Genomic DNA, 46,633 nt, shown 5'->3' on the forward strand with positions numbered 1-46,633 from the left:
AAAGCCTTATAAACATAATGTTTATAAGGCTTTGGAAGAGATTAACTTTTCTCTTGCGGTCTGGACGGGACTCGAACCCGCGACCCCCTGCGTGACAGGCAGGTATTCTAACCAGCTGAACTACCAGACCGTTGCTGTTAGCGGTTGCAAATATAAGACTTAATCACAGTTACACAAAGGCTTTTTAAGCTTTTTTTTAATTTTTTTCAACATCAGAAACTTAGCTTATTAATAACCAGAATTTTACGCATAAAAAAAGATTCCAAAATTGGAATCTTTTTTTATTATCTGTTGATTTAAGCTTTAGATAGCAGCATCAATTTTTGCTGCATAGGTAGCTTTTGGAGCTACACCTACTTGCTTATCTACAACTTCTCCTCCTTTAAATACTAATACTGTAGGAATGTTACGGACTCCATATTTTGCAGCAAATTCTTGGTTTGCATCTACATCAACTTTTCCTATGACAGCTTTACCTTCATATTCTTCTGTTAACTCATCAATAATAGGAGCTACCATTCTACATGGTCCACACCAAGCTGCCCAAAAATCAACCAATACTGGCTTATCTGATTTTAATACTACTTCTTCAAACGTTGCATCTGTAATTTCTAATGCCATAATTTTATTTTTTTAATGTTTTTAATCTATTCTTTTGTTCTAACAAAAATATACAATTATTCTAGGTATCAAAGCTTTCAATGATTGCTTTTGCCTATATGTCTATCAATCTAGTCAATACTTACAAATATTATTCTTCTGCCATGTTAGGACTTAACCATCTTTCTGCTTCTGCATTAGTTAATCCCCTACGGTTTGCAAAATCATGAACTTGCTCTTTGGTAATTTTACCTAAACCAAAGTAACGAGCATCTTTGTGTGCAAAATAATGTCCAGAAACAGATGCTGTAGGGAACATTGCCAAGCTATCTGTTAGCTCTACTCCAATGTTCTCTTTTACATTTAACAATTCCCACAACTGAGTCTTTTCAGTATGATCTGGACAAGATGGATATCCTGGTGCAGGACGAATTCCTTGGTAAGACTCTTTAATTAAATCTTCATTAGATAAATCTTCTCCTTTGGCATATCCCCAATCTTGTTTACGAATCTTATCATGTAAGTATTCTGCAAAGGCTTCTGCAAATCTATCTGCCAAAGCTTTTACCATAATACTATTGTAATCATCTAAATTTTGTTTGTATTCCTCTGCCTTTTCTTCTACTCCAAAACCTGCAGTTACACAAAATGCTCCAATATAATCTTCTAAACCACTTTCTTTAGGGGCTACATAATCAGACAAAGCAATATGTGGTTTTCCTGCTGCTTTTTTAGATTGCTGACGTAAGGTTAACATGGTCTGAATAGTTTCTGAACGATCATTATCTGTATAGATTTCTATGTCATCAGAATTCACCGAATTTGCTGGAAACACTCCGTAAACGGCTTTGGCAACAAACCATTTTTCTTTAACAATTTTGTCCAACATTTCTTTGGCATCCTTAAACAAATCTTTAGCTTGCTCTCCTACAATTTCATCTTCTAAAATAGCTGGATATTTTCCGTGCAATTCCCAAGATTGAAAAAATGGAGTCCAGTCTAAATAAGGAACCAATTCTTCTAAAGGTAAATCATCAATTACCTGCACTCCTGTTTTGTTAGGAGTATAAACAGTATCAGTGTTAAATTCAACTTTATAATTATTGGCTCTAGCTTCTGCCAAAGGCAAGTATACTTTTTTACGAGCACGATTCAAAAATCCATCACGAACTTTATCATATTCCGCATAGGTTTTGTCTTTAAAGGCTTGAGAAATCTTTTTATCCTCTCCTATTAACGTACTCGTTACGGGTACAGATCTAGATGCATCTAATACATGTACTACACCTCCATCATATTCAGGTGCAATTTTAACAGCTGTATGTGCTTTGGATGTTGTAGCTCCTCCAATCAACAATGGAATGGTAAAATTCAATCGTTTCATTTCTTTGGCTATGTGCACCATTTCATCTAGAGAAGGTGTAATCAATCCACTCAATCCAATCACATCTACCTTTTCATCAATAGCTGCTTGCAATATTTTTTCTGGTGGCACCATTACTCCTAAATCTACAATCTGGTAATTGTTACAGGCCATTACTACTCCCACAATATTTTTACCAATATCGTGTACATCTCCTTTTACGGTTGCTAACAATACTTTTCCTTGTGGCGGACTGTTTTCATCTTTAGCGGCTTCAATAAATGGCATTAAGTGAGCCACGGCTCTCTTCATGACACGAGCAGATTTTACCACTTGTGGTAGGAACATTTTTCCTTCTCCAAACAAATCTCCAACCACTCCCATTCCAATCATTAAATGACCTTCTATTACTTCTAAAGGCTTGGCAACTTGCAAACGAGCTTCTTCAACATCTTCTACAATAAATTGATCCACTCCTTTGACCAACCCATGAGTAATTCTTTCTTGTAAAGGCAATTCTCTCCAAGCTAATTTTTGAGCCTCGGTTTTCTTTTCACCCTTAAAACTTTCTGCAAAATCTAACAAACGCTCTGTAGCATCATCACGTCTGTCTAGAATAACATCTTCTACATGTTCTAATAAATCTTTAGGAATGTCATCATACACTTCTAACATGGCAGGATTTACAATCCCCATATTCATTCCTTTTTTAATGGCATAATATAAGAATACCGAATGCATGGCTTCACGTACAGGATTGTTTCCTCTAAAAGAGAAAGAAACATTACTCACCCCTCCACTTACACTTGCATTTTCTAAATTGGTACGTACCCAATGCGTAGCTTCAATAAAATCGATGGCATTTCTACGATGCTCTTCCATTCCTGTTGCTACAGGAAATATATTTAAATCAAAAATAATATCTTCGGAAGGAAAACCACATTCATCTACCATGATACGGTAAGATTTTTCTGCAATTTCTATCCTACGCTCATAGGTATCTGCTTGACCTTCTTCATCAAAAGCCATCACAATAACAGCTGCTCCGTACATTTTTAACTTACGAACCTGTTCTTTAAAATTGGCTACTCCTTCTTTTAAAGAAATTGAGTTGACCACACATTTTCCTTGAACAACTTGCAAACCTGCTTCAATGATATCCCACTTAGAAGAGTCAATCATAATAGGTACACGAGCAATGTCTGGCTCTGCCATGATTAAATTTAAGAAACGAACCATCGCTTCTTTTCCATCAATCAAACCATCATCCATGTTAATGTCAATGATTTGAGCTCCTCCTTCTACCTGATGTAATGCTACTGCTAAGGCTTCATCAAATTTTTCTTCTTTGATTAACCTTAAGAACATTTTAGATCCTGCTACGTTGGTACGTTCTCCTACATTGATAAAATTCATATCGGGACCTAAAACCAAAGGTTCTAATCCTGATAACTTCATGTACTTTGTTTGCTTAATTTTACTCATGCTTTTTAAGGCTTAAATCTTTTTGCCCAAAGGGCTATATTTATAAAATCACTAATGATGCAATAATGAAAAACACCACAATAAAAACGTATTGCCATACGTCTAAAAAATAAGGATAGTATTTTTTCCACTTTGTTTTCATTAGGCGATTACTTTTCTTGGTTCTGCTACTGCAGCAATATCTGCAATGGCTTTAATATGTGCTGGTGTAGTACCACAACATCCTCCAATGATATTGATTAAATTTTTATCAAAATATCCTTGAATTTGAGAGGCCATTTGTGATGGACTTTCATCATACTCACCAAAAGCATTTGGCAATCCTGCATTAGGATGCGCAGATACTCCATATTCCGTATTGCTTGATATTGCCTCTAAATGTGGCACCAATGCATCTGCTCCTAAAGCACAATTTAATCCCACGGTTAACAATGGAATATGTGATACAGAAATTAAGAAAGCTTCTGCTGTTTGACCTGATAAAGTCCTACCTGAAGCATCTGTAATCGTTCCACTCAACATCACAGGCACATCAATTCCTCTTTCTGCTTTTACCTCTTCAATAGCAAACAAAGCTGCTTTGGCATTTAGAGTATCAAAAACAGTTTCTACTAACAACACATCAACTCCACCATCTAACAAAGCTTCTGTTTGTTGTTTGTACGCAATTCGTAACTCATCAAAAGTAACGGCTCTAAAACCTGGATCGTTTACATCTGGAGACATACTTAGCGTTCTGTTTGTAGGTCCAATAGATCCTGCTACAAAACGTGGTTTGTGTGGTTCTTTAGCAGTAAACTCATCTGCAACTTCTTTCGCTATTTTTGCAGATTCGTAATTTAACTGATATACATAGTTTTCCATTTCATAATCTGCCATCGCAATGGTAGTACTTGAAAACGTATTGGTTTCTGCAATATCTGCCCCTGCTTCAAAATATTTAGCGTGAATTTCTTTAATAGCTGTAGGCTGTGTAATAGACAACATATCATTATTACCTTTTACAGAAACATGCCAATCTTTAAATTGTTCTCCCCTGTAATCTTCTTCAGTAAATTTGTATTGCTGAATCATGGTACCCATAGCACCATCTAACACTAAAATTCTTTTCTTTATTTCTTCTCTAATATTTGCCATAATTTTTCTTTGGCTAATAGGTCGGAATTACTGATAATTCTTACCTATTATTTTGACTCGCAAATATAGGCATTATAGAACAAAAAAAGAGGATAGAATCACGAATAAGTATTTCTACAACAGCTCTTCTAATTTAAAATAAGAATAAAAAACTACTTTAAAAATTTTAGGAATAATTTTTGCGAATCTAACTACATCAAAAAACACATTGCGTTTATGAAAACAAAAAAAATATTCATTCTTGTTTCTTTTTTAATTTTTAGTGGTATTGCACTTATTTACATAAGCTGGAAGCCCGTTATTTGGAGCTTAGTTCTTTTTCTTCCTTTGTTTTTACTCGGTATTAGAGACATGCTTCAAACCAAACATTCTATCAAACGAAATTTTCCTGTAATCGGGAATCTTCGTTACTTCCTAGAGTCCGTCCGACCTGAAATAATGCAATATTTTGTAGAAACAGATACGCAAGGAAGACCTATCAACAGATTGGATCGTACTTTGATTTACGAACGTTCCAAAAAAGAAAATGATACGACTCCCTTTGGAACTCAAGAAGATGTTTACAAAGAAGGTTACGAATGGATGGATCATTCTATCTACGCTATCAACAATATCGATTTGAAAAAAGATGCTAGAGTTTGGGTTGGAGGATCTGATTGCACCCAGCCTTACCATGCGAGCATCATGAATATTTCTGCAATGAGTTTTGGTTCTTTAAGTAAAAATGCTGTTTTAGCCATGAATACTGGAGCCAAAATAGGAGGTTTTGCACACAATACGGGAGAAGGCGGTTTGAGTCCTTATCATTTAGAACCCGGAGGAGATATAATTTGGCAAATAGGAACCGCTTATTTTGGTTGTAGAACTTCTGAGGGAAAATTTAATCCCGAAAAATTTCAAGAAAAAGCGAGACAAGAGCAAGTTAAAATGATTGAAGTTAAAATATCTCAGGGAGCAAAACCTGGACATGGAGGAATTTTACCTGCCGCTAAAAACACTCCAGAAATTGCGGAAATAAGAGACATCAAACCTCATACAGACGTACACTCCCCTCCTGGTCACACTGCTTTTACCAATGCTGAAGAATTGTTGTTTTTCATAGCCAATCTCAGAAAATTGTCTGGAGGAAAGCCTTGTGGATTTAAAATCTGTATCGGAAAAAAACAGGAGTTTATAGACATTTGCGAAGCGATGATAAAAACCAATATCAAACCCGATTTTATCACGATTGATGGTGGTGAAGGTGGTACAGGTGCAGCACCTATTGAGTTTTCAAACTCTATTGGAATGCCGTTAAGAGACGGATTAGCTTTTGCTATTGACACCTTAAATGGTTACGATTTAAAAAAGGACATCAAAGTAATTGCATCGGGTAAAATATTTTCTAGTTTTCATATCGCTAGAGTTATTGCACTAGGTGCAGACATGGTAAATAGTGCCCGTGCTATGATGATGGCCGTAGGTTGCATACAAGCTTTGCAGTGTAATAGTAATACTTGTCCTGTAGGAGTTGCTACTCAAAATCAAAGTTTGATGAAAGGATTGGTGGTCAAAGACAAATCTGTTCGTGTAGCTAATTTTCACGAAGAAACCATCAAAAGCTTTATGGAGCTGTTGGCTGCAGTAGGTGTGCAAGAACCTAGCAATTTGAGAAGAGCTCACATCAACAGAAGAATCTCTATGATTTCTTCTTTAAAGTATAGTGAAATTTACCCACCTGTAAAGACAGGTTCTTATTTAAAATTACATCATGAAATGGCATAAATTAAAAAAACACAGAATTCTAGAAACAGAATTGATCAAAAACCTAAAATGGAGTTATGCTACTAAGGAATTTGACCCTAGTAAAACGCTTACGAAAACAGATTTAAAAATCATCAAAGAAGCAATTCAACTGTCACCTTCTTCTCACGGTTTGCAACCTTACAAAGTATTGATTGTAGAAAACCCAGAGGTAAAAGCGCATTTGAAACAAGTAGCATGGGGACAAAATCAAATAACGGATGCTTCTCACCTTTTTGTTTTTTGTAGTTATCAAGACCTAACAGAAGATCATATAGATGAGTTGTTTGATTTGAAAGCAACAACTTATAACAAAGAAAAATCAACCTTTCAAGGTTATATTTCTTTTATGAAAGCAGGACTTAAAAACAAAACTCCAGAAGCTAGACGAATATGGAATTCTAGGCAAGTTTACCTTGGATTGGCAAATTTGCTAAACGTATGTGCTGAGTTAAAAATTGATGCTTGTCCAATGGAAGGATTTGACACCAAGCAATTTGGAGAAATTTTAGATCTGAACAGCAAAGGATTAGATGCTATAGTTTTGGCAGCTGTGGGCTATCGTTCCAAACAAGATCAATTTCAACATTTTCCTAAATTGAAAAAACCAAAAAATTCATTATTCGAGATAATTTCCTAAAAGACATTCCTTTTTACTCTAATAAAACCACTCTTTTACAACGAGTGGTTTTGTTACTTTATAAAGCATTTTATTCCACAAAAAAACAAGTAGTTATAGAAAAACCATCTCTTTTTTTATAAATTGTTCAGCTAACAAACCTCAACATTTTTTAAACAAATATGTTGTATTACTTAACTAAAAAAAATGAAAAAGATCCTTTTAATTGCTTTACTAACATTCCCCTCCATAATCTGTTATTCACAAATAGACAGTACAAAAGTAGCTTTTGTTTCTTATTGGTCTATTGGAGACCGTTACGATTTTAAAATCACCAAATCCAGTCAACAATGGAAAGAAAACAAACAACAGAAGAACACAAAACACGAATATATAGCTCATTTTGAAGTGGTAGATTCTACTGCCAATTCTTACGACATCAAATGGAGTTACAAAAATAATTTGAAAAGCACATACAACATCCCTCAAGAGTTGCTAGATAAATTCTCTAAATACGAAACCACCGAAATACGATACAAAACTTCTGAAGTTGGAGATTTACTTGAAATAACTAATTGGGAAGAAGTTAGTAAAATGGCTAAAAACCTTTTTGATGACATGGTTCTTATTTTAGGTAAAGGTGATGAAACCCTCACCAATAAAATAAAAAAAACAATGGAACCATTTAGAGAACTATATGGTACTAAAGAAGGTATAGAGGAATTAGCCGTAAAAGAGCTGAAATATTTTCATTTTCCTATGGGTGTTGAATTTGACGTTACCGAACCAATGTATTACGAAGAAGAATTGCCCAATATGTTTGGAGGAGATCCATTAAAAGGAAATGTAAAATTGTCTTTTCAAGAAGTAGATTTTGAAGACAATTTCTGTATTCTTAAACAAGAAATGAATATAGATCCTGAAGACACAAAAGAGCTTTTATTACAGGTATTGAAAAAAATGAATCTTGAAAACGATGAAATGGACAAAATGTTCAGATCTGCTTTGTTCGAAATAAAAGACAACAACACTTACCAATATTATTACAATCCAGGAGTTCCTCATAAAATTGAAACTATTCGTGAAACCATCATCGACATCAACAATTCAAAAGGAAAAAGAGTAGATGCTATTACTATTGAATTGCTTTATGAGGAGTAAAAAAAAGGGATGGAGCTCATCTTTTCCATATTTGAATTTCATAAAACGTCAAAAGAACATCCTATAAACTTAATATTCCATAAAGTCCTGTTTACACAATTCTCATCTCATCAATTTATGTAAACAGGGCTTTCATTAAACAATTATATCGATTTGTTGTAGTCCATTCACCATAATTTATAGTTGTCCTAATAATGTCCATCGTTGTTTTCTCATCCCAATGAACAGTCTAATTACATTTGAGAATAATCATTTTTAAACACGTTTATTCTTATGAAATATTTTAAAACAACAGTTTGTTTTGTTTTTTTTCTAATGAGTTTATTTACTATAAATGCTCAAACTTGGAAAGATCCAAATGCAAAGATTGAAAACAGAGTTGAAGATTTATTATCTAAAATGACTTTGGAAGAAAAAATTAGTTATTGTGGCTCTAGAATACCTGAAATAAAACGTTTGGGAATTCCATATTTTGAATGGTATGGAGAAGCTTTGCACGGAATTATTTCTTGGAACTGTACCCAATTTCCACAAAACAACGCTATGGGTTCTACTTGGAATCCTGATTTAATGTTTGATGTTGCCACGGCAATTTCTAACGAAGCAAGAGCCTTAAAAAACGCAGGAAGAAAAGAAGTCATGATGTTTTCTCCAACGGTAAACATGGCAAGAGACCCTAGATGGGGAAGAAATGAAGAATGTTACAGTGAAGATCCCTTTCACATGTCCGAAATGGCACGTATGTACGTTAGAGGAATGCAAGGAAACGATCCGAAATATGTAAAAACCGTTACTACTGTTAAACATTATGTAGCTAATAATGTTGATAAAGGAAGAGAGAAAATACATTCTTATATAAATAAAAAAGATTTGTATGAATACTATTTTCCAGCATACAAAACATGTATAGTAGATGAAAAAGCAACAGGAATTATGACCGCATTAAATGGTTTAAATGGTGTTCCTTGTTCTGCTGATAAATGGTTGGTTAATGATGTATTAAGAAACGAATGGGGTTTTAAAGGATATGTAATTGCTGATTGGACTGCTGTGGAAGGTATTGAGACACGCATGCATTATGCAAAATCTCAGGCGGAAGCTGCTGCCATGGCTATAAAAGCAGGGGTAGACCAGGAATGTTATAGAAATAAGGTAAAAAAAGCTCCTATGGTGTATGCATTACCTCAATCTTTAGAACAAGGTTTAATTACAGAAGAAGAATTAAATATAACTGTTAAAAGATTACTAAGACTTCGTTTTATGACTGGTGATTTTGATGATGCAAAATTAAACCCATATTCAAACATCCCAAAAAGTGTTTTAGAATGTGATGCTCACAAAAACTTAGCTTTAAAAGCAGCAGAACAATCTATCGTTCTATTAAAAAACGAAAATAACATTCTTCCATTAAAAAAGGATATTAAAAATGTAGCTGTTGTTGGTCCTTTTGCTGACAGATGTTGGATGGGAATTTATTCTGGAAATCCTCAACACAAAGTAAGTCCTTTAGAAGGAATCAAAAAAGCTGTAAAAGGTAATGTAACCTATGCAGAAGGTTGTTCTATTGAAGAAGGAGCTGATGACAGTGCAAAAATTAAAGAAGCTGTTGCCTTGGCAAAAAAATCTGAGTATGTAATTGTTGTTGTAGGTAATGATGAAACTACTTCTACAGAAAACATAGACCGTATGTCTTTAAAATTGCCAGGAAACCAACATGAATTAATCAAAGCTGTTCGTAAAGTAAATAAAAATGTAATTCTAGCCGTTGTACCAAGTGGTTCTACATCTATTGGATGGGAGCAACAAAACATTCCTGGAATTGTTTGTGCATGGGCAAATGGTCAAGAACAAGGAACTGCTTTGGCAAATGTATTGTTTGGTGATGTAAATCCTGGTGGTAAACTAAACACTACTTGGTATCAATCTGTAAAAGATTTACCAGATTTTCATGATTATAAGATAGCTGGAGGAAACAGAACTTACATGTATTTTGACGGAAAGCCTTTGTACCCGTTTGGATATGGTTTGAGTTATACTGATTTTGACATTGATAAAGTAGCTATCGATAAAAAGAAACTAGAAGCTAATGGATCTGTAACCGTTTCTGCAACTATTAAAAACAATGGTAAGGTTGATGGAGACGAAGTTCTTCAGGTTTACATCAGAAATGCAAAGACAGGAAAAAAAGCTCCTAAGAAAGCTTTAAAAGGATTCCAACGTGTTTCTGTAAAAGCAGGTCAATCAACAAAAGTAGAAATTCAAATTCCATACGAAGCTTTTACCTATTACAACGCAAAGAAAGAGCAATACATGGTAAAAAAAGGTACCTATGAAATTTTAGTAGGTAACTCTAGTGAAAACATTACCGCTGTTAAAAAGGTAGATGTTAAAGGTGGAATTGTACCCAAAATTAAAGTAGGGCAAAAAAGTGCTTTCTATAAATTTGATTCTAAAAAACACGGAAGAAACTGGGATTATTTATACCAAAACAAATCAGAAATGAGTTCTTCTAAAAAAGAAGAAAAAGACAATTCTGATTGGGTAGAATATGAAATTGTTTTTGTGGATCCTGGTTTTTATGTAAATACATGGGATGCTGAATTAAGTTTTAAATCTGCAACTAAAGAAGCAATTATAGAGACTTTTATGGCAGGAAACTCTATTAAGTCTTACACTATTCTTAACAATCAAACCAAACTAAAAATTAAGATTCCTATTCCACCAGAATATGGTCAACCTGTTCGATTGAAAATCAAAACTCGTAAAGGAGAAGTAACACATGAGTCTATAAAGATTATTCCTCCAGGCGATGTAAAACCTTTTGTGATTTCTAAAATTATAGATGCTTCTAAATAAAATTAGAATCCATATAAAACTAAAAGCTCAGATGATTTATAAATCGTCTGAGCTTTTTAATTAAATACTATTGATGTACGTAACCAAATTATCATCTCTATGTAAACTTAGCTTCTTTCTCAATCTATAGCGAGCTTTGTTTACACTATCCGCAGAAACCCCTAATAATTGAGCCATTTCTTTGGTAGAAAAATTCAGTTTGATCAATGCACAAAGTTTTAATTCATTTCTACTTAAATTGGAATGTTTTTTACCTAAAGATTCATAAAAAGAACTGTTTACCTGTACAAACCTAGTCTCAAACTCTTCCCATGTTTTGGTAGCATTTATTTTAATGGTACTTTTTATTTGTTCTACAAACGTATCGTCTTTATCCCTCTTTATTTCTTTAAGCCCTTTTTTTATTTCTTCTAATAGTTTGTCTTTTTCCATTAATTGCAAAGCCGTTACCGCCAATTCCTTTTTCTTAATTTCAACTTCAGCTTGAGCTCTTTCTCTCTCTAGTTTTTTTTCTATTAGATGTTTTTTTCGAATCAATCTAATTCCAAAAATTGATGTGGTTATCGTAAGAACAACCAAAATAATTGAAAAAATTAACTGTGCATTCAATTTTTCCTTTTGAGTTTTGATCAATTGTAACTCTTGTTCTTTTTGAATTCTTTTGTTTTGAATGATAGACATTCTATAAGAATCCTTAATCTCAAACAATTGCTTGTTCCGAACACTTTGACTCCCGAACAGACTATCTCCTAAAATTTTAGAATTCGTCATTTGCTCAAATGCCAGCTTGTAATTTCCTAATTCACTATTTAATTTTGATGCTTTTTCTAGCATATCTACCTTAAGCCCAATTCGTGTATTGTTCTCAGAAATAAGCTTTAAACTCTTGTCATAAAAAAACAAGGCCTTTTCTTTATCTTCTTTTTTACTGTACAAATCTCCTAACATAGAATATACAATAGACATATAATCATGTTGATTAGATATCTGATTTAAAAATTGCGTAAGAATTTTTTCAGATGCATCGTAATTCCCTGTTAAGGTATTAACATGTGCCTTTTCTGTAAGAACATATATTTTATCATCAAAAGGACTCTGTAAAGAATCTAAAATTTGTTCACTTATAGCTACATATTCTTTTGCTAAACTATATTTATTATTCATTCTATACGTTAGTGCAGCAGCATAATACAAATTAGCTTTCTCTTTAGCTTCTTCTAAATATCCCAATTCAGTCGCATATACAAACATAGAGTCTACAGCTGCAATGGCTTTGTTTTTTTGATGAAAAATAGAATACAATAACGACAAATTTTTATACGCTTTGTATTTAATTTTTGGGTTATTTAAAGAATCTGAAGCAATTAACGCATTCCATATTTTATCATATGCTTCTGGGTAATAAGCAAGTGACGTAAGATGTTTTGATTCCTCTAAATCAACCTCTACTTGTTTTAGAAATAGATGATGATCTGATAAACCTATATTTTCTTGAGCATAGTTTTTTTGTTGAAACAGAAAAATAAAAACAGTTAAAAACAATTGTTTAAACATACTTCATAAACTTATTATTGTAAGATTTCTACTTTGTCTTAAATTTTCATCTAAGTTAAAAAAGCTGTCTATTGTGTAGACAGCTTTCATTGTATTTTGCATTTAAATATAACAAAAAAACATCCTTTTTGACAAAAGTCTAGAGAGATGTTTTTTATTGAATACTTACAGATACTTTATGCCATTCTTATTTTTTTCTTGTTTAGAATAGATTCTATAACTACAAAAGTGTAAGACACAAGAACACCAATAGCTACGGCAAAAATTAAATCCCAAAACACTGTTAAAATCAAAACCAACAACATCACAATACCGTTTTTAAGGGGTTGTTTGTGTACAGTTTTTAAACTCTTTATATCCATTACTCCTATCCCTACAGTAACTAAAATTCCAGCCAAGACCGCATTAGGAATTAAAGAAGCCAATGGTCCTAAAACCATCAAAACAATTAATAAAAGTATACCTGCAATCATACCTGATAATTTGGTTTTTCCACCAGCATCTATATTTACAACGGTACGAATGGTAGCTCCAGCTCCAGGAATCCCTCCAAAAAAAGCTGCAATAGCGTTTCCTATACCCTGCCCAATCAACTCTTTATTACTATTGTGTTTGGTATTGGTCATATTGTCTGCTACAACAGAAGTTAGCAAAGAATCTATAGTTCCTAAAAAAGCTAAAGTAAGAGCTGTTAAAATGTATGGTGAAAAACTACTGAAAGAAAACCTATTGAATATCTCAAAGTTTGCTTTTGGAAATCCTATAGGAATATCTCCAATTATTCCATAAGAACCCGATTCTAAAAACAGTAAAGCTCCTATACTAATTGTTAATAAAGCCACCAAGGTGCTAGGTATTGTTTTTGTTATTTTCTTAAATCCATAAATAATAAAAATTGTCAACACAGCTAATACAAATTCCACCGTATTTATATGAGTCAATGCATATGGAATTGTTTTTAAAGAAGCTGAAACCCCTCCTGCTTTATGACCAAAGACATTGGGAATTTGTGTTATTAAAATAATGAATCCTATTCCACTCATAAACCCAGAAACTACCGTAGAAGGAATGTATTTTATAAGGTTTCCAAACTTTATGACTCCTAAAAACACTTGGAATAAACCTGCAACAAAAAACACCATTAAAATTAAAGGCAAAGCTTTAGCAACCTCTCCATTATTTGCATGAATTATGGTACCAACAGCTATCAAACTAACTGCTGTCATTGGTGCTGTTGGCCCACTAATTTGTGTAGCTGTACCACCTAATAAAGCAGCAAAAAAACCAATAAATATAGCTCCATACAACCCTGCAGAAGCTCCTAATCCTGATTGTACTCCAAAAGCCAATGCCAAAGGCAACGCTACAATACCTGCAGTAATTCCTCCTAACAAATCTCCTCTTAAATTTTTAAACATAGTCCTTACTCTTTGATACTATAAAGGTATTTAAGAGACAAAACACAAAAAAGACTAATTAGTATTTTTATCGAAAACGTTATATCTTATACATTACTAAGCACTAAACTATTCAATCTACACAAAGACTCAAGCCCAACTAGATAGTGATATCTAATTGAGCTTGGACTACTACTAAACTAAAAAACTATATTCTAATAATTATTCTGTTGTAAAACTCCTTTTGATAGAGTCATTTGAGAATAAGGAATTGGCATAACTTCGTGCTTTCCTATTTGGAAGCCTAAAGGTCCTAATACGGTTGCGGCTCTACCTGTTCTAATCAAATCATGATATCTATATCCTTCTCCCGCTAACTCAATACGTCTTTCTTTATAAATAGCATCACGTAAAACATCTCCTGTTAAAGTCAATGGTAAATCCTGAGGAAATAAATTCCCTACTCCCGCACTTTCTCTAGCACGCTTTCTAACTTTATTCACATATTCTATTGCAGTAGTTGGATCTGATTGATAAATAGCTTCTGCATACATTAAATAAACATCTGCTAATCTTAATAAGCGAATATTATTGGAGCTAATTGTATTTCCTAGTGTTGGAAAAGGGTTATTTGTATGAGGTGACCAAGAATATTTTTTATTAAACCAATGAGTCCCATAAACATCCCTTGGACTTATCTCTCCATCTTGCGTTATCGATAAAGGTTGATAAAAAGTAGTATCATATCTAGGATCACGAATGGTATCTTTTGTAATAGGATCTACATTTACAACGTAAGCATCTCTTAAACCTTTTTTTGCTTGAATTAATCCGAAACCTTTTTCACTTTTAGGAGTTAAATCTTTAACAATACCTGTTCCTAAATAGCTTGTATTTGTTGTACAAATTAATTCAAAAATAGATCCTTGATTCCATTCTCCACCTTCCTCAAAAATGGAACTAAAATCACTTGTTAAGCTATATCGTTTATCATCTTCTATCAATATTTTTCCATATTTTTTTACCTGATCCATTTTATTTTGATACAAAGAAACACGCATCATGTAACCCAATGCAGCTCCTTTATCTGCATGACCATAATAACTAGGTCCTTTGTCAAATCTATAAGGTAAATCTGCTATTGCTATTTTTAAATCAGCTTCAATTTGAGCATATGTTTCTTCGGTTGTAGATCTAGGCATATTAGAATCTTCATAGCTTGTTCCTTCTTTTATCAAAGGAACTCCTCCAAAAGAATTTACCAAATCAAAATAATAGTAGGCTCTTAAAAAATGTGCTTCTGCTAATATTTGTTTTTTTTCATTAACATTATCAAACGGAATATTAGGAACTTTTTCTATCACTAAGTTAGCATAGTTAATTCCTTTATAATTTATAGTCCATATTTCATTAAACATATTATTTGATGTCTGTATTTGATATAATTCTTTTTGTAACAAAGGTGGATTGTCACTATAACGACTACCTCCTTTAATAAAATCATCGGTTCCTACATCTCCTAATAAAAGATCGGTTGAAATTGCACCCCAAAAATTTGTATTATTCCCTAAATACATTTCATGTAGTGGTGCGTACGCAGAAGTTATAGCTTGTTGAGCGTCTTCAGGAGTTTTGTAAAAGTTTTCTGTTGTTGATACTCCATAAGCTTTACCGTCTAAATAATCAGTACTACAAGCATAAAAGCCTAATATAACTACAATATAGATATACTTAATATTTTTTCTTATTTTATTATTTAATTTCATCATAAACTAATTTAAAATTTAACATTAAGCCCTAAAGAGAAGGTTCTAACCGATGGGTACCTCCCTCTATCAATTCCTATATCTAGAGGACTACCTCCCCCTGATCTACTAGAATTATCGATACCTACTTCAGGATCTAAACCATCATACTTAGTAAAAGTTAATAAGTTTTGAGCAGATACATAAAAGCGTACATCACTAATAAATGTTTTTGTCAACACATTTTTAGGTAACGCATATCCTAACTGTATATTTTTTAATCTCATATATGATCCATCTTTCACAAACCTACTTGACATCTGTGTATTGTTTCCTTGACTTGCAAAACTAGCTCTAGGCATTGTGTTAGAGGTTCCTGGTCCTGTCCATCTATCTAAAACACTTGTGTTAGAATTAGATGCCAAATCTCCAATCATCCAATAATCTGTTGAGTTAAAAATTTTATTTCCTTGACTTCCTTGGAAAAATGCAGAAAAATCAAATTGCTTATAATTCATGTCAATGTTAATTCCATACGTAAATTTTGGAAATGGTGATCCTATATACGTTCTATCATTATCATCTATTTTTCCATCTCCATTTAAGTCTTTATATTTTACATCTCCAGGTTTGGTTCCTGTAAAATGAGCATTGTTGTCTATTTCTGCTTGGTTTTGAAAAATCCCTTCCATTTTGTAGCCATAAAAAGAGGCTAACGGATGACCTGCTTCTGTTCTACTTATGTTTTTGAATGTATTTCCTTTCCCTGTTTGGATAAGACTCCCATCTCCTGATAATTCTAATACTTTATTTTTAATAAAAGAGACATTACCTCCTATATTAAAAGAAAAATCTTCTATTGTTTTTCTGTAATTAGCTGTCAATTCTAATCCTTTATTTCTTACATTTCCCAAATTAGAATATGGATTTTGTGCAAAACCAGCTGTAGCGACAATAGGCGATGCTAATAACATATTACTTGTTTGTTTAACAAAATATTCTGCTGTAAATGTTATTGAATTATGAAACAACGCCATGTCTAAACCAATATTACTAGTTTTTGTTGTTTCCCACTGTAAATTAGCATTCCCAGGTCTAAGTGGTGCAGCTCCTAAAGAAGTTGATTCATCTTTACCAAATAAATTATTAGTCTGACCAATTGCTACTGTGTTAAAAGTAACTGTATTTGGTATATTTTGATTACCAGTTTCTCCCCAGCCTGCACGTAATTTTAATTGATTAATAGCACTTATGTGATAAAATTTTTCTTTGTGGATATTCCACGCTAATGCTAAGGATGGAAATTGTGCCCATTTGTTATTAGATCCAAAACGGGTAGACCCATCAAAACGATAAGTTCCAGTAAATAAATATCGATTATCGTAGCTATAATTTACTCTTCCAAAAAATGATAATAATTTAGATGAACTTATATTTCCCCCATTTCTAGCTGAAGAGATATCTCCTGATCCTAATGTTGGGTTTGCAACACTGGCAGGAATTCCATTTCTGAATCCATTTAAACTATTAGAATTCAAATTTTGAATTTCTTGTCCTAACATAGCATTAAAACTATGTTTTTTGCTAAATGTTTTATTATAGTTTAACGTATTTGATAAAATTAGCACTTGATTTTGTGATCTACTTGCTGTGTAAGTACTTGATGGCTGACTCAATGTTGGTCCTACATTATAAGATTTACGAAAGTTATCAACACTTGTATTATTAACCTGTAATCCAAAATTTGATCTAAAATTTAATCCTCTTATAATTTCTGCTTCCAAAAATAAATTCCCAAAGAAACTTTCTCTTACTTGAGGTGTTTGTTGATATTTAATCAATCCCATCGGATTTACAGCCTGGGGAGCATTCATTGGAGTCGATTCTTTTCCATCTACGTTGTAAAAAGGAGTCACAGGATCCATTAAATAACCACTAAAAGCAGCTTTATTTGATGAATTATTACCATAATTAGGCACTGAATTTCTATCAGACTTCGCGTATTGAATGTTGTGTCCTATTTTTATATTTGGTTTTATTTGATAAGTATTGTTAACTCTAAAATTTGTTCTCTTGTATTTTGTATTTTTTACAATACCATCTTGATTTATATAACCAAAAGACACAAAATAAGTAGATTTATCTGTTCCTCCAGAAACAGACAATTGATGATTTTGCATAATGGCAGATTTGTACACTGCATCTTTCCAATTGTAATTTTTTAAAGAAGAAAGATCTGCAAACATTGGAGCTTTTCCATCATTAGCATTTGCTTCATTGTACATTTTTGCATATTGAGTAGCATTTAATACCTTTAAGTTTTGTATTTTACTCTGAACACCAACATAAGTTTTATAACTAATAACAGGAGTTCCTTTTTTACCTTTTTTGGTAGTGATTAAAATCACTCCATTGGCCCCTCTAGAACCATAAATTGCAGTTGCCGATGCATCTTTTAACACCTCTACAGATTCTGCATCTTCCATATTAATGGTCGAAACATCATTGATAGGCACTCCATCAACCACATATAAAGGACCAGCTCCATTAACAGTTCCTACTCCTCTAATATTTACTGTGGGTGTAGCTCCTGGAGCTCCTGAACTCTTAGAAACCGTAACTCCTGCTGCTCTACCCTGAATGGCTTGTGCTAAATTTGTGTTTTGAGTTTTGTTTATTTCTTCTGTATTTACAGATGATAATGCCCCTGTTACATCTGATTTTTTTACAGAACCATACCCTACCATTACTACAGCATCTAGCTCACTTACATCTTGTTCTAAAGCAACATTGATGGTTGTTTGATTTCCTACAATCACTTCTTTATCCTTGTAACCTACATAAGAAAACACCAATACTGCGTTCTTTGTGTTTACAGCAATTTGATAATTTCCATCAAAATCTGTAATCACTCCTTGATTGGTTCCTTTTACAACAACATTGGCTCCAGGCACTGGCATTCCTCCATCATCTTTTACAACTCCTTTTATGGTTACCCCCTGTTGCAATGATTTGTTTTTAAGAGTATTATTTTTTGTTTTTCTTGTCAGAACAATCTGTTCTTCTAACACCTTAAAACCAATTTCGGTATTGAAAAACATTTTACCTAAAACAGACTCAACAAGTTCATCGTGAGCAAAAACGCTTACTTTTTGGTTCAAGTCTATTTCTTCTTTGCTGTAAAAGAAACTATAATCAGTACTCGATTCTATTTTTTGAATGATCTGTAAAATGGTAGCAGAATCTTCTTCTAGCGTAACTTTTTTATTTTGAGAATAGCTGTTTTTAGCTTGGATTTGAAATACACTTATTACTAAAAATAGAAGGGAAATTTTCATTTTTAAATCAAATTGTAAAAAGGCATAGCGATGCCCCTTCAAATTGTCTTTTTTTTTCATAATTTTGAATGATTTTTGTTTATTAATCGGACTTAAATCTTTTTCAATCGGAAGATGTTGCCGCATCTTCCGATTTCTTTGTTTTTCTTACGGACTCATATTCTTTTTTATTTGGTTACTATTTTGTTTAATTGGTTATGACAACATTTTTTTCTTTGATTGTGTAATTGAAGTGAGTATGCTCTCTAAAAATTCTAAGCACATCCTCTAAAGATTCTTTCTTAAAGATTCCTGTAAATTTTTTACCGTTTAGTTCTGTGTATTGATTGATAATTTTAACATCGTATTTTCTTTCCAATCTTTTTACAATCACATCAAAAGAATCGTCCATAAATACTAGATTTTCATCAGTCCAAGCTGTATATTTTGAAACATCTACTTTAGAAACACCAATTGCATCGTTCTTAAACAAAGCTCTATAGCCAGGTTTTATAAGGGTCGGATGATCTTTTCCTTCTCCATTAGCCTTGTAAACTCCTACACTACCTTCTACCAATACCGTAGCTATTTTATGCTCATTTTTATAACAAGAAACATTGAATTTGGTTCCATAAACCCTCGTATTCATTTTGTTTGTTACCACCGTAAATGCATTCTTTTTATCTTTTGCTACCTCAAAAAATGCTTCTCCTTCCAAATACACATTTCTAGGAGTATTTTTTAAAAAACGAACAGGGTATCTTAACTTTGTACCCGCATTTAGTTTTACACGAGATCCATCGGACAATTCTAATTCAAATATTCTTCCATAGGGAACCGTTATTTTATTGTACACCAACTTATTATCTAAATCCTTTTCAGCGTTTTTGTAAGACAACGTATTTTTATCACTTACTACTGCTTTGGTTTTATTGGTAATTGTTTCTGAATTTACTTCGTCTAAAAACACAATGCTTCCATCTTCTAATTCTAATGTAATTCTGTTACTGGCAATTGTTTTTGAACTTTCTTTCATCCAAATAGAATTGAAATAATAAGCTGTAAAACCTAAAGCAAACAACCCAATAAAAACTGCTGCAATTTTTAACAAATTTGAAATCTCATATCGTCCTTTATTCTGCTTTTTGAAACCTTTGTGCACTCCCCTATTTTCAATAATGGTTCTCCAAATAGCATCAACCTCTTTTTTTGACAACTTGTCTTCATCACGATCTAGCAACAAAACAAGTCTTTTTGCTTTTTTTACCGTTTCTCTTTTTTCTGGGTGATCTGTCAACCAATCTGCCCAAAATTTATTTGCCATGGCATTCGGTTCAAAAACCCACATCTGAAAGTAGGGATCGCTTGCAAAATCTTCTATGGAATAATTATTGTACTTCATTTATTGTTGTGATAGTAAGGTCCTTGTATTAGTATAGAGACTAAAAAATAAATTTTACTCACAAAAAAAATGGTTTTTTTATCAAAAAACCATTTTAAACCACGTACAAATATCAAATCCTCACAAAAACAAGGACTTAGGTATACTTTTAAATATTAAGAAATAAAATTAAAAAGATCAAAAACTCTTTCAGTGTTTTTAAAGTTCTAGACAATAAGTTGTATGCCTGTTTTTTATCAATGTCCATTATTTCCATAATTTCTTCGTAACTAAGACGAGCATAATATTTTAAAAAAACAATCTCTCTTTGCTTGGGTTGCAATTTTTCTAAGCCAATTTTTAACGATTGTTTCTCAAAATCCAAACGTTGTTTTTCTATCAAACTAAACTCTACAGACTCCGATTCATAATTAATCGTTTCTACATTTTCATTCTTATTAAAAATTTTATGGTACTTAACTTGTTGCTTGATCAACTTTCTTCTAAGACTGGTAAACAAGTAGGATTTTATAGATTTTACTTCGGATAACTTTTCTTTGGTATCCCATAATTCAATAAACAAATCCTGAACAGCATCTTTTACAATACTTTTATCGTAGACAATTTTCAATCCATAAGTATAAAGTCTACCTACATGATCTTCGTAAATTTTTGCAAAAGCAGTTTCACTTCCCAATTGAAATTCCTGCCACAAAACTAGATCACTCACTTTGTGTTTCTTCAACACAACATGCGACTCCTTTTTATCATTTGCATGATAACGTTCTGTATTCAATTCTTTTAAATTTCCCATTTAAATAGTACGGATTTCAACAAAATGTATTTGCATAAAATTAAAAAAAAGATATTGAAATTTAACAAAAACATAAATATTTATCCTTTTTTGTTTGCATAAATTTTACACGAAACTGATTTTCACACACCAAAACAATCTTTATTTTCATACTGATTCACAAATAGCTATGGTTTCAATTTTTTAACAAACAAGCCTTAAAAAACACCATTCTATAAGGTAGCTAAACACAAAAACCTATCCTAGTGTTAACACAAAACTAACTCGATTTTAATATGCTATAAATAAATTGCAACTCTTTATTTTCTGACAAAAAACTATGATCAACCTACAATCTGCCACTATTAGAAAGTTTTCTAATTTTAATGTTTTTGAGCATTTAAGAGAAACTCACCCAGATATAGATTCGTATGTAAGTGAAACTATTAAACTAAAAGGAAACAACATATACAAAGCTGTTTATAAGTCTAAAAAAATATATGAAATTGTTAGAGGTGCTGTAAAATTAGGAAGCTACAACCAAGAAGGAACACCATTTGTGTATGATGTAATTGGAAATGGCGATTTTTTTGGAAATTTTGAATACCTAAACAACAATCAGTTTTACGAATATTCCAAAACAATTGTAGATTGCAAACTGCGTGTTTATGATTTAGACTTTATCAAAGAAGCCATTTTACAAGATCCTATTCTTACAGATTGGTTTATCCGCTATTTGGTAAAACGCTGGTGCAATGCAGAAAAAAAGGTAAAAATGTCTAACGAAAAAGGAACATTAGAAAAGCTACGCTATCTTAAAAGTTATTTCAACAATAAAATTCACGACTATGTAGGTGATGAATATATTTTATTTGATTTATTAACTCAAAAAGATTTAGGAGATTTAATTGGAACTACCCGTCAGAGCATTGCACAAGCTTTAGAAAAAGTTTAAAAAATAAGGGGAACCAAGTATGGCTCCCCTTATACTTTCACAAAATTTAAACTTGTTTTAATACAATGAATTATGGATATACTTGTATTATTTCTTGTTGAATTTTATCATGATCTCCTCGCATTTGCATCGTAACTTTTTTCTCATCAAAATTAAATTTTAAAACTCCAAAGCTATTGGTATGCACAACCTTACCTACTCTAAGCGGATTGTATTCTTTGGTAAAGTTTTTACTTGCATGCGTTAATCCACTTGAGGTAAAATCTATTAAAGGGTAGTTTATACTTTCTACATCTATTTTAGAAAATTCTGATATGTGTCTATCTCCAGATAAAATGATGACATTTTTAGCTTTTGACCCTGCTATTACACCAAACAATCTTTCTCTTTCATTCGGAAAATTTCCCCACTTTTCATAAGGATGTTCTGCTGGAATTACCTGAATGCTACTCATTACAACATTAAAATTTGCCGTTGAATTTTTTAATTCTAAGTTTAGCCAATTCCATTGCTCTTCTCCTAGAATAGTTCTCCCTACTTGTTCACCTAATTTATCAGCTTTTGAGATTCCTGTTCTAAAATAACGCGTATCTAACAATACAACTTTTACACTTCCTTTATCAGTTGTAAACATCTCTGATGCGTATACTCCTTCTTGAGTTCTTCTAGGAGAATCTTTAGGTACTCCAAAAAAATCTAACATCAATTGCTGACTTTCTTTCTTTTTGGGAAATTCTACTCCAGCATCGTTTTTTCCAAAATCATGATCGTCCCAAGTTCCAATTACTTTAGTGTTTTTAACTACCTCAGCGTATCCATTTTGTTGATGTTGCAACTCATAATCCAATTTAATTTTATTCATGTCTTGAGAATCACCATAAATATTATCTCCTCCCCAAATCCATACATCTGGATTCAATTTCAGTACATCATCCCACAAAAAATTTTCTTTGCTAGGCTTGTTGCAAGAACCAAATGTAATTGTAAAATCAGAAGATGTTTCCGTTTTGTTAGTAGAACTTACAAGTGTTGTTGCCTTATTTTCATTGCTTTTACACGACAATAAAAAAACCGATATGAGTATTAAAAATATATTTTTCATGTTATTTTTTTTTAAAATGAATATCTAGCTCCTAATTGTAACCTCCAAGGTGTTCCTCCAATTGGTTCTGTTCCTGCTCCTGTTTGTACTTCGTAACTATAGCTCTTTGTGGTTGGATCAAATCCGTTGACACGCATAAAGTCTCTATTTCCTAAATTGTGATTTACACCCCAATCTTTGTTTAACAAGTTAGCAACGTTAAATACATCTGCAGAAAACTCTAATTTATGAGATTTGAACAATTTCACATCTTTTGTCAAACGCATATCTAGTGTAAAATAAAATGGGTTTTTACCTCCATTTCTTTTTGCATACCCTCCAAAACTGCTTCTTAAATAATCTTTAAAACTTTCAGATGTTTCTGGATCGTTTAAAATTTCATTGTAAGCATTTGCTATTTCTGCTGGAGTATTTGCATCATTAGGATCGTAGATGTAAGCAATGTCATTTCTTAAATTGTAATCTCCGTTGGCACTTGTATTATCATCAACCATTAAAGAATACCTAGAACCTCCAGAACCAATAGCTGTCAACCCTAGTTTAAATCCTTTCCAAGTTGGTGTAGCACCATTTACAATTACTTTGGTATCAAAATGATTGTCAGAATATCCGTAGTTCAAATCTCTAGGATCTCCCTCAACAGGTAAAAAAGTAGAAGTATTGGCCACACAACAGTTGTAAGATGAGTTGTCTTTTGTTTTGTTAAACGTAACACTTGCATTTACATATCCATCTTTTCCTAATTTAGATCCTGCATTTACAACCAATGCTGATTGATCTAAAATTCCATCAGAAGTTAGTAACAGAGCTCTACCTACTTTGTCAGATTTTCTTGATGCTGTCCAATCTACCTGACCGTTAGCTCCAATAGTATTTGCGGGTACAAAAACTTTTCGACCATCAGCAGTAGTAAAATATGGTTCATCAACCAAATTAGCTTCTTGATAAGTATAATAATCTTTGGTGTGACTTAAAAGTGCATTCACACCAACATATATTCCGTTGTCAAAAAAGTGTGTATAACTTATATTTCCTTTAAAAACAGTAGGTACTTCAAAATCATCACTTACAGCATTGATGGTAGAAAAAGGTGTTTCTCCTGCTGGAACTCCTGGAACTGTAGTGACATCTTTACGGTATTTATCAAACTCTGGGGTAGGTACTTTGTCTCCTGTAACATCTATAGCTCCTAAAAGCATTCCACTATTTTGAACGTTATTTACCTGTGCGTAATAATGTGGTTGAGATGAAAACATCCCTCCTCCAACTCTAAGAATGTCTTTGTCTTGCCCCTTGATATTCCATGTAAATTGCAAACGTGGTTGAATGTTGTTTAAATCGCTAGGCTTATTATCTGTTCTTATTCCTAACTCCTCATAAACTACAGGATTGAATTTTCCTGCTTCAGAAAAAATGGTAGCATCCCATCTAAGCCCCGCCACTACATTTACATCTTCATGAATGTTAAAATCTGCTTCTGCAAACAAAGACAAATCGTACACATTTTGTTTTACCAACGGTGGCGTTCCTTCTAAAGGCACTTCTCTAGCATAACGACTTGCATTTAAATTTTCAAAATCATCTAAAGAATCAAAGAAAAATCTACCATTTTGCTCGTTAGACAACAATGTTTCCAAATGCGTAATGGTATTGTCTGTACCAAAAGTAAAGTTTACGTTGTCTAGGTTTACATATGTGGTGTTGGTAATGTGAAATTGATTCTCTAAGTTGGTTTCTGGAGAATAACGTTGTCCTCCTATTTGAATATCTCTAGATCTTGTGTTTCCGTTTGGCAATACAGATGATACCTCTACAATAGCACGTGGAATGTTTGCACTAGGCAATAATGGGCTTGGTTGATAAGCTCTTTCTGCATGTTGGTATTGCAACTTAAATTCATTGGTAACTTCTGATGATAATTTAGAACGTAAAGAAAGTAAGATGCTGTTTTCTTGAGATTCAAAATCTGACCAAGACTCCGCAATTTCATAATCGGAATTGTCACTTGAGTTCATAGGACTGTTGTATTTGTTAAACAAATTACGAAGCGTTAAACGATGCTTGTCATTAATTTGCCAATCCAATCTTACAAACAAGTTGTTTGCCGTTGTTTTACGATCAAATTGTCCTACTTGTTGTGCATTACTAACTCCGTATTTGGTTCTAGCAATGTCTAAAAACCTGTCTAAATTATCTTTAGAAATTCCTAACAAGTTTTCATCCTCTTCACTTTGTATGTCTGCAATAGTTACAGGGCTCCCAGCATCTTGTCTTTCGTAAGTAGCAAAAAAATGAAGTTTATCTTTAATAATTGGACCTCCTACACTAAACCCTGTTTGTAAAGTATAAAAATCTGCATTTCTATCTTGTCCTCTAATATTATACTTGCTTTGCAAAGCATCTGCTCTGTAGTAAGAAAAAGCACTTCCGTGAAACTCATTGGTTCCAGATTTTGTTACAACGTTTAAAGCACCACCGCCTTGACGACCTTGCGTTACGCTATAATCATTGGTAGAAACCTCAAATTCTCTAACAGCTTCTTGAGAAATGGTAAAAGGACCACCACCTACTTCACCAGCCGTTAATGTATTTCTTGCATTGGCACCATCAATTGTAATGTTTGTAGAGGTTCTACGTTGCCCCCCTAAGTTCATAGATCCACCACCTTGCAAAGGAGACAAACTAGTCAACCTTGTAAAATTTCTACCTTCTGATGGTAAATTTTCTATTTGTTGACTGCTAATTTTGGTAGAAGAACCTATTTGCTTGATGCGTTTTGAGATTCCTGAACTTTTAAGCACCACCGTTTCTAAATTGTTCAAACTTTCTTCCATCACAATTTTTAGGATGACTTCATCATTTTGATTCAAAATAAGATCGTGTCTGGTAACACTAGAAAATCCAATATATGATGCCTTAAACACATACGGACCTCCTAAAGGAAGTTGCTGTAGAATAAAATCTCCTTCCATGTTAGAGCTGACTCCTGTTTTAAATCCTGTAGCAGTGTTTTGCACCAATACAGTAACTCCTGGCAGGGGTTCACCTTTGTTGTCTGTAAACGTTCCTTTGATCGATGCATTTGTCGATTGAGAAAAAACGTTTGTTGAACTGAATAAAATTACAAATAGGATTGTAACAATTTTAATAGTTTTCATTTTATAAGTTTGTTTATTTTGATGCAACAAAACTATTTATAGCCTCAACAAGCAGGATGTTAATTTTTAACACCATCTCAAACTTAACATTATGTTTAAGGTTTTATAACCTTGAAAAAAACGTAAAAAAAGCAATTTAATCACGCAATACATTCAACAAAAAATCTAAACGCTACTAATCTGCACCAAAAGACTTTCTTTTTAAGAATAAATTCAAATACATCAACTTAATAAGTATACCTTCGGTAAAAAGTAATGTCGATAGAGCAAAGAGTACAATTGGTAGAACATCTTTTTCATCAATTAGAGCTAGAAAGTGCTCAGTTTCAAAAAGCATCTGGAATGAGTTGTGTTTCTGGTTGTGGTAAATGTTGTTCGCACCCTAATATAGAAGCTTCTCCTTTGGAGTTTTTACCTTGGGCATTTCACTTATTTTTAAATGGAGAAGCAGAAAAAACACTGCAAATACTCAAACAAACACAAACTACAAATTGCATTGTTTACAAATCTCTATCTGTTATAGACCAAGGCCGATGTAGCGCTTATCAATACCGAGGCTTGATTTGTAGATTGTTTGGATTTGCTGCCAACACCGATAAATATGGTAGTTTAAGATTGGCTACATGTAAAATTATCAAAGAAGGACAAGCAGATAAGTACAACTCTACCTCCCAAGCCATTGCAAAAGGACTGTATGTGCCTGTGTTTACCGAATATTACATGCAATTGAACCAAATAGATTTTAACTTAGGCAACAAGCTACTCTCCATAAACAAAGCTCTTAAAATGGCTTTAGAAGAAGTGTTGCAGTACTACACTTACAGAACGTCTCCTGATTCTGAAAAAAAGTGTGGCTAAAAACATTTCTACTTCTCTTAACAATTCTTAGTTTTTTCTAAAAAAACCGGTATCAACTGACTAAAAAACAATACTTTTAGACTGATAAAACAACTAAAAATGAAGTTATCCTTAAATATTGACGGGATGACATTACGTTTGGTGAGTTTATAACGAGTTGTATTTCATACTTCATCAATAATTAAAATTTTAAAATAAAGCATGAATTTATCTTCTGAAATTTTTAATACAATAAATATCGTTATTGGAGCTGGTTGTGCTTTAATTGGAGCATATTTTCAAACAAGATTTAATGATAAAAACAAGAAAAAATATTTATTATCTGAAAAACTAGAACGTACTTATTCTCTTTGTCAAGATATTTATGATGGTCATAAAAGGGAAATTTCTAATATTGAAAATAACTTACCCGAAAATACAAATAAATTTTTAGAGAACAGAAAACACCCTGGGAAAGAAACAAGTGAATTAAAAATGTTAATCAAAAGTTATCATCCTGAAATTAATTATTTATTAAAGGATTTAAATAAATCTCATTCTATTTTGAAAAAAAATGCTTTAACAATTGAAGAAAAAATTAGAGTATATAAAACTATTTCAGATGAAGAATTGATAGTTTTGAATAATGAACTTAATGAAGAAATTATAAATTTAGGGAAAACATTAAATATAATTAAAGACAAAATATCTAATAGTCTACACAAGCTGATATAGTAAAATTACGCAAATACAACACCGGCTAAACTTAATGCGGGTTCTGTGCTTTCTCAAAGTTTTGTGTATATTTACTAAGTCGCCAAATCTTGTTTCTTTGGCTTAGTTAAAACCAAAGAAACAAATCCAAACAAAAAGCTTCGGCTTAGTCCAGTCCGAAAATCTTGGCGATTTTCTTCCCGCACAAAGCCTAGCCAAAACCGTTGGATTTAAGGTAAAATCACACGAGTGCGGTGAAAAAACACCATAATCACCGCAATAAATAATGAGTTTATTTTTCATATGCGATAAATAAGATTTATATTCACCGCATAATAAGCGGATAATGAAACCATATATACATCAAAAAGAAGATTGGCCAAATTTTAATTGGAATAATGAAGAAATCCTAACTCTATTAGGAGAAGTCAGAAATTTACAAGGAAAAATAATTGGTAAAATGGAAACTCTTGGTTTCGACTTAAAAAACGAAGCTGTACTTGAAACTTTAACTCTTGATGTAATAAAATCCACAGAAATAGAAGGAGAGGTATTAAATCCTGGACAAGTACGTTCATCAGTCGCAAGACGTTTAGGAATGGAAATTGAGAACTCTGTTTTTTCAGAAAGAAATGTAGATGGTGTTGTAGATATGTTAATAGATGCAACTCAAAATTTTGAATCCAAATTAACTAAAGAAAGATTATTTGATTGGCATTATTCATTGTTCCCAACTGGACGAAGTGGAATGTATAAAATATTAATTGGTAATTGGAGAGAAGATACAACAGGGCCAATGCAAGTTGTTTCAGGAGCATTAGGAAAAGAAAAAGTTCATTTCGAAGCTCCTAAATCTAATATCTTGGATAAGGAAATGGAAGCATTTCTAAATTGGCTAAACTCAGATATTAAGATAGACCCTGTTTTAAAAGCTGGTATTGGACATTTATGGTTTATTACAATTCATCCTTTTGAAGATGGAAATGGACGTATTGCAAGAGCTACAACAGATTTATTATTATCAAGAGCAGATGGAATAGCACAAAGATATTATAGCATGTCTTCACAAATTAGAATTGAGAGAAAACAATATTATGATATTCTTGAGAAAACTCAACAAGGAACACTAGACATTACAAATTGGCTTTCTTGGTTTTTAGAATGTTTATTAAATTCTTTAAAAGCATCAAATACTGTTTTAGAGAAAGTTCTTTACAAACATAAATTTTGGAATAAAAATGCAAAGATAGTTAATAACGAAAGACAGAAATTAATGTTGAATAAGTTATTAGATGGTTTTGATGGTAAATTGACATCCTCAAAATGGGCTAAAATAACCAAATGTTCTTCTGACACAGCATTGAGAGATATTCAAGATTTAATGAAAAAAGAAATATTAAAAAAAGAACAAGCTGGAGGAAGAAGTACAAACTATGAATTGATAAAAATCATGGAATAAAACCCTACAGCCTACAACAGCTAAAAAACAGTTGAAATCAAACACAATGATAAAATTAGGTGGATTGCTGTTGACCAAATCAGAACAGTAGATAAAACAAGAATTGTAAAACGTTTAGGAAAAATGTATAAACCTGAAATAAAAGAATTCAAATTAGTAACAAAAGAAACTTTTGTAAATTAAAAAAACTAAAGCTAACACAGCTAAACTTAGTTCAAATTCTGTTTCTTTCTCAAAGTTTTGTGCACATCCATCAAGTAGCTAAACCCCAACCAAAACCGTTGGCAGCCATATGAAAATCAAAATATTAAACATTATTTCAGCCATAATTATTTTAGTTTCTTGTAATGAAAAAACTACAACAAAGGAAATACACAAGTCCGAATTTCAATCAATTATCGATTCAAGTAATGTAAATGGATCTATTCTAATTTATGATTCGCAGAAAGATTTATTTTATTCGAATAACTTTGTTTGGGCTAAAACTGGGCGGTTACCCGCATCTACATTTAAAATTCCGAATTCTATAATTGCTTTAGAAACTAAGGTTGTAGAAAATGATAGTACATTATTCAAATGGAATGGAGAAAAAAGAGCTTATAAAATCTGGGAACAAGATTTAATATTAAGAAATGCTTTTCAATATTCTTGTGTTCCGTGTTATCAAGAAATTGCTAATAAAATTGGAGAAAAAAGAATGAATGAATATCTTAAAAAACTCCAATTTGGAGATATGAATGTTACTTCTAAAAATTTAGATTTATTTTGGTTAGAAGGAAAATCAAGAATTAATCAATTTCAACAAATAGATTTTTTAAAACGTCTTGTTAATTCAGAGTTGAAAATTTCTAAAAGAACTGAAGAAATTCTAAAAAGGATCTCTTTTATTGAAGAAAACGAAAGATATAAATTATATGGAAAAACAGGTTTATCAATTAGAAATGGAAATTATAACGGTTGGTTTGTAGGTTATCATAAATCGAAAACCAACACTTATTTTTTTGCTATTAACATTGAACCTAATGAAAATACGAATAAAGAATTATTTCCAAATTTGAGAAAAGAAATCACTCTTAAAGCTTTAGAGTTAATGAAATAAATTCAATTACAACTCTGAACTACTTTCCAAACATTTCTCAAAGATACTTTTGTATATTTGAAAACGAAATGAGATTTAGCACCTTCATATTATCCATCCTTATATTAGCAATGGCAATAATGCCTTGTGAAGATGCTGTGGATACACTTTGGGAACAAGAATCTATAACACATTATAAAGATTCTTCTCACAATCATCTACCTCAGCATGAAGATGAATGTACTCCTTTTTGCATCTGTCAGTGTTGTGGAACCTCAATCTCATTACCTATTTTAATTGCTTTTGAAGAAACAAACGCAGCTGATTGGTTTTCTGACTCTTTTCATTATTCTTCATTATACTCTTTTGATTATCAGAACGGTGTATGGCATCCGCCAATCTTAAGTTAAACTTTTATTGCAAGGATTTTTATGTCCTTTTTTTTAGAATTTTTTAAAGTTTAACTTCTTAAATCACATATTTATGTTCGATAAGATCATTGCTTATTCCGTACAGAATAAGTTTGTTATAGGGTTATTTGTAGCAGCCCTAACTCTTTGGGGTGTGTTTTCACTCCGTCAGCTACCCATAGATGCCGTTCCTGACATCACCAACAATCAGGTTCAAATTATTACCGTTTCGCCAACATTGGCCACACAAGAAGTGGAACAATTCATTACAACACCCGTAGAATTGTCCTTACAAAATCTTCAAAAAGTAGAAGAAATAAGATCCATTTCTCGTTTTGGTTTGTCTGTAATTACCGTTGTTTTTCAAGAAAACTATGATATTTATTTAGCCAGACAACTCGTTACTGAACGTATCAAAGAAGCCCAAAACAATATTCCTGATGGATTGGGATCTCCCGAGCTAGCTCCAATTTCAACGGGATTGGGAGAAATATACCAATACGTAGTAAGACCCAAAAAAGGGTTTGAAAATCAATATACCGCTTCTGATTTAAGAACCATTCAAGATTGGATTGTTAAAAGACAACTCTTGGGAATTGAAGGTGTGGCAGAAATCAATTCCATGGGTGGTTTCTTAAAACAATACGAAGTAGCCATCAATCCAACTCTTTTAAAAGCTGTGGGTGTAAGCATTACAGATGTGTTTTCTGCCCTAGAAAAAAGCAATGAAAATACTGGAGGTGCGTACATAGAAAAAAACGCTAATGCTTATTACATTCGTTCCGAAGGATTGGCAAAATCTCTTAATGATATTGGAAATATCGTGGTAAAAAAAATGGGGAATACTCCTATTCTTATCAAAAACGTTGCAGATGTTCAGTACGGAAAAGCCCCTCGTTATGGTGCTTTGGTTCGTGATGGTGAAGAAGTAGTTGGTGGAAAAGTAATGATGTTTAAAGGTGCCAACTCTTCCGAAGTTACAGAATTGGTAAAAGAAAAAGTTGTACAGATTCAAAAATCTTTGCCCAAAGGAGTTGTGATAGAGCCTTATTTGGTTCGTGACAAATTGGTCTCTACTGCCATCGGAACTGTAGAAAAAAACCTGATTGAAGGAGGATTGATAGTTGTGTTCATCTTGGTGCTTTTTTTAGGAAATTGGAGAGCAGGATTGATTGTTGCTTCCGTCATTCCTTTTGCTATGTTGTTCACCGTTTCTATGATGAATCTTTTAGGAATTTCTGCAAACTTGATGAGTTTGGGTGCTATAGATTTTGGATTGATTGTAGATGGTGCCGTTATTATTGTGGAAGCAATTGTTCATAGATTGCATTTAAAACATTCGGGGAAATTGTTGAGTCAGCAAGAAATGGATAATGAAGTGATTGTTTCTTCTCAAAAAATAAGAAGTTCTGCTGCTTTTGGAGAAATCATTATTTTAATGGTCTACATTCCCATACTTGCATTGGTCGGTATTGAAGGAAAAATGTTCAAACCCATGGCTCAAACAGTCATGCTGGCTATTACCGGAGCATTGATTTTATCTTTGACCTACGTGCCTATGATGACTGCTCTTTTTCTGCATAAAAACATCACTCAAAAAAGAACTATTGCAGATAAAATTGTAGCTTTTTTTCAAAGAAACTATACTCCTATTCTACACAAAGCTCTAAAACACAAACAGCTATTTGTAGGTACTACTTTGTTTCTATTTCTCATCAGCGTTTTTGTATTTGGTAAAATGGGTGGAGAATTTATTCCAACTCTTGAAGAGGGAGATTTGGCTATGCAACATATTTTACCTCCTGGAGGTTCTCTTACACAAAGCATAGAAACTTCTAAAATGATACAAAAAAAATTATTAAAGGAGTTTCCAGAAATCACAGATATTGTTTCTAATATAGGTTCTGCTGAAATTCCCACAGACCCAATGCCTATTGAAGTTGCCGATTATGTTTTGGTGATGAAACCTAAAAAAGAATGGACTTCTGCCAGCAACAGACAAGATATGTTTGAAAAAATAGAGACTATTTTGAAAGACATTCCTGGAGTCGGTTTTGAATTTTCGCAACCTATTCAAATGCGTTTCAATGAATTAATGACAGGAACTAAGGCCGATATTGCTATTAAATTGTACGGAGATGATTTGGATGAAATGTTTCTAAAAGCTAGTGAAGCTGAAAAAATCATCAAACAAATAGCTGGAGTTGCCACAGTAAATGTTGAACAAACTGTGGGAATGCCTCAAATTATGATCAATTATCAATACGAAAAAATGGCTCAATATGGGTTGCATGTAAAAGATGTAAATCAAATTGTTAGAACGGCCTTTGCAGGAGAAAAAGCGGGTGTAATTTACGAAGGAGAAAAAAGATTTGATTTGGTAGTGAGGTTGAATCAGCAAAACCGTGTAGGTATAGAAGACATTCAAAATCTATTTGTAACACTAGACAATGGAACACAAATTCCTCTTAACAATATTGCTACCATTGATTTGGTGAATGCTCCTATGCAAATTTCTAGAGAAAACACCAATAGGAGAATTGTTATTGGCGTAAATGTTGGAGATACAGATGTGGAATCTTTAGTTGGTAAAATTCAATCCAAATTAGAAGACAATATAAAACTACCCGCAGGTTATTATTTTAGCTATGGAGGGCAATTTGAAAATTTAAAAGCAGCCAACCAAAGACTTTCTGTTGCTTTGCCCATTGCCTTAGCGTTGATTTTTATTTTGCTCTATTTTACGTTTGGCTCCCTCTCTCAGGCTGCTTTAATTTTTACAGCCATTCCCTTGTCCGCTATTGGTGGAGTTTGGGCTTTGCAACTTAGAGGCATGCCTTTTAGTATTTCTGCTGGTATTGGTTTTATTGCGTTGTTTGGAGTTGCTGTACTGAATGGTATTGTGCTTATTGGCTATTTTAACCAACTAAAAAATGAAGGAATGAAAGATATTACAGAGAGAATTTTAACGGGTACAAAAGTAAGATTACGACCTGTTTTAATGACTGCGGCTGTAGCTTCATTTGGTTTTTTACCTATGGCCCTTTCCAACTCTGGAGGTGCTGAAGTACAGAGACCATTGGCAACTGTGGTTATTGGTGGATTGATAAGTGCTACATTTTTAACTTTGGTGATTTTGCCTATATTTTATTATTGGTTGGAAAACTGGAATCTAAAAAAATCGCTACGTATTTCTAAAACTAAAACGTTGAGTATTTTGCTGCTTTTAGGTGCAACTGTTTCCTCTCTAGGACAAGAAAAATCTCCTCTAGAACTACATCGTGCTGTAGAAATAGCTATTGAAAATCACCCAACAATCAAAGCAGCTAATTTGAGTTTAGAAAAAGAACAGTCACTCCAAAATTTAAAATACAATTTAGGAAATACAGACTTCCTCTATCAAGGTGATGGTTTGGTAGATAGAGACTTTGGACAACAAGTAAATCAAATTGGTTTCATTCAAAACTTTCCAACGCTCAGCATTACCAAAAGCAACAACAAACTACAAGATGAATTGACTGCAAAAAGCAGGTATGCTCAACAACTAACAGCCAACGAATTGAAATGGAATGTAAAACAGCTTTATTTTGAGATTCAACATCAAAAAGAATTGAAAAAATTGTTTACCAATCTTTCTGAAACTTATGACCATTATTACAAAATAGCTAAAGTAAGAGTGACAGCAGGTGCCACAAATGCTATTGAAGAATTGTCATTAAAGGCCAAAAGAAATGAATATTCATTGTTGTTAAAACAAGTAAACATTCAACTAAATCATCTTAACCAAAAGTTTCAATACACGCTAAACTCAAAAGAGCCTATCACTACCAAAACACCTTTAACAGCCATTAGCTACAGCAAAATTTCGGATGTAAATTCCACTCTGTTTGTACAGCAAAGCAAACAGAATATTGCCATTGAACAAGCCAAAGTAAATGTGATAAAATCTGAATTAAAACCTAATTTCAGTTTGGGGTACGCATCACAAAACTATTACGAAGGAGGTCGATTCAATGCCGTAAAAGCAGGAGTCTCCATTCCCTTATTTAACGGTCAAACAAAAAGAAAAGTAGAAGCACAAAAAATGCAAATAGACATTGCCAACTATCAATATGAAAGTGAAGTTTTGACTTTGCAACAAAAATTGACAGAAGCAGAAAGCATTATTTTGGTTTACAATGAAGGAATGCAGTTTTACAAAGAACAACTACAAACCATCAATCCAGAAATTGTAAGAATTGCAAAATTAAATTATCAATCTGGAGAATTGTCTTATCTAGAATTGTTGAACACCTTAGAGTTAATGGCATCCAATCATAAAAATTATTGGAACCAATTAGCAGCGTACAACAAAGCTGTGGCAGATTATCAATTTCTTACAAATCAATAAAAACACACCATGAAAAACACTATAAATTATACACTAATTATCACCATTTTTCTCGCTAACATCCTTATTTCTTGTGGAAAATCCTCTAAAGAAAATCCTAAGACTATAGAAACAGAACATCATTCCTCAGAAAAAGAAGAACATCACGATGATGAAATTCATTTGACTCAAAAACAAATAGAAACCATTGGTTTGGAATTTGGTGCACTTTCTTCTTTAAAAGTAAACGATTACGTAAAAGCAACTGGAGTTCTAGGATTGCCGCCAAATGCACAAGCTTCTGTTGCCGCAAAAGCAGCAGGAATTGTTACGGAAGTTAAAAAATTAGTGGAAGGAGATTATCTTGAGAAAGGCGAATTTATTGCATACGTAGAAAATCCAGATTTTATTGTAAAACAACAAGAATATTTGGAAGCCAAAGCACAATTGAAACTCAAAAAATTAGATTTGATACGACAACAAACTTTGGTAAAAGCAAATGCAGGAGTTGCCAAAAATCTTGAAAATGTAGAAGCAGAAGTAGCAATTTTAGAAGCAAAATCTACAGGATTGTCCAAACAGCTTTCTTATTTAGGAATTTCAACAAAAAACCTTACTCCATCTAATATACAACAGCAAATTTCTATAACTGTGCCCATGAGTGGTTACGTGTCTAACATTGCAATTCACAACGGAATGTACACACAACCCACAGTGCCTTTGATAGAAATTATATCTTCCAAACACTTACACTTAGAATTAGACGTGTTTGAAAAAGACATTGCAGAAATAAAAGTAGCTCAAAAAATAAGTTATAACATTCCTGCATTAGGAACTAAAATTTATGAAGGAGAAGTAAGTGTTATTGGTAAGGAATTTAACAACCTATCCAAAACAGTTCGTGTTCACGGTCATTTGGACGGAGACAAACCCTTATTTCTTAAAGATTTGTTCATCAATGCAAAAATATGGCTCAATGATAAAATTGTTACGGCTGCTCCAGAAAGTGCCATTATCAAAGACGGAAAAAATATGTTTATTTATGTAGCCAAAAAAGAAGACAATAATGATGAAACACAATTTCAAAAAATAAAAGTGATTTCAGGAGCAACTCATAACGGATATACTGCCGTAAAGCTTTTGGATGAGATTCCAGATGGGATGAATATCGTCACCAAAGGAGCGTATTATGTGTATGCACAATCTAAATCTAGTGAACTAGCACACGAACATTAAAAGACAAAGACAACACCTTATTTTTACTCAAAAAAGTAAGGTGTTATTTTTAACCAATTACAAACAAAAAGGAGTGTTTAATAAAAACTAAATTCATAATTAATCCTTAACTTTAAAGATTCGGACATTTGATAACTTTGAGAATTTATGGACTTGACTCCTTTGCTATTGACCTTTAAATTGGCTGCCATTACAACACTTCTGTTGTTTTTTTTGGCCATACCTCTGTGTTATTGGTTGGTGCAAACACGTTCCAAACTAAAGCCTTTTGTAGAAACTGTGGTTAGTTTGCCTTTGGTTTTGCCTCCTACTGTTTTAGGATTTTATTTTTTACTGTTCTTAGGTTCTAACACCTCTCTAGGTCTATGGATTCAAAACACTTTTGGTATTTCTTTGGTTTTTTCTTTTACAGGATTGGTCATTGCATCCTTGTTGTATAGTTTGCCTTTTATGGTCCATCCTATTCAAGCAGGGTTGACATCTTTGTCCAAATCTTATGTAGAAACAGGACAATTGATGGGGAAATCTAGATTTGTGATTTTATGTAAAATTTTATTACCCAACATCAAACCTGCTATTCTTACAGGAGTGGTATTGACCTTTGCACATACCATAGGAGAATTTGGTGTAGTGTTGATGATTGGTGGAAATATTCCCAACCAAACAAAAGTTGCCTCTATAGCTATTTACGACGAAGTAGAATCTCTAAATTACGCAACTGCCAATCTCTATTCTTTGATTTTATTAGGGATTTCTTTTGCTATTTTATTAACAGTATACCTTGTAAATGGTGGCTATTTAAAAAGAGTTGTACGATGATTCGATGTCAATTTCAAAAAACTTACGGTTCGGGAAAACAAACTTTTCATCTGAACATCAAAGCTTCCTTTCAATCCAATGCCATCAATATCTTATTTGGTCCGTCGGGAGCAGGAAAAACATCTTTGCTTCGTTTGATTAGTGGTTTGGACAAAGTAGATGAAGGATCGGTATCAGTAGATCGTGTAGATTGGATAAATACGCAAACCAAAACATTTATGCCTTTGGCTCAAAGAAACATTGCCTATGTGTTTCAAGATTACGGTTTGTTTCCTAATATGACCGTATTGAAGAATTTAAAATTTGTTCAGAAAAAAATTCCTCAACAATTGTTTAATGATGTGATTGCTACTTTAGAAATCAAACATTTACTAATGGTAAAACCCAACGAACTTTCTGGAGGTCAAAAACAACGAATTGCTTTGGCAAGAGCCTTGGTGCAAGAACCTAAATTACTCTTACTAGACGAACCTTTAACAGCCTTAGATGAAACGTTAAGGAACAAATTACAAACGTATTTGGTCTATTTGCAGCAGAAATATCAATTTACTGTTATTATGGTGAGTCACAACTTACAAGAAGTACTAAAAATTGCAGATCGTGTGTGTGTTATCAATTATGGAGAAATTATAGAAGAAGGAAAACCTACCATTTTGATTTCTAAAAACACTCAAAATACGTTAAAAGCAACCGTTTTAGACATGGAAAAAGAAAGAATTACCGTTAGAGTTGGCATACAACAAATTAAGATTGACAAAAAACAAATTGTCAATCTCGATTTTCAAAAAGGTGACGAGGTAGAGATTCAGATTTCTTAAAAAACACGAACAACCTCTTGTAAAGATTTTCTTGATTTGGGTTTCTTTTCCAATTGATTAAAATCCTCTGTATCTCTCACACCAATAGCAACAGCTAAAACAGTTGTGTAATTTTTGTTTCCAAGAATCTTATCATATGGATCGGGTTCTATTCCTTCCATAGGAGTTGCATCTATTTGCATAGAAGCACAGGCACTTAAAAGCATCCCCAAAGCAATGTATACCTGCTTTTCCATCCATATTTTCACTTCTTTCTCAGAATGTGTGTCTGCATATTCCTTGTAAAATTCCATAGCATACTCTGGCAATCTGCTTTTCAATTCTTTATAAAACACAGCAAGGTTGTTTACAGTTCTAAAAACAACCAATGTGTCACAATCTTGAACTTTAGCTGTATTGTGTTTAGAGAATACTGCTAATTTGTCTTTCATTTCTTGATCTCCTATAAAAACAAATTCCCAAGGTTGGCTGTTGATAGACGAAGGACAAAGTCTTAAAATTTCTTGAAGTTCTTCAATTTTACGACTTTCTATTTTTTTAGAATTATCGTATTTTTTTGTAGTGTAACGATTCTGAATGTGATTTATAAAATTCATACAATTGTTTTTTTAACTCAGAAGTAAATGTACTAAAGAAAATAAAAAATCAACATGCTCCTTTTCCAAATCACAAAAATCTCCTGCATTTTTTTTCGGAAGCTAGCTGTTGCAACACATCAACCAACATTGTTTTGGACACAGCTCCAGTAAGTCTAAGCTCTTTAATTTACAACAAACGTTGGTGCAGAAAGAATGTTTAATTCTCGCAACTCACATTCACTTTTCAATACCTAATTCTTATACTAATTTTCATCATGCCAAGCCACCTCAACTTTTTTTGATTGATATTCTTTAGTTATACTAACAAGATCGTTAACACGAGTAATAGACATACCTTCTCCAAAATAAACAGATTGTATTGCATGTACTACTTGTATTTCTACATTATTTTCTTGTGCTTTTAAAACAACTTGATCTATTTTTAAAATAGTAGGAATCTTTGTAAAAAGAGTTCACTCAACAACAATCCTTCTGATTCTAAAGCTTCTTTTCCTTTTTCATCAGCTGTATTTACATCTAAAATCCCTTTACCTTTCCAATATTCATGAATGGAAATTCCTTTTTGAGGTAAATGTGACCTGATTTGAAACGGAATCAAATTGATGTTAACTGCTACTTTTGTTTTTTGAACTGCATGAGCCAATCGTTGGTTTCCGGCATAACACCATAGACAGATAATATCATAGACCAAACCTATATTAAACCTTCCTTTTTCATCCGTTTTTAGACGAATTACAACACAACCCTTACCATTTAAATCTAGTCAAAAAAACAAAATTTTGAACATATGAGTTACAAATTAAAAGACCCAAGCTCCCTTTTTTTAAACTTTTTTAAGATATTGAATACATTAAAATTCTTGAAAAATGATGCACAAAATCCTCCTACTCATTTTTGTCTTGTTTATGAGTTGTAACCAAGATAAAAGTACACAAACAGACCAAGTGATTTACACCAAAATTGGAAAAGGAATACTCACTGGACAAGGAGAAGAAGGCATCTCTAAAAGTAATTGGGTGGTAACCAATGAAAAAGACTGGAACCATCTAAAAGCAAAAATGAATACCATAAACCAAGAGACCAGCCATTTTACAGAAACTCAAATAGATTTTTCAAAATACATTGTGATTGCTACATTTGATAGTATTAGACAACAAGGAGGTTCGTATATTTCTATTGCAAATGTTGTAAAAAATACATCAAACACGGTGGTTTGCACAAAATACATTGAAGACAACTCTCCTTTTGCCACACATGTTGTCAATCAATCCTATCATTTGGTGAAAATTGAGAAAACTAACTTGCCTATTATTTTTGAATAAAAACTCATAAAAACAAAAAATCCTATCTAAAACTAGATAGGATTTTTTAAGGGTGGAAGACGGGACTCGAACCCGCGACACTCGGTACCACAAACCGATACTCTAACCAACTGAGCTACAACCACCATTTGCGCGCGCTTGCGTTAGCGGTTGCAAATATAAGAGGTTTCTTGAATTCTACAAAGAAAAAAATTAAAAAATATCAGATAAATTTTTAACCGCTACGTAACGTTCTGTGGTAAAACCTTCTGCGTAATTTACACCTACCAATCTTCCCAAATCTTTTGCTCTATAGTCTACACTCTCAAAAAAGTTTTTACTCGTTATTGGAGATTCTGGCTCTTTGCTATTTGGATCGTAAAATTGTGATTTGAATGCTTTGATTGCGTTTTCTTTTACATCCATATAATCAGAAATATCCACCACAAAATCTGGTTCAATGGTTTTCCACTGAATGTAATGGTACACATTTTTAGGTCTCCAAGCTTCTTGATCTCCAAACCCCACGTCCGTTTTTATGGCTCTCAACCCTGCTAAAAAACAAGCATCCGAAACCAATTTACTTGCTTTTGCATGATCTGGGTGACGATCATCTATAGCGTTACACAACACAATATCTGGCTGGTATTTTCTAATAATTTCAACTATTTTTAACTGGTATTCTTTACTATTTTCTAAATACCCATCAGGCAATTCTAAATTTTCTCTTACCATTACCCCTAAAACACCTGCAGCAGCTTCTGCTTCCATGGCTCTAATTTTTGGAGTTCCTCTAGTTCCTAGTTCTCCTTGAGTCAAATCTAAAATTCCTGCTAATTTTCCTTCTGCAATCTCTTTTGCCAATGTACCTCCACATCCCAACTCAACATCGTCTGGGTGTGCTCCTATGGCCAATATGTCTAACTTAAAATTCATATATATTTATTTTGTAATCCAATTTACAATGCTTGGATCGTTCGGTTTTATTTTTGGACTGATTACTTTTTCTAGTTTTCCATCTCTTCCTATCAAGAATTTTTGAAAATTCCATGTGACTTTTGAATCTTGTACGCCATTGAATTTTTTACGAGTTAAAAACTGATAAATTTCTGCTTGATTTTTTCCTTTTACATCTATTTTCTCCATCATTGGAAAAGTAACTCCATAATTCAATTGACAAAATTCTTGAATGTCTTCAGAATCTCCTGGTTCTTGATATAAAAAATTATTTGCAGGAAACCCTACAATTGTAAAATTGTTACTGTTATTATATGCTTCATAAATTTCTTGTAATTGTTCGTATTGTGGAGTCAAACCACATTTAGAAGCCGTATTTACAATCATTATTTTTTTTCCTTTTAAAGTAGAAAAATTAAAATCATTTCCTTGTAAATCTTTGACTATAAAATCATAGATAGAAGTTTTCGTGTTTGTAATTTTCACTTTCTGCTCTCTAAAAATATAGTAAGCAAATAGCAAAATGGGCAATATGATATATAGGAGTTTCATCGTTGTAAATTTTTTGCTCAAAGGTAAACTTCGTATTTGTCGTAATCAAATCTAATTTATTTCAAGGTAGTGTTTAGAATTGTTCTTATTTTTGACCCCTATGACAAAGGTTTGTATACTTGGAGCAGGAAAAGTGGGTACGCATTTTATCAAAGAGTGTATCAATAATCCCGCCATTGAACTTATTCAGATTTTCAACAGATCTCAAAAGGGAATTCAACTTTATCAAAATAGTATTCCAACCACACAAAGCGTGTATGAATTGAAAAAAGCAGACCTTTATTTGGTTGCTTTGCCAGACGATGTTATTGCTACGTTAGATTTAAATCATTTAAAAGGGTTAGTAGCACATACCTCTGGAACCTTAGCATTTACCAATTTACAGGCACAAAATAGAGCTGTTTTGTATCCATTACAAAGTTTTAGCAAAGAGAAAAAAATACATTTTAAAAAATTGCCTCTTTGTTTGGAAACCGAGTTTGAAAAAGATTACAAAATTTTACGTGAATTTGCCTACTCTCTTTCAGATGCAGTCTACGCTATTGATGCTTCTAAAAGACAAAAAATACATTTGGCAGCTGTTTTTGCCAACAACTTTAGCAATAGAATGATGGGAATTGCTTATGATTTGTGCAAAGAACATCAGATAGATTTTGAGATTTTACAGCCGTTACTACAAGAGACATTTTTAAAAACTCAAATTTTGCCTCCTCATATTGCTCAAACAGGACCTGCGCTCAGAAATGACCAGCAAACTATAATAAAACATATGGATCAATTAACAGGAACTAACAAAACAATTTATCAACTAATAACCCAATCAATACAAGAAAAGCATGGCACAGAGTTATAAAGAATTATTGAACAACGTAAAAGGATTTATTTTTGATGTTGACGGTGTTTTAACCAACGGAATGGTTACTATATATCCTGGTGGAGAATTGGTACGTCAAATGAATATTAAAGATGGTTATGCCTTAAAAACTGCTATTGATGCAGGATTTCCTGTTTGTATCATATCCGGAGGAAGCAATATTGGTGTTAGAAGTCGTTTGGAAGGATTGGGTATTAAAGATATTTATTTAGGCGTTCATGATAAAATTGAAAAATACCACGAAATCTTAGAACTTCACAACTTAAAACCTGAGGAAATTGTGTACATGGGAGATGACATTCCTGATTATCCTGTAATGGAATTGGTAGGAATTCCGTGCGCTCCACAAGATGCTGTACCCGAAATAAAAGCGGTTTCTAAATACGTTTCTCCTATCAAAGGTGGAGAAGGTTGTGTGCGAGATATTATAGAACAAGTGTTACGTGTGCAAGAGAAGTGGAATGGAAAATTTTACGCTAAGTTTGACTAAAATTTTATTTTTATAAATATAATTAGACAGCTTTCAAAATTAATTGAAAGCTGCCTAACATTCTTCTTCATCAATCTTCTATTTCTTTTCCTACTGCAAAAGGCTCAAGCACCTCATTAATTGTATTTTCTGTAACATGGTTGATGTAATTACCAATTGTTTTAAGAGAAATTCCCACAATTATTTCCATTACATTTTCAGGAGAAAAACCAGCATTGTAAAATAGTTCTAAATCTTCTGTCTCTATATTTCCTCTAGTTACAGTTAATTTCTGAGCTGTTTTGACTAAAATATTCCATCTAGTATCTTCCAACTCTTTTTGTTTTCTGACCGCGTTCAATACAGAAGAAGGAATTCCGTTTGCTTTTGCTGCACGGGTATGAGCAGCTGTACAATAATCACAGTGATTGACAACGCTAATCGCTAACAAAATTAAATGTTGTTCTCCTGCTGTAAATGAAGTTTTAGAAAAAATATTGAATACATCAACGTAACTTTCTAAAGCCGCTGGTGCACCAGCCATATACCTAAATAAATTGGGTAACATACCGTATTTTTTCTCACCATATTTTAGCAATTCTTTTGATTCTTCTGGTGCACTTTCTATTGTGTGCTTTGTAAATTGTTTCATACTTTCAAATTAAATTTGCTGTAAAGTTACCCCTAAACAAAACCTTTAACAATGGACAAAGGTTCATCCGTCAATTTCGGTTTGTTTCTATTTTACAAACATGTTTATTTGTTAAGCATCCGCTATTCATCTAATATTTTGAATAGAACAAATCATCATTCAAAAACAATTATCAATAAAAAATAAATTATTAACAACAAAACAGACATATAATTTATATTTTCATAAAAAATTTCCAACTTACATACATATGTACAAACAAAAGAGAAAAAAAAGAACTGAATTTTCTTCTAGAAAAGAGTATTTAGAGCATGAATTGTCTATACTAAATTTTAGACGCTGGAAGTTGAATTTACCCTTTAGAGACTACTCTATTGAGATTGAAGATCTAGTTCCTGCCATTGCCGCAACTATCGGAAAAGTGGTAATGGTTACCGCTGTAGTTGCTGCTTTTGCAATTCAATATGGACTAAGTGCTGAATTTATAGCCGAAAATGTTCGTTTTGAGCTTTTGATTGCTGGAATTCTATTTGTTTTTGTTTTTTCTGCAATTCTAAATCCTAAAGCTAATTTAGCGGGGACACATGGACCTATGTTGCCACTCATCCCAATCATTGCTCTGGCAGGTGGTCATCCTCTTGCCCTGGGTATTCTCATCGGTTTTTTTGGAATCATCCTAAGTATTACCAAAGGAGGTTCTAAACTTATGAATTTAACAGGAATTGGTGTTCGTGGTGGTTTGCTTATTTATTTAGGTGCTGTAGGCCTGATTGGTCAAATTAACAAACTAGAAAAATGGGCAGTTTTAGGAGATACCAGTACCATTTCTTTTGTTGTAATTGGATTGACAATCTTAATTTATGCCTATTTGGCCAAAGCAGGTAAACGATGGTTGGCCATTCCCCTCTGTTCTTCTATTGCTGGAATTGTAGCTTATGTAATGGGAGCACATTTTGAGTTTACTACCTCTCCTGGCTTGCCTCACATGAATCCTATGTGGTGGTGGGGAGAAAATACAGGATGGAAATTAGGATGGCCAGACATCAACAGTTTTGTGGCTGTTTTACCTTTTGCCATTTTAGCTATTGCAATGTGGACTCCTGACTTTTTAGGTCATCGTGTTTTTCAAGAGCTAAATTATCCTAAAAAAGCCGACAAAGCATTGATGGATATTGACGATACCATGTCTATTGCTTCTATTAGACAAATTATTGGATCATTCTTAGGTGGTGGAAATATCAGCTCTTCTTGGGGAACCTATATTATTCCTGCAGCTATTGCCAAAAGACCTATTCCTGGTGGTGCTTTGTTGACCGCTATTTTATGTGTATTGACTTCCGTTTTTGGTTATCCTATGGATTTAGCAATGTGGGAACCTGTTTTGAGAATTGCCTTGATTGTAGGAGTGTTTTTACCGCTTTTAGAAGTAGGAATGCAAATGGTAAATAAACAAAAAGATGCATTGAGTGCTGGAACTTGTATTTTTGCATGTGCTTTTGTAAACCCCGTTTTTGGTTGGGCATTAAGCATGTTCTTAGATAATTTGGGGTTGATTGGGGATCATGAAAGAGCCAAAACACTAAACTTAACCGAAAAATTAATCATCCCTGGACTGATGTTCCTAATTTGTATTGTTTCTTTGGCTTTGGTTGGACAATTGCCTGGAATTCCAGCTCTTCTATAACTCCTTTAGACAACAAAAAAGCTATCCTAATTTGTATTTTGGGATAGCTTTTTTCTATGATATATTTATGATATGTTCATCCAAAAACAGCAAACAACAACTTACTGATTGATTTGTCTGTACTCTGTAGGAGACATACCTGTTTTCTTTTTAAACACTTTGCTAAAATAATAAGGATCTTCAAAATTCATTTCTTGAGCAATTTCTTTAATCGTTTTGGAAGTGGTCTTTAAAAGATGCTGACTGTAATTTATTTGTTTTTGAAGCAACAATTGACAAGGTGGAAGGCTGTTTTGTTTTTTAGAAAGTTTGCTTAAATATTTTGGTTTTACGCCCAATTCTTTTTCATAAAAAGCAATTTCATGTTCATTTATAAAATGCTCTTCTATCAAATTTTTAAACTTTTCTAATATCTCCATCCTCAAATTTATAAAATGATTTTACAATGTTCAAAAAAACAGAACAATCGTTTTACAAATATCTTCATTATCAATCCTCAACGTTTAGCGTTGTCAACTCTACAGTGTTTTCCATGTCTGTATGTTTAAAAACGCCAGTTACTGTGGTCAACCCGTCTTTATTTTGAATAGCCTCAAGTTCTTCACACAAATCACCACAATCTATATGTATTTGATTTAAAATTTGAAATCCATCAGTTCTATTGCCAGTCACATATAATTCTGAATCTTCTGTATAAGCTTTTCTCAATGTAATTTCAAACTCAGTATCTTCTGCTATTTTTTCTTTAGAAATTAGTTCTTCTAACTTGTATTTCAAATCACTTCCATCCTGCGGAGGAGCCTCAATTTTAGTTTTTACTACAGAAAGTGTGTAAACATAACCAAACTCATATTCAAAATTTTCAATGCTATTGTAAAAAATGCTCCATTTGTCTGTACCTAAATCCTCTCCTCCTTGAGTATTCATAAACAGTCCTGCAAAAGGTCCGTAAGCCACTGTTTTAAAATGATTTATTTTTATAATTTCCTTTTCTATGCTGTCATCATTCTTACAAGACAAAGTGATCATAGCAATTACAATTCCTATAAATGTTAATTTTATATTCATACGCTTATTTGTTTTTTAAGTAGATGACATTTTGTTTTATAGGTTGCTTTGAAAAACAATAAAAAGTAAAATCATTTTGTAATTCAGATCTATAGAAACGCCTTTTCAAACTCCTCATAGTCAATCCAAAAATAAATTTCACAAAGGCTCATTGCATGTGGAAATGAGGGAGTTATTCTAATTTAACATTAGCTATTTCAAACAGGTCTAATTGGTGGGTAGCAGACAAACAACCTTTACCTGTAAAGAACACACTGTTTTGACCCCTATAAAACAAGAGTAATCTTTTAAATTTCGGATTATTAATTAAGCTGCTTTATTTTTAGTTAAAA

37 protein-coding genes and 2 tRNA genes are annotated in these 46,633 nt (G+C 32.8%); 19 read left to right on the forward strand and 20 right to left on the reverse strand.

The window, feature by feature from the left end; all coding sequences use genetic code 11:
• Positions 1 to 56 precede the first annotated feature (56 nt).
• The 4 genes from Q4548_RS14620 to Q4548_RS14635 form a co-directional block, all read right to left on the reverse strand.
• Positions 57 to 130: transfer RNA gene (locus Q4548_RS14620), tRNA-Asp, on the reverse strand.
• A 173-nt stretch (positions 131 to 303) separates the two neighbouring features.
• Positions 304 to 621 (reverse strand): thioredoxin, encoded by a 318-nt coding sequence (gene trxA / locus Q4548_RS14625; RefSeq protein ID WP_303456210.1) that lies wholly within the window; start codon positions 619 to 621, stop codon positions 304 to 306.
• A gap of 130 nt (positions 622 to 751) precedes the next feature.
• A complete protein-coding gene (metH, locus tag Q4548_RS14630; protein ID WP_303456212.1) occupies positions 752 to 3,448 on the reverse strand; it encodes a methionine synthase in 2,697 nt (898 codons plus the stop codon).
• 141 nt (positions 3,449 to 3,589) lie between these two features.
• Positions 3,590 to 4,585 (reverse strand): homocysteine S-methyltransferase family protein, encoded by a 996-nt coding sequence (locus tag Q4548_RS14635; RefSeq protein ID WP_303456214.1) that lies wholly within the window; start codon positions 4,583 to 4,585, stop codon positions 3,590 to 3,592.
• A 216-nt stretch (positions 4,586 to 4,801) separates the two neighbouring features.
• Between Q4548_RS14635 and Q4548_RS14640 the strand changes: the two genes are divergently transcribed.
• The 4 genes from Q4548_RS14640 (at position 4,802) to Q4548_RS14655 (ending at position 11,003) form a co-directional block, all read left to right on the forward strand.
• The gene (locus Q4548_RS14640; RefSeq protein WP_303456216.1) at positions 4,802 to 6,349 is read left to right on the forward strand and encodes an FMN-binding glutamate synthase family protein; all 1,548 of its coding nucleotides are present in this window, start codon (positions 4,802 to 4,804) and stop codon (positions 6,347 to 6,349) included.
• Entirely contained in the window at positions 6,336 to 7,007 is a 672-nt protein-coding gene (locus tag Q4548_RS14645; protein ID WP_303456218.1) for an NAD(P)H-dependent oxidoreductase, read from the forward strand. Before Q4548_RS14640 ends, Q4548_RS14645 begins: the two co-directional genes overlap by 14 nt.
• 186 nt (positions 7,008 to 7,193) lie before the next feature.
• The gene (locus Q4548_RS14650; protein ID WP_303456219.1) at positions 7,194 to 8,147 is read left to right on the forward strand and encodes a hypothetical protein; all 954 of its coding nucleotides are present in this window, start codon (positions 7,194 to 7,196) and stop codon (positions 8,145 to 8,147) included.
• Positions 8,148 to 8,462: 315 nt separating this feature from the next.
• Positions 8,463 to 11,003: a glycoside hydrolase family 3 C-terminal domain-containing protein gene (locus tag Q4548_RS14655; RefSeq protein ID WP_303456220.1), complete on the forward strand. Its 2,541-nt coding sequence runs from the start codon at positions 8,463 to 8,465 to the stop codon at positions 11,001 to 11,003.
• Positions 11,004 to 11,063: 60 nt separating this feature from the next.
• Here the strand turns inward: Q4548_RS14655 and Q4548_RS14660 are convergent, their stop codons facing one another.
• The 6 genes from Q4548_RS14660 to Q4548_RS14685 all read right to left on the reverse strand — a co-directional run bounded on the left by Q4548_RS14660 (position 11,064) and on the right by Q4548_RS14685 (position 21,211).
• On the reverse strand, positions 11,064 to 12,557 hold the full coding sequence (locus tag Q4548_RS14660) for a hypothetical protein (RefSeq protein WP_303456221.1): 1,494 nt from the start codon (positions 12,555 to 12,557) through the stop codon (positions 11,064 to 11,066).
• Between the two features lie 176 nt (positions 12,558 to 12,733).
• Positions 12,734 to 13,975 (reverse strand): SulP family inorganic anion transporter, encoded by a 1,242-nt coding sequence (locus Q4548_RS14665; RefSeq protein ID WP_336622743.1) that lies wholly within the window; start codon positions 13,973 to 13,975, stop codon positions 12,734 to 12,736.
• 194 nt (positions 13,976 to 14,169) lie between these two features.
• Positions 14,170 to 15,723, reverse strand: a complete 1,554-nt coding sequence (locus Q4548_RS14670) for a RagB/SusD family nutrient uptake outer membrane protein (protein ID WP_303456222.1) — start codon at positions 15,721 to 15,723, stop codon at positions 14,170 to 14,172.
• An 8-nt stretch (positions 15,724 to 15,731) separates the two neighbouring features.
• Entirely contained in the window at positions 15,732 to 19,097 is a 3,366-nt protein-coding gene (locus Q4548_RS14675) for a TonB-dependent receptor (RefSeq protein WP_303456223.1), read from the reverse strand.
• Between the two features lie 127 nt (positions 19,098 to 19,224).
• Entirely contained in the window at positions 19,225 to 20,418 is a 1,194-nt protein-coding gene (locus Q4548_RS14680; RefSeq protein WP_303456224.1) for a FecR family protein, read from the reverse strand.
• Between the two features lie 148 nt (positions 20,419 to 20,566).
• Positions 20,567 to 21,211, reverse strand: a complete 645-nt coding sequence (locus Q4548_RS14685) for an RNA polymerase sigma factor (protein WP_303456225.1) — start codon at positions 21,209 to 21,211, stop codon at positions 20,567 to 20,569.
• A 319-nt stretch (positions 21,212 to 21,530) separates the two neighbouring features.
• On the opposite strand from Q4548_RS14685, the gene Q4548_RS14690 reads away from it, so the two are divergent.
• Positions 21,531 to 22,145 (forward strand): Crp/Fnr family transcriptional regulator, encoded by a 615-nt coding sequence (locus Q4548_RS14690; RefSeq protein ID WP_303456226.1) that lies wholly within the window; start codon positions 21,531 to 21,533, stop codon positions 22,143 to 22,145.
• 70 nt (positions 22,146 to 22,215) lie between these two features.
• On the opposite strand, the gene Q4548_RS14695 is transcribed toward Q4548_RS14690, so the two are convergent.
• Complete coding sequence (locus Q4548_RS14695) at positions 22,216 to 23,247, reverse strand: alkaline phosphatase D family protein (protein WP_303456227.1); 1,032 nt, start codon at positions 23,245 to 23,247, stop codon at positions 22,216 to 22,218.
• An 11-nt stretch (positions 23,248 to 23,258) separates the two neighbouring features.
• Positions 23,259 to 26,405 carry a carboxypeptidase regulatory-like domain-containing protein gene (locus Q4548_RS14700; RefSeq protein ID WP_303456228.1) on the reverse strand — a complete coding sequence of 1,049 codons (3,147 nt, stop codon included), beginning with the start codon at positions 26,403 to 26,405 and terminating at the stop codon, positions 23,259 to 23,261.
• 255 nt (positions 26,406 to 26,660) lie between these two features.
• On the opposite strand from Q4548_RS14700, the gene Q4548_RS14705 reads away from it, so the two are divergent.
• The 10 genes from Q4548_RS14705 to Q4548_RS14745 all read left to right on the forward strand — a co-directional run bounded on the left by Q4548_RS14705 (position 26,661) and on the right by Q4548_RS14745 (position 38,145).
• Positions 26,661 to 27,263, forward strand: coding sequence for a YkgJ family cysteine cluster protein (locus Q4548_RS14705; RefSeq protein ID WP_303456230.1), 603 nt, complete (start codon positions 26,661 to 26,663; stop codon positions 27,261 to 27,263).
• Between the two features lie 201 nt (positions 27,264 to 27,464).
• Entirely contained in the window at positions 27,465 to 27,977 is a 513-nt protein-coding gene (locus Q4548_RS14710; RefSeq protein ID WP_303456232.1) for a hypothetical protein, read from the forward strand.
• Between the two features lie 325 nt (positions 27,978 to 28,302).
• On the forward strand, positions 28,303 to 29,415 hold the full coding sequence (locus Q4548_RS14715) for a Fic family protein (protein WP_303456233.1): 1,113 nt from the start codon (positions 28,303 to 28,305) through the stop codon (positions 29,413 to 29,415).
• Positions 29,416 to 29,451: 36 nt separating this feature from the next.
• Positions 29,452 to 29,598, forward strand: coding sequence for a type II toxin-antitoxin system PemK/MazF family toxin (locus tag Q4548_RS17240; RefSeq protein ID WP_369281300.1), 147 nt, complete (start codon positions 29,452 to 29,454; stop codon positions 29,596 to 29,598).
• Positions 29,599 to 29,713: 115 nt separating this feature from the next.
• Positions 29,714 to 30,514 (forward strand): class D beta-lactamase, encoded by an 801-nt coding sequence (gene blaOXA, locus Q4548_RS14720; protein WP_408068637.1) that lies wholly within the window; start codon positions 29,714 to 29,716, stop codon positions 30,512 to 30,514.
• Positions 30,515 to 30,582: 68 nt separating this feature from the next.
• Positions 30,583 to 30,903 carry a DUF6660 family protein gene (locus Q4548_RS14725; RefSeq protein WP_303456236.1) on the forward strand — a complete coding sequence of 107 codons (321 nt, stop codon included), beginning with the start codon at positions 30,583 to 30,585 and terminating at the stop codon, positions 30,901 to 30,903.
• A 73-nt stretch (positions 30,904 to 30,976) separates the two neighbouring features.
• Positions 30,977 to 35,293, forward strand: coding sequence for a CusA/CzcA family heavy metal efflux RND transporter (locus Q4548_RS14730; protein WP_303456238.1), 4,317 nt, complete (start codon positions 30,977 to 30,979; stop codon positions 35,291 to 35,293).
• 9 nt (positions 35,294 to 35,302) lie between these two features.
• Positions 35,303 to 36,508, forward strand: coding sequence for an efflux RND transporter periplasmic adaptor subunit (locus tag Q4548_RS14735; RefSeq protein ID WP_303456240.1), 1,206 nt, complete (start codon positions 35,303 to 35,305; stop codon positions 36,506 to 36,508).
• 147 nt (positions 36,509 to 36,655) lie between these two features.
• Entirely contained in the window at positions 36,656 to 37,327 is a 672-nt protein-coding gene (modB, locus tag Q4548_RS14740; RefSeq protein WP_303456241.1) for a molybdate ABC transporter permease subunit, read from the forward strand.
• Complete coding sequence (locus Q4548_RS14745; RefSeq protein ID WP_303456242.1) at positions 37,324 to 38,145, forward strand: ATP-binding cassette domain-containing protein; 822 nt, start codon at positions 37,324 to 37,326, stop codon at positions 38,143 to 38,145. The genes modB and Q4548_RS14745 overlap by 4 nt, the downstream gene beginning before the upstream one ends.
• On the opposite strand, the gene Q4548_RS14750 is transcribed toward Q4548_RS14745, so the two are convergent.
• Positions 38,142 to 38,741 (reverse strand): nitroreductase family protein, encoded by a 600-nt coding sequence (locus tag Q4548_RS14750; RefSeq protein ID WP_303456243.1) that lies wholly within the window; start codon positions 38,739 to 38,741, stop codon positions 38,142 to 38,144. The genes Q4548_RS14745 and Q4548_RS14750 overlap by 4 nt on opposite strands.
• A gap of 424 nt (positions 38,742 to 39,165) precedes the next feature.
• Complete coding sequence (locus Q4548_RS14755; protein ID WP_303456244.1) at positions 39,166 to 39,435, reverse strand: DsbA family protein; 270 nt, start codon at positions 39,433 to 39,435, stop codon at positions 39,166 to 39,168.
• 175 nt (positions 39,436 to 39,610) lie between these two features.
• Here Q4548_RS14755 and Q4548_RS14760 point away from each other — a divergent pair, with 175 nt between their 5' ends.
• Positions 39,611 to 40,066 (forward strand): hypothetical protein, encoded by a 456-nt coding sequence (locus Q4548_RS14760; protein ID WP_303456246.1) that lies wholly within the window; start codon positions 39,611 to 39,613, stop codon positions 40,064 to 40,066.
• Between the two features lie 50 nt (positions 40,067 to 40,116).
• Here the strand turns inward: Q4548_RS14760 and Q4548_RS14765 are convergent.
• The 3 genes from Q4548_RS14765 to Q4548_RS14775 all read right to left on the reverse strand — a co-directional run bounded on the left by Q4548_RS14765 (position 40,117) and on the right by Q4548_RS14775 (position 41,554).
• Positions 40,117 to 40,192: transfer RNA gene (locus Q4548_RS14765), tRNA-His, on the reverse strand.
• 66 nt (positions 40,193 to 40,258) lie between these two features.
• Positions 40,259 to 40,981 carry a bacillithiol biosynthesis deacetylase BshB1 gene (gene bshB1 / locus Q4548_RS14770; protein ID WP_303456248.1) on the reverse strand — a complete coding sequence of 241 codons (723 nt, stop codon included), beginning with the start codon at positions 40,979 to 40,981 and terminating at the stop codon, positions 40,259 to 40,261.
• 6 nt (positions 40,982 to 40,987) lie between these two features.
• A complete protein-coding gene (locus tag Q4548_RS14775) occupies positions 40,988 to 41,554 on the reverse strand; it encodes a glutathione peroxidase (RefSeq protein ID WP_303456250.1) in 567 nt (188 codons plus the stop codon).
• Between the two features lie 100 nt (positions 41,555 to 41,654).
• Between Q4548_RS14775 and Q4548_RS14780 the strand changes: the two genes are divergently transcribed.
• Both Q4548_RS14780 and Q4548_RS14785 read left to right on the forward strand, forming a co-directional pair.
• Entirely contained in the window at positions 41,655 to 42,407 is a 753-nt protein-coding gene (locus Q4548_RS14780; RefSeq protein WP_303456252.1) for a Rossmann-like and DUF2520 domain-containing protein, read from the forward strand.
• A complete protein-coding gene (locus Q4548_RS14785; RefSeq protein WP_303456253.1) occupies positions 42,391 to 42,918 on the forward strand; it encodes an HAD family hydrolase in 528 nt (175 codons plus the stop codon). Before Q4548_RS14780 ends, Q4548_RS14785 begins: the two co-directional genes overlap by 17 nt.
• Before the next feature lie 70 nt (positions 42,919 to 42,988).
• On the opposite strand, the gene Q4548_RS14790 is transcribed toward Q4548_RS14785, so the two are convergent.
• Positions 42,989 to 43,549: a carboxymuconolactone decarboxylase family protein gene (locus Q4548_RS14790; RefSeq protein WP_303456255.1), complete on the reverse strand. Its 561-nt coding sequence runs from the start codon at positions 43,547 to 43,549 to the stop codon at positions 42,989 to 42,991.
• Between the two features lie 250 nt (positions 43,550 to 43,799).
• On the opposite strand from Q4548_RS14790, the gene Q4548_RS14795 reads away from it, so the two are divergent.
• The gene (locus Q4548_RS14795; RefSeq protein ID WP_303456256.1) at positions 43,800 to 45,233 is read left to right on the forward strand and encodes a DUF3360 family protein; all 1,434 of its coding nucleotides are present in this window, start codon (positions 43,800 to 43,802) and stop codon (positions 45,231 to 45,233) included.
• A gap of 101 nt (positions 45,234 to 45,334) precedes the next feature.
• On the opposite strand, the gene Q4548_RS14800 is transcribed toward Q4548_RS14795, so the two are convergent.
• Both Q4548_RS14800 and Q4548_RS14805 read right to left on the reverse strand, forming a co-directional pair.
• The gene (locus Q4548_RS14800; RefSeq protein ID WP_303456257.1) at positions 45,335 to 45,652 is read right to left on the reverse strand and encodes an AraC family transcriptional regulator; all 318 of its coding nucleotides are present in this window, start codon (positions 45,650 to 45,652) and stop codon (positions 45,335 to 45,337) included.
• Positions 45,653 to 45,722: 70 nt separating this feature from the next.
• Positions 45,723 to 46,301: a DUF4377 domain-containing protein gene (locus Q4548_RS14805; RefSeq protein WP_303456258.1), complete on the reverse strand. Its 579-nt coding sequence runs from the start codon at positions 46,299 to 46,301 to the stop codon at positions 45,723 to 45,725.
• Between the last annotated feature and the right edge of the window lie 332 nt (positions 46,302 to 46,633).

Origin of the sequence: Wenyingzhuangia sp. 2_MG-2023 (assembly GCF_030548295.1) — a bacterium.
Classification (GTDB): Bacteria; Bacteroidota; Bacteroidia; order Flavobacteriales; family Flavobacteriaceae; genus Wenyingzhuangia.

Bases quoted from the DNA above. Each gene is read 5' to 3' on its own strand.
- Q4548_RS14695 (WP_303456227.1), bottom strand. From the start codon at position 23,247: ATGAAAAATATATTTTTAATACTCATATCGGTTTTTTTATTGTCGTGT.
- Q4548_RS14700 (WP_303456228.1), bottom strand. From the start codon at position 26,405: ATGAAAACTATTAAAATTGTTACAATCCTATTTGTAATTTTATTCAGT.
- Q4548_RS14730 (WP_303456238.1), top strand. From the start codon at position 30,977: ATGTTCGATAAGATCATTGCTTATTCCGTACAGAATAAGTTTGTTATA.
- Q4548_RS14650 (WP_303456219.1), top strand. From the start codon at position 7,194: ATGAAAAAGATCCTTTTAATTGCTTTACTAACATTCCCCTCCATAATC.
- Q4548_RS14790 (WP_303456255.1), bottom strand. From the start codon at position 43,549: ATGAAACAATTTACAAAGCACACAATAGAAAGTGCACCAGAAGAATCA.
- bshB1 (WP_303456248.1), bottom strand. From the start codon at position 40,981: ATGAATTTTAAGTTAGACATATTGGCCATAGGAGCACACCCAGACGAT.
- Q4548_RS14745 (WP_303456242.1), top strand. From the start codon at position 37,324: ATGATTCGATGTCAATTTCAAAAAACTTACGGTTCGGGAAAACAAACT.
- Q4548_RS14655 (WP_303456220.1), top strand. From the start codon at position 8,463: ATGAGTTTATTTACTATAAATGCTCAAACTTGGAAAGATCCAAATGCA.
- Q4548_RS14705 (WP_303456230.1), top strand. From the start codon at position 26,661: ATGTCGATAGAGCAAAGAGTACAATTGGTAGAACATCTTTTTCATCAA.
- Q4548_RS14680 (WP_303456224.1), bottom strand. From the start codon at position 20,418: ATGAAGTACAATAATTATTCCATAGAAGATTTTGCAAGCGATCCCTAC.
- Q4548_RS14645 (WP_303456218.1), top strand. From the start codon at position 6,336: ATGAAATGGCATAAATTAAAAAAACACAGAATTCTAGAAACAGAATTG.
- Q4548_RS14795 (WP_303456256.1), top strand. From the start codon at position 43,800: ATGTACAAACAAAAGAGAAAAAAAAGAACTGAATTTTCTTCTAGAAAA.
- Q4548_RS14725 (WP_303456236.1), top strand. From the start codon at position 30,583: ATGAGATTTAGCACCTTCATATTATCCATCCTTATATTAGCAATGGCA.
- Q4548_RS14750 (WP_303456243.1), bottom strand. From the start codon at position 38,741: ATGAATTTTATAAATCACATTCAGAATCGTTACACTACAAAAAAATAC.
- Q4548_RS14800 (WP_303456257.1), bottom strand. From the start codon at position 45,652: ATGGAGATATTAGAAAAGTTTAAAAATTTGATAGAAGAGCATTTTATA.
- Q4548_RS14715 (WP_303456233.1), top strand. From the start codon at position 28,303: ATGAAACCATATATACATCAAAAAGAAGATTGGCCAAATTTTAATTGG.
- Q4548_RS14670 (WP_303456222.1), bottom strand. From the start codon at position 15,723: ATGATGAAATTAAATAATAAAATAAGAAAAAATATTAAGTATATCTAT.
- Q4548_RS14690 (WP_303456226.1), top strand. From the start codon at position 21,531: ATGATCAACCTACAATCTGCCACTATTAGAAAGTTTTCTAATTTTAAT.
- Q4548_RS14665 (WP_336622743.1), bottom strand. From the start codon at position 13,975: ATGTTTAAAAATTTAAGAGGAGATTTGTTAGGAGGAATTACTGCAGGT.
- Q4548_RS14640 (WP_303456216.1), top strand. From the start codon at position 4,802: ATGAAAACAAAAAAAATATTCATTCTTGTTTCTTTTTTAATTTTTAGT.
- metH (WP_303456212.1), bottom strand. From the start codon at position 3,448: ATGAGTAAAATTAAGCAAACAAAGTACATGAAGTTATCAGGATTAGAA.
- Q4548_RS14685 (WP_303456225.1), bottom strand. From the start codon at position 21,211: ATGGGAAATTTAAAAGAATTGAATACAGAACGTTATCATGCAAATGAT.
- Q4548_RS14805 (WP_303456258.1), bottom strand. From the start codon at position 46,301: ATGAATATAAAATTAACATTTATAGGAATTGTAATTGCTATGATCACT.
- Q4548_RS14660 (WP_303456221.1), bottom strand. From the start codon at position 12,557: ATGTTTAAACAATTGTTTTTAACTGTTTTTATTTTTCTGTTTCAACAA.
- Q4548_RS14785 (WP_303456253.1), top strand. From the start codon at position 42,391: ATGGCACAGAGTTATAAAGAATTATTGAACAACGTAAAAGGATTTATT.
- Q4548_RS14735 (WP_303456240.1), top strand. From the start codon at position 35,303: ATGAAAAACACTATAAATTATACACTAATTATCACCATTTTTCTCGCT.
- Q4548_RS14710 (WP_303456232.1), top strand. From the start codon at position 27,465: ATGAATTTATCTTCTGAAATTTTTAATACAATAAATATCGTTATTGGA.
- Q4548_RS14780 (WP_303456252.1), top strand. From the start codon at position 41,655: ATGACAAAGGTTTGTATACTTGGAGCAGGAAAAGTGGGTACGCATTTT.
- Q4548_RS14775 (WP_303456250.1), bottom strand. From the start codon at position 41,554: ATGAAACTCCTATATATCATATTGCCCATTTTGCTATTTGCTTACTAT.
- Q4548_RS14675 (WP_303456223.1), bottom strand. From the start codon at position 19,097: ATGAAAAAAAAAGACAATTTGAAGGGGCATCGCTATGCCTTTTTACAA.
- trxA (WP_303456210.1), bottom strand. From the start codon at position 621: ATGGCATTAGAAATTACAGATGCAACGTTTGAAGAAGTAGTATTAAAA.
- Q4548_RS14635 (WP_303456214.1), bottom strand. From the start codon at position 4,585: ATGGCAAATATTAGAGAAGAAATAAAGAAAAGAATTTTAGTGTTAGAT.
- modB (WP_303456241.1), top strand. From the start codon at position 36,656: ATGGACTTGACTCCTTTGCTATTGACCTTTAAATTGGCTGCCATTACA.
- Q4548_RS14760 (WP_303456246.1), top strand. From the start codon at position 39,611: ATGATGCACAAAATCCTCCTACTCATTTTTGTCTTGTTTATGAGTTGT.